Consider the following 55,219-nt stretch of genomic DNA (forward strand, 5'->3'; position numbering starts at 1 on the left):
GCCAGGGCGGCACCGCGCCGTCGACCGCGGCGCTGAAGCGGCGGACCGACTCCGGGACCGCGACGCCCTCCTCCGCCGGCACCGGCGCGAGCGTGCGGGTGACCAGGGGCACGACGCCCGCCCAGACCCCGGCCTCCGGCTCGTCGCCCGCTCCGTGCGCGCGCACCTTCAGGCTCGCCTCGGCCAGGGGGAGGCGCAGCACCAGCGTGGCCGCGATCTCGCGGGCGGTGCTCGCTCGCACCTCCTCGTCGCGCCCCGGCAGGAGGCGTGCCACCAGCAGATCGAGGGCCCGCGCCTTCTCCACGCCCTCCAGCACCTCGGCCCGGCCGATCACCATCGCCGAGCGGTAGTTCATCGAGCTGTCGAAGGTGGAGCGGGCGACGACCAGTCCGTCGACCAGCGTGACGGAAGCGGTGAGGAGCGAGTGCCGCGCCGCCTCCCGCAGCAGTCCTCCGCCGCTCGACCCGTGCAGCAGGAGGGAGTCGCCGTCGCGGGCGAAGAGGATCGGCAGCACGATCGCGGCGCCGTCCCGCACGACGGCGACGTGGGCGACGAGCGCCTCGTCGAGCAGGGCGTGCAGCTCGGCGGGATCGGTGCGCTGGCGGTCGCGGAGACGGGAGACGCGGGTGCGGTCGGTGACGGGGAGGCTGTCCATGTCGGAATCGTCCCGCGCCGACTGGATCTGCCAGGATGCCACTGGGCCGCGATCGGAGTGGTCCAGAGCGGAGCGGTCGATGGCGTCGGGCGATCTGGAGGTCCCGCTCCTCCTCGGGCCGTCGCCGCGCGGCTCGGTCCGCGCCGGGCTCGCCGAGGCGCTGCGCCAGGCGGTGCTGGACGGGCGCTACCGGGCGGGCGATCCGATCCCGTCGAGCCGCGTGCTCGCCGAGCGGCTCGGCGTCTCGCGGGGCTCCGTCGTCGCCGCGGTGGATCAGCTGGTGGGGGAGGGCTACCTCGTCGCCCACCCGCGCGCAGCGGTGACGGTCGCCTCCGACGGACTGCTGGCGCCGGCGCCGCAGGAGCCGCGGCCGGAGTCCCGGGAGACCGTCGTCCCGCCCGCCGCGGCGGATCTGAGGCCGGGCCGGCCGGACACCCGCGCCCTCGACACCCCGGAGTGGCGGGCCGCCTGGCGCCTGGCGCTCGCCTCGCCGCCCTCGGCGCCTCCTCGGGGTTCCGGGGACCCGGCCCTGCGGGAGCAGATCGCCGAGCAGCTGCGCCGGTCCCGCGGCGTCGACGTGCAGGCGTCGGACGTGGTGGTGACCAGCGGCACCGCGGGCGCCGTCGCGCTCCTGGCCCGCGCCGCCTCGGCCTCGCTCGGACGCGAGGTGCGCGTCGCCGTCGAGGACCCCGGCTACCCGGCCGTCCGGCGCCGCCTGCGCGCCGACGGGCACGAGGTCGTCGGCGTCCCGGTGCGCGGCGACGGCATCGACCTCGACGCTCTCGCGAGCTCCGGCGCGGACGTGGTCGTCGTGACTCCGTCGCACCAGTACCCGACCGGCGGCAGGCTCGCCCTCGCCGAGCGCCTGGAGCTGGTGCGCCGCGCGTCGGCCGGCCCCCTGCTCGTGGTGGAGGACGACTACGACAGCGAGTTCCGCTACGTCGGCGCCCCGCTGCCCGCGCTCGCCTCGCTCGACTCCGGCGGCGGAGTCGCCCATGTCGGGTCGTTCTCGAAGACCGTCTCGCCGTGGCTCCGCATCGCCTACCTGGCCGTTCCGCGGGCGTCCTGGCTGCGCGCGGCGCTGGCGGGCCTCGACGACGAGAAGGACGCCTCCGCCTCGGGTCCGACGCAGGCGGCGCTCGCGCAGTTCATGGCGAGCGGGGCGTTCCGGAGGCATCTCACGCGCTCGAGACGGCGCTACGCCCACCGCCGTGAGCTGGTCCACGCATTCGGGGAGTCGGTGCCGTGGGGGCGCGCGAGCGGACTCGACGGGGGTCTGCACGTCGTCCTCTCCCTGCCCGCGCCTCTGGACGCGCACGCCGTCGCGGCCGCGCTGCTCCGGGAGGGACTGCTCGTCGCCACTCTGCACGAGTACGCCCTGTCGGGACGGGCCGCGACCGAGGCGCTGGTCCTCGGCTACGGCCATGTCGGCGACCTCGAGCTCGCTGCGGCGCTGGACCTCGTCGACCGGACCGTCCGCGCGCTCGCCGCCGGGGCCGTCCGTGGTATCCCTGGAGGATGACCCGCGACTCCGCCCTGCACATCACCGACGATCCCGACGCCGACGCGCTGCTCAGCCGCGACCCGCTGGCGCTGCTGATCGGGATGCTCCTCGACCAGCAGGTCGCGATGGAGACGGCCTTCTCCGGGCCCCGCAAGATCGAGGAGCGCCTCGAGGCGGAGGGCGCCTCGTTCGACGCCGCGTCGATCGCGGGCTTCGACGAGGACGCGTTCTCGGAGCTCTGCCGGACTCCGCCCGCGATCCACCGCTACCCGGCGAGCATGGCGGGGCGCGTGCAGGTCCTCTGCCGCGCTCTGGTCGACGACTGGGACGGCGACGCCGCGGCCGTCTGGACGCGGGACGAGCCCGACGGCCGCACGGTCCTCGCGCGTCTGAAGGCGCTGCCCGGCTTCGGCGAGCAGAAGGCGCGGATCTTCCTCGCCCTGCTCGGCAAGCAGCGCGGATTCCCGGGGGAGGGCTGGCGCTCGGCCGCGGGCGCCTACGGAGAGGAGGGCGCCTTCCGCTCGGTCGCCGACATCGTCTCTCCGGAGTCGCTGACGAAGGTCCGCGCCACCAAGCAGGCCGCGAAGGCCGCCGCCAAGGCGGAGAAGTAGGGCCGGGGGCGGCGGCCGGATGGATCGAGCGCTCGACGACGGTCGCGGTCGCCGTCTCCGCAGTCGCAGGCCGAGCAGCCCGACCCGATGATCCCCGCCGCCACCGCCCGGCTGCGCTTCCGCGAGATGACCGCCGAGGACCTCCCCGACATGGCGGATCTGCTCGGCGACCCGGTCGTGATGCGGTACTACCCCGCGCCGAAGGACCGCGAGCAGGCAGCCGCCTGGATCGAGTGGAACCGGCGCAACTACCGCGAGCACGGCTTCGGGCTGTGGATCGTCGAGACCCTCGACGGCGAGTTCGTCGGCGACTGCGGGTTGACCTGGCAGCGCGTCGACGGCGGGATCGAGCTCGAGGTCGGCTACCACGTGCGGGCCGGTCTGCACGGCCGCGGCTACGCCACTGAGGCGGCTGCGGCCTGCCGCGACCTCGCGCTCGCCCACCGCCTCGCGGGACGACTCGTGGCGCTCGTGCACCCGGACAACGCCGCCTCGAGGCGCGTCGCCGAGAAGACCGGCCTCCGCGTGATCGCCGAGGACCGCGACGGCGGCGGACTCCTCCGCACCGTGCTCGGGATGCCGCTCGTCGGGCCCGGGCGCCGGCCTCGGGAACGCTGACCGAACGCCCCCGACGGCTCCGGACCATCGCGCGCGGAGCAGGCCCTGAGCTGGAGCAGATCCTGAGCTAGATCCGGTCCTCCAGCGCCGCGATCAGCGCCGCGCGGTCCTCGCGGAGGATCGAGGCCCCGCCCCCCGGCACGGTCCGCACCTCGACGCCGCGGCCGGCGAGGACGCCGCCCAGCGAGCCGTGGCCCAGCGGGTCCTCCGGCATCACGGCGAGCGTCGGCACGGGGAACGTCTCGGGGGCCTCGGCCGCACCCCGTGCCGTCAGCCCGCCGGCGGAGTCCTGCTCCCAGAGCGCGTGGGCCGACACGTCGAGCTCGATCTGCTCGTCCGTCCAGATCGGGTGGCGGTGGCGGAGGGAGTCTGCGTCGCCCTTCTCGACGTGCGCGACCGAGCCGCCGCGGTGGAGCGCGCTCGTCAGTCCTCGGGCGTCCGAGAACGCGGGGTCGAGCAGGACGAGCCGGGCGGCGCCGTACTCGGAGGCGAGCCGGGTGGCGACGACGGCGCCGAGGCCGTGGCCGATGACGAGATCGGGGGTCTGCAGCACCGAGGCGCGGACGTCCGACGCCCAGTGCTCCGGCGAGTACACGGGCGACGCCGGCGAGCCGCCGTGACCGGCGAGATCGGGGGCCACCACGCGGTAGCCGTGCTCGTGCAGCGTCGGGACCAGGGCGTACCAGATCCGGGAGTCGGAGCCGAGGCCGTGAAGGAGGAGCGCCGTCCGCTCGCCCGTTCCGCCGTAGTCGCGGACGAACAGCGCCAGCGGCTCGGCCGGCGCGGCGGCCAGCGCCTTCCGCTCGGCACGGGTCGGCTCGAGCACGAGGGTGTTGCCGAACGCCTGCGGTGCCGGCCCGAACGCGTCGCGCGCGCTCTGGATCACCTTGCGGCCGAGCATCGCGTTGCCGACGCCGCCCAGTGCCGCTCCGATCCCGAACGGCATCGCCCGGCCGACCAGGCCCGCGCCCTGTTGGGCGAGGAAGTGCTTGGCGAAGGACTTCTTCGCGCGGTCCGCCAGCTCGCCCACGAGGAAGGACGGCAGGCCCTTCGTGACCACGGAGCCCCAGTACTGGTTGAGGCCGCTGCCCCCGCCGACGGCCTGCCCGGCCACCTGGCGCACCATCTCGCTGCCGGAGGAGCCCATCATCAGCGTGAGCACGAGGGCCCGCGCGCGGTCCGGGTCCTCGAGCGGGATCCCGTGCACCTCCGTCACCGACTGCGCGAAGAGCGCGCTCGCCTCCAGGAACCCTGCGGCTCCCGCGCCGGAGAGAGCCACCGAGGCGGCCGTGCCGATGCCGGGGACGACGGCGGTCGCCCCGATCGCCGCGCCTCCCGCGGCCACGCTCGAGAGGTACTGCCGCTCGAGCGACGTGATGATCTGCTCCGGAGTCGCCCCGGGACGCCGGCGCCGCAGCAGGCGGATGTTCGCCAGCACGGCCGGGCGCTGCACCGCGAGGAGCCGGTCGAGCAGCTTCGCCAGCTGCGCGTTCTCGGAGCCGTCGGCCTGCTCCACCTCGCCGGCCCTCTCCACGGCGCGCTCGCGCTTGCGGTCCTTCTGGGCCATGTCGTGCACTCCTGCGTCCTCGGGCGCCGCGTGCGGGAGGGGTCAGTCGTCGGAGACGGTGCCCTGGACGGGCGGGCCCTCGGCCGGCGCCGTGCTGCTCCGCGGTGTCGGCGCGTAGTCCTCAGCGTAACGCGCGAGCACCTCCTCGATCGGCGCGTCCAGCACCAGGCGGCCCTTGTCCAGGTAGAGGCCGCGCGTGCAGAAGCGGCGGAGGTCGCGCTCGTTGTGCGAGACGAAGAAGAGGGTGCGGCCGGAGGCGAGCAGCTCCTCGATCCGCGCGTAGCACTTCTCGCGGAACGCCCTGTCGCCGACCGCGAGCACCTCGTCCACCAGGATGATCGGCTCCTCGAGCCGCGACACGACGGAGAAGGCGATGCGCACCTTCATCCCGCTCGAGAGGTGCTTGTAGGGGGTGTCGAGGAAGTCGCCGATCTCGGCGAACTCGATGATCGAGTCGAAGCGCGCGTCGACCTCGCGCTTGGACATCCCGTGGAGACCCGCGGTCAGGTAGACGTTCTCGCGGACGCTCAGGTCGGCCACGAAGCCGCCGGTGATCTCGATGAGCGGAGCGACGCCCCCGCGCACCTCCACCGCGCCCTCGTCCGGCAGCACCACGCCGGCGACGAGCTTGAGCAGCGTCGACTTGCCCTGACCGTTCCGGCCGACGACACCGATGGCCTCGCCCGCCCGCACCTGCACGTCGAGCCCGCGGATCGCCCAGAACTCGCCGGGCCGCGAGCGGCGGGAGCGGCCGGCGAAGAGGTCCTTGAAGGAGCGGCGGCCCCGCCGGTTGCGGCGGAAGCGGATACCGAGGCCGCGGCACTCGATGACCACGGGGGCGTCGGTCATCACAGCTCCTTCAGCACCGCGCGCTCGGAGCGGCGGAAGACGACGAGGCCCAGCACCAGCACGAGCACCGAGATGCCCGCGGAGGCGAGGATGAGCGGGACGTCGAGCTCGCTCTCGAAGAACGCGGAGCGGTAGAGGGCGAAGATCCCGCTGAGCGGGTTGAGCGCCGCGAGCGGCCGGATCTGCTCCGGCAGGTTGGCCGTGGAGTAGATGATCGGCGACGCGTAGAAGAGGAACCGGAGCACGAGCTTCACGGCCCGCTCCAGATCGCGGAAGAACACCACGAGCGGGGCCACCAGCAGACCCACGCCGAGCGTGAGCACCGCCTGCAGCAGGATCGCCACGGGGAACAGCAGCGCCGCCCAGGTCAGGTGCGCGCCGGCGATCACGGCGAAGAGCACCAGCACCGGCAGGCTCGCCACGAACTCGATGCCCTTCGAGAGCACGATCCGCCCGACCCAGATGGTCCGCGGGATCGACGTCGACCGCACCAGCTTCGCCTCGCGGAGGAACGCGCGGGTCGCGTCGGAGGTCGCCTGGTTGAACCACATCCACGGCAGCAGGCCCGCGAGCAGGAAGACGATGTACGGGTCCTCGCCCACGGTCCGCCGGAAGACGACGGTGAAGACGAAGAAGTAGATGCCCGACATGACGAGCGGGTCGAGCACCGACCAGACGTAGCCGAGCGCGCTCGTGGCGTACCGGACGGTGAGGTCGCGCCTGGTGAGCAGCCAGAGGGAGTGGCGGTAGCGCCAGGCCCGGGAGCGCCGGTGGCGCAGGGCCGTCTCGGTCGCGAGGGTGTCGGCCGTGCTCACTGCGCGACTCCTCCCGTCGGCTCCGCTCGAGCCGGGGGAGGAGCCGGGAGCGTCAGACGAAGAGGTTCGCGCGCTCGAGGTCCTCGGCGAAGTCCACCTCGACGGCGTAGAGGTCGGAGATGTCCATCGGCTCGACGAGCAGGCGGTCCTGCTCGATCGCCAACTCTATGCCACGCTCGAAGTAGTCCTGGGCGTCGACCCGGGCGAGCTGGCGCACCAGCGCGGCCTTGTCGGAGGCGGACACGTAGTTGATCCCGACCGCCTCGCCGAGTCCGCCGCGCACCGTCTTGGAGAGCTCCTGGATGAAGCCCTCGGCGCTCGTCGTGTACTTGACCTCCTCGTCCGACACCTTCGAGGTGTTGACGGTGACGAAGGAGACGTCCTTCGCGATCAGCGCGGCCGCCCGGTCGAGGATGCGCGGGTCGAAGACGACGTCGCCGTTCATCCAGAGCACGCCGCCCTGCCCGCTCGCCTGCAGCGCGCGGAGGAGGCTCTTGGAGGTGTTGGTCTGGTCGTACTGCTCGTTGTAGACGAACGTCGCCGAGGGGAAGGCCTCGATGATGTGCTCGAGCTTGTAGCCGACGACGATGCTCACCGGGATCTTGGTGCCGAAGGCGTGGTGGATGTTGTCGAACTGCTGCTGCATGATCGTGCGCCCGTCGCTGAGCGGCGTGAGCGGCTTGGGGAGGGAGCGGCCGAGCCGGCTGCCCATCCCTGCGGCGAGGATGACGACGGTGGCGGGGCTGCTGCTCGTCGAACCTGTGTGCATCATCGTGTGTTCTCCTCGAATTAACCGCTGCGTCTCGATCTGATCGACTCCTCGGGTAGAGACCTAGTGTACAGTTCACGCCCCCCGGGGCCAGGGTGGTTGACCTCTCGCCGTGTCGCCGGGTGTCGGCGCGGGCGCCGGGGGCCCGCGGGCGAGTTGGTACCGTAGCCGGATGACGTCCGTGACGAACGCCGAGCCCGCTGAGGGTGCCGCGGATCCGGACGGCGCCTCGCCCGTCGTCTTCGAGCTGCACCAGCTGACCCGGACCTTCGGGAGGACGGTGGCGGTCGACCGCATCGACCTGGCCGTCCGCGCGGGGACCTTCTACGGGATCATCGGCCCGAACGGCGCGGGCAAGACCACCACGCTCTCGATGATGACGGGCCTTCTTCGACCCGACACCGGCCGCGTCCTCGTGCACGGCGTCGACGTCTGGAAGGACCCGTCGGCCGCGAAGCCGCTGATCGGGGTCCTGCCCGACCGCCTCCGGCTGTTCGACCGGCTCACCGGCGCCCAGTTCCTCGCCTACTCCGCCGCGCTGCGCGGCATCGACCTCGCCACGGCGAAGCAGCGCACGGTCGAGCTGGCCGAGGCGCTCGGCCTCTCCGACGCGCTGGAGCGCCTGATCTCGGACTACTCCGCGGGGATGGCGAAGAAGGTCGCCCTCGCGGCGGCGATGATCCACGCCCCGCGCGTGCTGGTCCTCGACGAGCCGTTCGAGTCGGTGGACCCGGTCTCCTCGGCCGCCGTGATCACCGTGCTGCGCCGCTTCGTCGAGGGCGGCGGCACCGTCGTCCTCTCCAGCCACGGGCTCGACTTCATCGAGCGCGTCTGCGACGACGTGGCCGTGATCGTCGGCGGGCGCGTGCTCGCCTCCGGGACGGTCGCGGAGGTCGCCGGCACCGCGACGCTGGAGGAGCGCTTCCTCGAGCTCGCGGGCGGCAAGCAGATCGCCGAGGGGCTGCAGTGGCTGCACGACTTCTCCGGCTGAGGATCGACGTCCTCCTGGGCGCGTTCCGCTCCGGGCCCGCGCGCTCGGCCGGCGCCGTCCTGGGCGTGCTCGTGGTCGTCGCGGTGACGGCCCTGCTGATCGGGGCGATCGGCGCTCTGCGCTCCTCGGACGCGGCGGCGGGCGCTCTCGTGACCGCCGGCGGACTCGTCTCCGTCGGCTTCCTGGTGCTGCCCTTCCTGCTCGGCCCGCTCGACCCGATGGATCCGCGCGCGTTCCGCCTCTTCGGCCTTCCGCCGCTCCGCCTCGCCGGGGCGCTCGCCCTGGCCGGCCTCGTCTCGGTCCCCACGCTCGCCCTGCTGGTGGTCGGGCTCGCGAGCGCGCCGCTCGTCCCGGGCGCAGGCGCCTTCGCCGTGGTCGGCCCGCTCCTCGCGGTGGCGACGGCCTCGCTGTTCGCGCGGATCGGCCTCGCCGCCTCCGCCGCACTCGTCCCCTCCCGGACCGCCCGCGAGCTGCTGGCCGTCCTCGGCCTGGTGCTGATGCTGGGCGGTCCCGCAGCCCTCGGCGCCGCCGCGCTGGTCGACACGGGGGACACCCCGGTGCTCGAGCGCTGGGGCGCGGCGATGGGGGCCACTCCGTTCGGCGCGGCGTGGATGATCGCCCCGGCCGCCCGGACCGGCGACGCGCTCGGCCCGCTCCTGCTGGCCCTGGCGACGCTCGTCGCGGCGGGCGCGCTCTGGTGGCTCGTCGTCCGCCTGCTGACGGAGCGGCCCGAGCGCACGCACCGGCCGCCGCGCGGCCTCCGGCTGGGCTGGTTCGACGTCCTCGGCTCGACCCGGACCGGCGCGATCGCGGCGCGCAGCATCACCTACTGGCTCCGGGATCCGCGCTACCAGGCGTCGCTCGTCGCCGTGCCGGTGCTGCCGGTCGCGGCCCTGCTGCTGCTCGCGGTCGTCGGCGTCCCCTTCCCACTGCTCTCGCTGCTCCCGGTCCCGCTGATCGCGCTGTTCCTCGGCTGGTTCCTCCACAACGACGTCGCCTACGACGGCTCGGCGTTCTGGCTCCATGTGGCCGCGGGCGTCCGCGGCTGGTCGGACCGGCTCGGCCGCGCCTTCCCGACCCTCCTGCTCGGCGTGCCGGTCGTCGTGCTCGGCTCGCTGATCAGCAGCGCGACCTCGGGGCTCCCCGATGCGCTGCCCGTCGTGCTCGCGGTGAACACCTGCCTCCTGCTCGTCCCCGCCGGCGTCGCCAGCGCCGTCTCGGCACGGCTCGCCTATCCGGCTCCGCGCCCGGGCGACAGCGCGTTCACGCAGCCCCAGGCCCCCGGAGCCAGCGGCGCCGGTCCGCAGTCCCTGGCGTTCGGCCTGGGGCTGCTCCTCTCGGCTCCAGCCGTGGTGCTCGGCGTCAGGGCCCTGTTCGTCGACCCGGAAGCGGCGGGCGACGCCGTGCTCGTCGGCTTCGGCAGCGCCGTGGTCGTCTTCGCCCTCGGCGTGCTCCTCGGCGGCAGGCTGTTCGAGCGCCGCGCGACCGAGCTGGTCGCGTTCACCAGCCGCTACTAGCGCCGCCCGATCCGGAGCGCACGGCCGCGGGCACGGGCTCCGCGCGTAGGATCGTCGGCATGATTCCGCGCGTCCAGAACAGCAGCACCGACCCCCTCGAGGGAGGCGGAGGAACCGCCACGCTCGACCGCGAGCTCGAGGAGCTCCTCAACCAGGAGTCCATCGAGCCGGGCGACCACGAGCGCTTCTCCCACTACGTGCCGAAGGACAAGATCCTCGAGAGCGCCATCACCGGCAAGCCGGTCCGCGCGCTCTGCGGCAAGAAGTGGCTCCCGGGCCGCGACCCGGAGAAGTTCCCGGTGTGCCCGGCCTGCAAGGAGATCTACGCGAAGATGAAGTGAGCTCCCGCCCCGCTCACTCGTAGCGGGTCGGGATGACGGGCTCGCCGCGGCCGAGCCGGAGCGCGTCGATCGGCAGCTCGAGGACCGCGTTGGCGTGGTGCGCGCGGGCTGCCGCCACTCCCTCGATGCCGAGGTGCTCGGGACGGATCGTCCCGTCCTCGATCAGGGGGACGAGCAGCGCCCGCTCGCCCTCGCCGACGGCGCCCTCGGGGCCGGCGCCCACGTGCACGACCTCGGCCTCGGCGACCCCGTCGTCCGAGAGCAGACGGCCGGCGGCCTTCCGCCCGCCGATCGACGCCTTCGAGACCGACTTCTTCGCCACCGCGACCCACTCGCCCGCGTCGTCCTCGTGCGCGACCAGCTTGTAGACCATGCCCGCCGTCGGGTGGCCCGAGCCCGTCGCCACCGAGGTGCCGACGCCGTAGGAGTCGACCGGTGAGGCCGCGAGCGCGGCGATCCCGTACTCGTCGAGGTCGTTGGTGACCGTGATGCGCGTGCCGGTCGCGCCGAGCGCGTCCAGCTGCTGCCGGACGGCGGCCACCTGCTGGGGGAGGTCGCCGGAGTCGATGCGCACAGCGCCGAGGCCGGTGCCGGCGACGCGGACCGCCAGGTCGACGGCGGCTGTCACGTCGTAGGTGTCCACCAGGAGGGTCGTGCCGGGGCCGAGCGCGGCGACCTGCGCGCGGAACGCCTCCTCCTCCGAGTCGTGGAGGAGAGTGAAGGAGTGCGCGGAGGTGCCCATCGTGGGCACGCCGAAGCTGCGGCCCGCCTCCAGGTTCGAGGAGGCGCCGAATCCGGCGATGTAGGCGGCGCGAGCCGCGGCGACGGCGGACCGCTCGCCGGCGCGGCGCGAGCCCATCTCGGCCAGCGGTCGCCCGTCGGCGGCCGAGACCATCCGCGCGGCGGCGCTCGCCACGGCGCTGTCGTGGTTGAGGACGCTGAGCACCAGGGTCTCCAGCAGCACGCCGTCGGCGAAGGGCGCCTCGACGATGAGCACGGGGGAGCCCGGGAGGTAGACCTCGCCCTCGCGGTAGCCCCAGACGTCGCCCCGGAAGCGGTAGTCGGCGAGCCAGTCCAGCGTGCGGGAGTCGACGACGCGGTTCTCGCGGAGCCAGGACAGCTCGTCGTCGCCGAAGCGGAAGCGCGAGATCAGCTCGAGGAGCCGGCCGGTGCCCGCGAGCACGCCGTAGCGGCGTCCGGGCGGGAGGCTCCGGGTGAACACCTCGAACATGCAGCGGCGGTCGGCGGTGCCGCTGCCGAGGGCGCCCTCGACCATCGTGAGCTCGTACCGGTCGGTGAGTAAGGCCGTGGAGTCCATCCGCTCAGTGTTCCACGGCCGCCCCCGCGCGGCCCAGGCGCGGGTGCCGGGGCTTGCGCACGCCGCCGGGCCCGGGAACGGCGTGCGGCCGGGACCGGGCCGCAGGGCGCGGGTAGGCTGTTCCTCTGTGACGGACGCACCGCTGGGCATCTTCGACTCCGGAGTCGGCGGGCTCACCGTCGCCCGCTCCGTGATCGACCAGCTGCAGAACGAGTCGATCGTCTACCTCGGCGACACCGCGCACTCGCCCTACGGGCCCAAGCCGCTCGCCGACGTCCGCGCCTACGCCCTCGACACCCTCGACACCCTGGTCGACCAGGGCGCCAAGCTGCTCGTCATCGCCTGCAACACCGCCTCGGCCGCGATGATGCGCGACGCCCGCGAGCGCTACACGCTCGGCCGCGGCATCCCGGTGATCGAGGTCATCCAGCCCGCCGTCCGCAGCGCTGTCCGCGACACCCGCAACCGCCGCGTCGGGGTGATCGGCACGGTCGGGACGATCCGCTCCCGCGCCTACGACGACGCCTTCGTCGCCGCGCCCGACCTGCAGCTGTTCACCGCCGCCTGCCCGCGCTTCGTCGAGTTCGTCGAGGCGGGCGTCACCTGGAGCGACGAGCTGCTCGCGGTGGCGGAGGAGTACCTCGCGCCGCTCAAGGCCGCGGGGGTCGACACGCTCGTCCTCGGCTGCACCCACTACCCGCTGCTGCGCGGTGCCATCGCGTACGTGATGGGGCCGGACGTCCGCCTCGTCTCGAGCGCCGAGGAGACCGCGCTCGACGTCTACCGGACCCTCGTGGCGCACGGCCTGCAGCGCACCTCCGCCGCGCCTCCGACCTACCGGTGGGAGGAGACGGGCTCGAGCGACTTCGTCCGCCTCGCCCGCCGCTTCCTCGGTCCGGAGGTCTCGAGCGTCGACCTCGTCGAGACCGGCACCATCAACCTGCGCGAGCTCGACCGGGCCGCGCTCCCGCACGATCGAGGGAGACCCGAGTGACCGACAGCACCGCATCGAAGGCCGCGCGCAAGGACGGGCGGGCGCCCGACGAGCTGCGCACCGTGACGATCGAGCGCGGCTGGAGCACCCAGGCGGAGGGCTCCGCGCTCGTCTCGTTCGGGAACACCAGGGTGCTCTGCACCGCCTCCTTCACGAACGGCGTGCCGCGCTGGCTGCAGGGCAAGGGCAAGGGCTGGGTCACCGCCGAGTACGCGATGCTGCCCCGCTCCACCAACTCCCGCATGGACCGCGAGTCGGTCAAGGGGAAGGTCGGCGGGCGCACGCACGAGATCTCGCGGCTGATCGGCCGGAGCCTCCGCGCGGTGGTCGACACGAAGGCGCTCGGCGAGAACACCCTCGTGATCGACTGCGACGTCCTCCAGGCCGACGGCGGCACCCGCACCGCGGCGATCACCGGCGCCTACGTGGCGATGGCCGACGCGATCGAGTGGGCGCGCGGCAAGAAGTACGTGGGGCAGAAGGCGCAGCCGCTGATCGACAGCCTCTCGGCGGTGTCCGTCGGCATCATCGACGGCGTGCCGATGCTCGACCTGGCCTACGTCGAGGACGTGCGCGCCGAGACCGACATGAACGTCGTCGTCACCGGACGAGGCCTGTTCGTCGAGGTGCAGGGCACCGCCGAGGGGGCCCCGTTCGACCGCCGTGAGCTCGACGCCCTGCTCGACCTCGCGGTCGCCGGTGCCTCCGACCTCGCCCGCATCCAGGCCGAAGCGCTCGCCGCGGAGCCCGGAGCGTGAGCCTGGACCTCGTCCTCGCCACGCACAACGCGGGCAAGGTGGAGGAGTTCCGCGCCATGCTGGCCGGCGCGCTCCCCGGAGTCGGCGTCCGCGCCTACGACGGACCCGAGCCGGTCGAGGACGGCGTGAGCTTCGCCGAGAACGCGCTGATCAAGGCGCGCGCGGCGGCGGCGCACACCGGCCTCGTGGCGCTCGCGGACGACTCCGGGATCTGCGTCGACGTCCTCGGCGGCGCGCCGGGCATCTTCTCGGCCCGCTGGTCGGGACGCGCGCACGACGCGACGGCCAACCTCGAGCTCCTCCTGGCCCAGCTGCACGACGTGAAGGCGGAGCACCGCGGTGCGCACTTCAGCTGCACCATCGCCCTCGTGGTGCCGGACTCCGTGCTCCCCGGCGGTCAGGAGACGGTGGTCGAGGGCCGCTGGGACGGCGCGATCGCGACGGCCCCGCGCGGTGCGAACGGCCACGGCTACGACCCGGTGTTCGTCCCCGAGGCCGGGGCGCTCACGGCGGCCGAGCTCGCTCCCGAGCAGAAGAACGCCCGGAGCCACCGCGCCCGCGCCTTCACCGCGCTGCGCGCCGAGCTCGCCGCCCTGTCCGCCCGGCTCTGAGCCGGCGGGTTCCCACCGCGGGATGCCACTCCGGTGCACGCCTGTCGTCGTGCGGCGAGCCGGAGTGGCGTCTCGCGGAGGCGGAGGTCAGGACTTCGGGTGCTTGTCGTCCAGGGTGTCGGCGTCGAGCACGTAGGCGGCCGACTCGGTCGAGTCGGTCTCGGGGTCGGCGGCGAGCTTCGCCTTGCGCTGCTGCTGGAAGAAGTGGAACAGCGTCGGCAGCAGCGCGAGCACGACCGCGCCGATCAGGATCACGTCGATGTAGTGCGAGACGAAGTCGGCGACCGGCGGGATGAAGGCGAGCAGCCACCCGATAAGGGTGACCCCGCTGCCCCAGATCAGGGCGCCGATGAGGTTGTAGAGGCTGTACTTGCGGTAGTTCATGTGAGCCACGCCGGCCGCGATCGGCGCGAAGGTGCGGACGATCGGCACGAAGCGCGCGAGGATCACGGCGAGGCCGCCGAAGCGCTCGAAGAACGCGTTGGTCCGCTTCACGTTCTCGATGCTGAAGAAGCCGGACTCCTTGCGCTCGAAGATGCGCGGGCCGGCCTTGTGCCCGATCAGGTAGCCGACCTCGCCGCCGACGAAGGCCGAGAACCCGACGGCCAGGCAGATGAGCCAGATCGGGACGCCGAGGCCGCCGTTCGACGCGTTCTCGTGCGCCAGCAGGCCCGTGATGATCAGCAGCGTGTCGCCCGGGAAGAGGAAGCCGATCAGCAGTCCGGTCTCGGCGAACACGATGAGGCAGACCACGAGCACGCCCCAGGGGCCGAACGAGGTCAGGATCGTCTCCGGATCGAGCCAGGGGACGAGGGCGGCGTGATTCAACGGATCTCCAGTCGACGGGGGCCGGTGGCCGGTCGGCGGTCACGCGAGCGCGCTCAGCGTACCGGCCGATCCCGTGCGGAAGGAGGGACTCGAACCCTCACGCCTCTCGGCACAGGAACCTAAATCCTGCGTGTCTGCCATTCCACCACTCCCGCGTGCGGGCTCCAGTGTAGGAGGAGGGCCCCGCGCCTCAGCCGCGGGAGGCCGCCCGGGGGAGGTACCGCGGGATCCAGCGGGCGAGCGCCCCCGCTCCGCCCAGACCGAGCACCCCCATCACGACGGCGGCGAAGGGGAGGGAGATCAGGGCGGTGAGCGCCGACACGACGATCGGGGCGGCGGCGTTGCCCGCGTCGCCGGTGAAGCGGAACGCGCCGAGGAACGGGGCCGGATCGGCGGGGGGCGCGAGATCGGCGCCGATGGTCATCAGGATCCCGGAGCCGATGCCGTTCGCGGCCGCGAGCACGCAGGCCACGGCGACGAACCAGGGCACCGGATCGAGGGCGAGCACCGAGGCGGCGAGGGCGAGGTGGCCGAGCCCGAGGCCGATCATCGAGGGGATCGCGGTGGCGCCCCGGCCGAAGCGGTCCATCAGCTGGCCGCCGGCGTAGAAGAGGGCGAAGTCGAGCGCGCCGGCGATGCCGATGATGATCGCGGTGTCGGTCTCGGCGAGCCCGATGCTCACCGCCCAGAGGGGGAGGATCAGCGTCCGGCTCGCCCGCAGCGCCCCGATCACGGCGGCGCCGGTCCCCATCCGAGCGAGGACCCCGCGGTGCTCGCGCAGCGTCCCGAGCAGCGACTGCGGCGACTCCGGGACGGTCGCCGACGCCTCCGCGGCGACCACGTCCTCCGGAGCGGCGCGGTCGGCCGCGGCCTGCGCCCGCCGCAGCACCGTCGCGGGGTCGGGCACGAGCAGCAGGACCACGACCGCCGCCACGCAGCAGACGATGTGCACCCAGAAGACGGACTCGACGGAGCCGGTGAGGTGCACCACCCCGGCCGCCAGGAACGGGCCGATCAGCCAGCCGGCGCGGAACGCCCCGGCGAGGGCGCTGAGCGCGCGGGCGCGGTGCGTGATCGGGACGAACGACGTCATGAACGCGTGCCGCGCCAGCGCGAAGACCGCGGTCGCGAGGCCGATCACGAAGACGCCGATCGTCAGCCCGACCCATGACGTCGAGAGCAGGCACACCACGAGCCCGAGGATCGACGCGGCCGAGGCTCCGAGCATCGCGCCGCGCTCGCCGATCCGGGAGACGATCCAGCCGCTGGGGATGTCGCCCGCCAGCTCGCCGATCATGATCATCCCCGCCACGAGGCCCGCCAGGGCCAGCGTCGCGCCGAGGTCGCCGGCCGCGGCCGGCAGGAGGGGGATGATCGCCCCCTCGCCGATGGAGAAGAGGAGGGTGGGGAGGAAGGTCGACAGCAGCAGCGGCCCGACGGGGAAGGGGCGCGGAGCGGTGCTGGTCACCGTCCCCAGGGTACGCCCGGGCCGGAGGGCGGCCCCCGGCCCCCGGTAGTCTGGACGCACCATGCTGGACAACGACTTCACCGAGCAGATCACTGCTCTCCGCTCCACCTTCGCCGACATCCGCGCCGTCATCGACGTGGACGGTCTCCGCTCGAAGATCGCCGAGCTCAGCGAGCAGGCCGGCGCCCCCGACCTGTGGGACGACACGGCCAACGCGCAGAAGGTGACCAGCGCCCTCAGCCACCGCCAGTCCGAGCTCGCGCGGATCACCGCGATCGACCGGCGCCTGGACGACCTCGAGGTGCTCGTCGAGATGGCGAACGAGGCCGAGGACGCCGAGTCCGAGCAGGAGGCGATCGCCGAGCTCTCCTCCCTCCAGAAGGTCATGGGCGAGCTCGAGGTGCAGACCCTGCTCGACGGCGAGTACGACGACCGCCCCGCCGTGGTCACCATCCGCGCGGGAGCGGGTGGCGTCGACGCCTCCGACTTCGCCGAGATGCTCATGCGCATGTACCTCCGCTGGGCCGAGAAGCACAAGTACGCGGCGACCGTCATGGACGCCAGCTACGCGGAGGAGGCGGGCATCAAGTCGGCCACCTTCCAGATCGACGCCCCCTACGCCTTCGGCACGCTCTCGGTCGAGGCCGGAACCCACCGCCTCGTGCGGATGAGCCCCTTCGGCGCCGCGGGCAAGCGCCAGACCTCCTTCGCCGCGGTCGAGGTCATCCCGCTGATGGAGGAGGCCGGGGCGATCGAGATCCCCGACAACGACATCCGCGTGGACGTCTTCCGCTCCTCCGGCCCCGGCGGCCAGTCGGTGAACACCACCGACTCCGCGGTGCGCCTCACCCACCTGCCCACCGGCACCGTCGTGTCGATGCAGAACGAGAAGAGCCAGATCCAGAACCGCGCCGCGGCGATGCGCGTGCTCCAGTCGCGGCTCCTGCTGCTGCAGAAGGAGCAGGAGGCGGCCACCAAGAAGGAGCTCGCCGGCACCATCACCGCGAGCTGGGGCGACCAGATGCGCAGCTACGTCCTCGCTCCGTACCAGATGGTGAAGGACCTGCGCACCGACCACGAGGTCGGCAACCCCTCGCACGTGTTCGACGGCGATCTGGACGGCTTCATCGCCGCCGGGATCCGCTGGCGGAAGTCCTCCTAGCGCGGCTCGGGCGCGTCCCCACCGACGCGCCGCGCGCCCCCTCGGCGGACTCTTCGGGATCGTCGCTTACCCTCGTACCGACATGATTCGCTTCGACAACGTCTCCAAGCAGTATCGGGGCGGCACGAGACCCGCCCTCAACGCCATCGATCTCGAGATCCTCCGGGGCGAGTTCGTCTTCCTCGTCGGCGCCTCCGGCTCCGGCAAGTCGAGCTGCCTCCGCCTGATCCTCAAGGAGGAGCGTCCCTCCTCCGGGTCGATCCACGTGCTCGGGCAGAACCTCGGCAAGATCTCGAGCCGCAAGGTCCCGTACTTCCGCCGCAACATGGGCGTCGTGTTCCAGGACTTCCGGCTGCTGCCGAACAAGTCGGTCTTCGACAACGTTGCGTTCAGCCTCCAGGTGATCGGCAAGTCGAAGGGCTACATCCAGGAGGCCGTCCCGGACACGCTCAAGATGGTGGGCCTCGCGGGCAAGGCGTCGCGCCTGCCCCACGAGCTCTCCGGCGGCGAGCAGCAGCGCGTGGCGATCGCCCGTGCCGTCGTCAACAAGCCGGCCGTCCTGCTGGCCGACGAGCCCACGGGCAACCTCGACCCGACCACGAGCGCCGGCATCATGGCGCTGCTCGAGCGGATCAACGCGGGCGGCACGACCGTGATCATGGCGACCCACGAGGCCGGCATCGTCGACCAGATGAAGCGCCGCGTCATCGAGCTCTCGGCCGGCAGCATCGTCCGCGACGAGAGCCAGGGCGGCTACGGCCAGACCGAGAGCATCACCGTCGTCCACGACGGCGTCGTGGTCGTGGCGGCCGACGACCACGCGGTCGCCGAGCAGCCCGCGCCCCCGGCGATCATCGACAGCGAGCTCGCGCCCGCCGAGGTCCCCGAGATCGACCTGCGCCAGGAGGCCCCGGCCCCGCCGCCCGAGCCGGCCCGCCTCTCGCAGACCGCCGCCCAGCCCCGCGTCCCCGAGGGCCGCCGCTCCGCCGCCGTCGAGCCGGAGCGCGAGCCGGAGCCGGCCGCCGAGCCCGCCGCCGCCCCGCGCGTCGTCGAGCTGCAGAGCCAGACCGGTCCGATCTTCCTCCCCGCCGACACCGGCGCCCTGCCCGAGGAGTCGCTCGCCGCGCGCCTCGGCCTCCGCGCCCACGCGGGCGAGGGCGACGAGACCGGCGACGACCAGCAGAACGTAGGACCCGTCAAGTGAGATTCGCACTGATCTGGTCGGAGGTCGCCAGCGGCCTCCGGCGCAACGTCTCCATGGTCGTCTCGGTGATCCTGGTGACCTTCATCTCCCTCACCTTCGTCGGCACGGCGATCCTGCTCCAGATGCAGATCGGCCAGATGAAGAACTTCTGGTACGACAAGGCGCAGGTCGCGGTGTACATGTGCACCGCCACCTCCGGCGGCTCGAACTGCAGCGGCTCCGACGCCACCGCCGAGCAGATCGACGCGGTGCAGGGCCAGCTCGAGGGCGCCACGCTCGCGCCGTACATCGACCGCTCCTACTTCGAGGACCACGACCAGGCCTACGCGAACTTCCAGGAGCAGTTCGCGGGCAACCCGGTCGCCGAGTACGTCACTCCCGACCTGCTCAACCAGACCTTCTGGATCAACCTGAAGGACCCGACCCAGTCGGACGTCATCGTGGAGAGCCTGTCGAGCGTCTCGGGAGTCGAGAGCGTCACCGACCAGCGGCAGTACCTCGACCAGATCTTCTCGATCCTCAACGCGGCGAGCTACACGGCGATCGGCATCGCCGTCCTGATGCTCGTCGCGGCCGTGCTGCTCATCGCCACCACGATCCGCCTCTCGGCGTTCTCGCGGAGACGGGAGCTGGGCATCATGCGGCTCGTGGGGGCCTCGAACAGGTTCATCCAGACCCCGTTCATCCTCGAGGGGGTCTTCGCCGCGCTGGTCGGCTCGATCCTCGCGGGAGTCGCGGTGGTCGCCATCGTGCAGGTCTTCGTGCAGGGGTTCCTGGCGTACCGGATCCCGCTGACCTCCTTCGTGGGACTCGACGACGCTCTGATCGTCGTGCCGATCCTGATCGTGGTCGGCATCGTCCTGGCCGCCGTCTCGGCGAACGTCGCGATCGCGCGGTACCTGCGGGTCTGATCCCGGACCGGACGTATACTGGTGGGCTGTCCCGTTCGGGGCGGCCCACCGGTGCATCGCCCCGACGATGCCCGCCCCCTTCATCCGCTCGCGACCCGAGGAGCAGCCGTGCCCAGAGAACAGGGACAGAAGGTCGTCGCGACCAACCGCAAGGCGCGCCACGACTACCTCATCGAGGACACCTACGAGGCGGGCCTCGTGCTCACCGGCACCGAGGTGAAGTCCCTCCGGGCCGGCCGAGCCTCGCTGGTCGACGGCTACGCGTTCGTCGACGGGGGAGAGGCGTGGCTCGACGCCGTCCACATCAACGAGTGGGCCCAGGGCACTTGGACGAACCACCCGCCGCGCCGCAAGCGCAAGCTGCTGCTGCACAAGGCGCAGATCCTCAAGATCCACAACAAGGTGAAGGAGGGCGGGTACACGCTGATCCCGCTCTCGCTGTACTTCAGCGACGGCAAGGCCAAGGTCGAGCTTGCCGTGGCCAAGGGCAAGAAGGACTACGACAAGCGCCAGGTCCTCCGAGAGCGCCAGGACCGCCGCGAGGCGGACCGTGCGATGTCGACCCGCCGCCGCCTCGGCGAGTAGGCCCCGGCGGGCACTGTCCGACGGGTGCCGCGCAAGCCTCTTCTTCTCGCACCGCGCTTTGGGAGACTGGGGCGCGTGACCTCCCCCGAGAACAGCGCCCCCGCCGCCCTGAGCGCCGCCGACGAGAAGACGCGGTGGCGCGCTTTCGCGGTGAGCGTCGGAGTCGCGGCCATCACGATCCTCGACCTCTCGAAGGTCAACGTCGGCCTGCCGTCGATCGAGCGCTCGCTCGGAGCGGATGCGAGCCAGCTGCAGCTGATCGTCGCGGGGTACGCGCTCGCCTTCGGACTGGCGCTCGTGCCGGCCGGCCGGCTGGGCGACATCCGCTCGCGCCGCCTGCTGTTCCTGATCGGGCTGACCGCGTTCACGGTGACGAGCCTCCTCTGCGCGCTCGCGCCGTCGATCGAGCTGCTCGTCGTCGCGCGCTTCCTGCAGGGCGTCGCCGCGGGCATCCAGATGCCCCAGGTCCTCGGGCTGGTGCAGCAGATGTTCACCGGCGCCGAGCGTGCCCGGGCCTTCGGGGTCTTCGGCGCGACCATCGGCCTGTCGACCGCCTTCGGCCCGACCCTCGGCGGCCTCCTGATCGCGATCGGCGGCGAGCAGGACGGCTGGCGCCTGCTGTTCTGGATGAACATCCCGCTGGGCGTCGCCGCGCTGGTCTTCGCCTGGAAGCTCATCCCGAAGAAGCGCTCGCGGCCCGAGGGAGACCGGTCCCTCGACCCGGTCGGCCTGCTCCTGCTGGCGGTCGCGATCTTCGCCTTCATGCTGCCGTTCCTGCTGACCACGGGCTCCTCCTCGGACTCGCCCTACCGCTGGTTCTGGCTGGTCCTCGCCGCGGCCGCCGCCGCCGTCTTCGTGCGCTGGGAGGCGCACTACGCCGCGTCGGGGCGGACGCCCGTCATCGACTTCCGCATCTTCCGGACCAGCTCCTACCGCAACGGCATCCTGGTCGCGACCTCCTACTTCGCCGCGATCCCGGCGACCTTCCTCCTCACCACGCTCTTCCTCCAGCAGGGGCTCGGCCTCGAGCCGGTGTTCGCCGGCATGGTGAGCATCCCGTTCGCGCTGACCTCGGCGGTGACAGCCTGGTACGGCGGCAAGCTCGTGCAGCGCTACGGCCGCGCACTGGTGGTGCTCGGCATCGTGCTCGTGGTCATCGGCTTCACGCTCGTGCTGCTCGCCGCCGAGCTCCTCCCGGCCGAGACCGCGGCCTACGGCATGGGTGCCGCGATGCTCGTCGCCGGGGCCGGCGGCGGCTTCGTCGTGTCGCCGAACCAGACGCTCACCCTCGCCGAGATCCCGCCGGCGCAGGGCGGCGTGGCGGGCTCCGTGGGCCAGCTCGGCCAGCGCGTGGGCACCGCGGTCGGCACCGCCTGCGCCTCCGCCGTCTTCTTCGCGACGCTGGCGAGCGAGCAGGGGATGGCGGAGGGGCTGGACCGCTACCACGACGCCTTCCGCAACGGCTACTTCGTCACCCTCGGGCTGATCGCGCTCGCGCTCGTGCTGGGTCTGCTCGATCTGCGCCGCCGCCGGGTGACCGCCCGCGGAGCTGAGGTAGACTAGGACCCGTAACTCCACAGTGTGCGACGAACGACCCACTCCAGCGGCCTCCGGGCCGTCGAGTGCTCGCGGGGATGATCGGTTTCGACATTGCCTGCGAAACTGCGAGAAGCGGGTCGAGGATCCAGGGTCATCTCGTCAACGATCCCTGGAAAACACAGGTGCCGAACAGAAGCGCACCGACTTCGCTCTCGCTGCCTAAGCCAGAGTAGATAGTCCGTCAGCCCGTGGGTGCGTCCTCGCCCCGGATCCTGGCGTCATCTAGAGGACTTGCTGCGTCGTTACGCCTGAGGGCGACGCGGGACTTGCACTCGGGCTGGGCCCGTCGACCGATGCGCCGATGGTAACGGTCGGGGCCGAGCAGAACGCTCTCATCGGCTACACCCGTAGAAGGCGCAGAATCACAGCGATGGACGGGGGTTCGATTCCCCCCATCTCCACCACCGGTCGTCGTCGCACACTGGGAGCTCCGCTCCGCCGCCCTCACGACGGTCGCACGTCGAGCTGTCTGATCCGCCCGTAGAGGGTGAGCATCGCCAGCCGGTCGTCGTCGTCGTGCGCCGGGCCGGCGAGAGCCTGCGGCGGGGCCCAGTCCCGGTAGAGCACGCCCGGCGCCAGCACGGCGACGGCGGTGCCGGCCGGGTAGTGGGCGCTGCGGTCCACCGGCAGCTCGGCGAACGCGTCGGGCAGGAGCCGGTGCAGCACCTCCAGCAGAGGACGGAGCCGTGCTGCTCGCGCCTCGTGCACGGAGAGGGTCACGGCGTTCATCGCGGCGAGCGCGGCCACCAGGTGCTCGGCGGCGGCGTCGTCGTCGCACCGCTCGGTGACCAGCAGCGAGACCACTCCGCGCGGCTTCAGCCAGCCGAGCGTGGCGGCCTCGGCGTCGCCGTCCACCGAGACGACGCGGTCGGAGGCGTGCGCGTAGTCGTGCAGGAGCCGCGACCAGACGTCGCCCGGGCCGGGCCCGTCGACCTGCGCGACCGCCTCCGCCGCGGCGAGCAGGGAGCTCCGCCGGTGGAGCCTCGGGAACAGGCTGTCCGCCGGTCCCCAGTGCTGCTCGGCCGTGCGCGAGCGCTCGGGGGGTTCCTGATCGTGCCGGTCCTGCATGTCGACTCCTGAGCCGCCGGTCTCCGGGCCCCCTCGCGCCTGCCGGTCGTCCCTTCACCCTGCGCTCCGCCGGAGCGCGTGTCAATGAGCCGAACGGGGGTCGATCGGAGCCGTGGTCAGCGAGCGGAGCCGAAGAGGCTGCCGGTGGTGGAGTCGTCGGCCGGATCGAGGACCGCGCAGACGATCGTGCGGTCCCCGTGGCGCCAGCCGACCTCGGAGGGGACGAGCGAGCGGTACTCGAGGGCGGAGTCGCCGTAGGCGATCCCCATCACGGCGCCGAACTCCGGCTCGCAGCCCGCCTCGGCCTGGGCGAGCAGCGTGTTGCGGCTGGTGTATCGGTCTCCGGGCTGCGCGAACGTGTGGAAGACCTCCAGTGCGTGCTCCTCGGCGCAGGGAACGACGTCCACGTCGGCGATGCGGTCGTCGCCCGGGTCGGCCAGGCAGTCGCCGCGCCGCAGCGAGAACACGTCGGTGACGCCGGCGGTCGCCACCGTGCCGCCCTCGTCACGCACGGCCTCCGGGCCGTCCGGCCCGACGACGGAGGAGCAGCCCGAGAGGAGCAGGAGGAGCGCCGCCGAGGCGAGCGCGGCCGTCCGGCTCCTCATCGCGGCGCCACGATCGCGAGCACCTCGTCGTGCAGCAGGCCGTTGGTGGCGACGGCGCTGCCGTGCCACGGCCCGTCCTCCCCGTCGGCGGAGGTGAAGCGGCCGCCCGCCTCCTGCACGATCGGCACCAGGGCCGCCAGGTCGTAGGGCTTCACGTCGAACTCGCCCGCACCGTCGAGGAGGCCCTCGGCGACGAGCATGTAGGGCCACGCGTCCCCGTACGCCCGGTCGCGCCAGACGGCGCCGGCGAGCTCGAGCAGCTGCGGGAGACGGCCCGCGCCCTCCCACTGCTGGATGCTGTTGTAGCTGAAGGTCGCCGATGCGAGCGTGTCGATCCCCGAGACGCGCAGCGGTCGCGGCTCGGCCCCGGCCTCCAGCTCGACGGCCCAGGCGCCGGAGCCCTCGGCCGCCCACCAGCGCGTGCCGAGAGCGGGACCGGAGACGACTCCGACGACGGGGACGCCGTCGACCGCGAGCGCGATCAGGGTCGCCCAGATCGGGACGCCGCGGAGGAAGTGGGCGGTGCCGTCGATCGGGTCGAGGATCCACTGCCGCGAGGCCTCGCCCGAGGTGCCGAACTCCTCGCCGAGGATCGCGTCGTCCGGACGCTCGGCGGCGAGCAGCGCGCGGATCGCCTCCTCGACGGCGCGGTCGGCGTCGGTGACCGGGGTGCGGTCGAGCTTCGTGTCCACGACGAGGTCGAGCGCGCCGAACCGCTCCCGCGAGATCGCATCGGCCGCGTCCGCCAGGCGGAGGGCGAGTCGGAGGTCGTCGTCGAAGCTCTGGTCACTGCTCTGCGGGGTCACGCGACCACGATACCGGTGGGTCCCGCGGAGCCTCCGATCGCTGCCGCGGGCGTTCCGTCGCGCTCGATTTGACGAGACGGGGGGAGACGCTGGTAATGTGATCCCTCGGTTCGGCACGCACGATCAGCCGGCCGGAACGCACCTCTAGCTCAATCGGCAGAGCAACTGACTCTTAATCAGTGGGTTCTCGGTTCAAGTCCGAGGGGGTGCACCACCAGCCCCGCACCTCCTTGTGAGGTGTGGGGCTTCGTCGTTCCCGGTCCGTGTCCGTTCCCGACCTCCTCGGAGCGCCCGCGGGGGGAGCGCCGGCCCGTGCTCACTCGCTGGAGGGTGCGGCGGTCGACGGGTCGAGCAGCGGCAGGACTCCGCGGAAGCCGGCGCTCGTGGAGCCGATACCGACGTCGAGCGCGTCGGAGGCCCGGCCCTGGTCGTCTGCGGCGGCGGTCAGGCTCAGGGTGATGCCCGTCCGCGTGAAGGTCCGGGCGACGGTGCTCCAGGCGAGGTCGACGTCTCCGTCCGCCGACGCCAACAGGCGCCTGAGCATCCGCACGGTGTCCGGCGCAGAATGCGGACCGACGCCCGTTCGCGTGGCAGGATCTCCGTTCGCTTCCGTTTCCCCTCCAGAAAGGACCGATGTGCCCGAAGACGTCCTCCCCGTGATCGGCTCGATCGCGCTCGCCGTGGTGATCGCGGTCGTGATCGCCGTGGTCGCGACCGCCGTCGTCGCCCTCGTGCTGCGCTCGGTCGGCAAGCGCAAGACCTGGGCGCGCCTGCTGATCCGGCGTCTGCGCATCCCGTTCCGCGTGCTGCTGATGACCATCGCGGTCTGGGCCGCGCTCGCCGCCACCGTGTCGGGCGACCCCTGGCCGGGTCTCGTGCAGCGGGTGTTCCAGATCGCCACGATCGGCGCGGCGGCGTGGGTGATCGGATCCCTGTTCGTGTTCCTCGAGGACCTGGGCGCCGAGCGCTACCGGACCGACACGGCCGACAACCGCCGGGCACGCCGCCTCCGCACGCAGATGACGATCATCCGGAGGGTCGCCGTGGCGGCCGTCGTGGTCATCGCGATCGGCGCCTCGCTGCTGACCTTCCCCGAGGCCCGCACGGCCGGTGCGAGCCTCCTGGCCTCGGCCGGCGTGCTCTCGATCGTGGCGGGCCTGGCCGCGCAGTCGAGCCTCACGAACATCTTCGCCGGGATGCAGCTCGCCTTCAGCGACGCCATCCGCCTGGACGACGTGGTGATCGTCGAGACCGAGTGGGGGCGGATCGAGGAGATCACGCTGACCTACGTCGTCGTCCACCTCTGGGACGACCGCCGCCTGGTGCTTCCCACGAACTACTTCACGACCCAGCCGTTCCAGAACTGGACCCGCACCGGGTCCGAGTTGCTCGGCGCCGTCGAGCTCGACCTGGACTGGCGGGTCAGCCCCGAGCAGATGCGCGAGGAGCTGCACCGCATGCTCGAGGAGACCGACCTCTGGGACCGGCGCACCAGCGTGCTGCAGGTGACCGACGCGACGGGCGGCTTCGTCCGGATCCGGGTGCTCGTCACTGCGAAGGACGCGCCGACGCTCTTCGACCTGCGCTGCTACGTGCGCGAGCGGCTCGTCTCGTGGCTGCACGAGAACGACCCCGTCGCCCTGCCGCGTCAGCGCGTCGAGATGGAGCGGGAGCCCGCTCCCGCCGCGACCCCGCGCCGGCACGGGTCCTCCGCCCCGGACAACCTGTTCTCGGGCGACGAGCGCTCGAACGAGCGGGGGGCGATGTTCACGGGTCTCATCGACCTGCGGGACACCCCGAAGCGGGACACCCCGAAGCGGGAGCTGCCGCCGAGGGACTGACTCCTGCGAGGACGCCGCTCCCACGGCCGCACCCGGGGTGCGCGCGGCGAGCGGCGTCCCGCAGGGCGGTCAGCGGTTCACGGAGCTCATGTCGGCGTAGCGGTCGCCGACGGGGGCCTCGAGCGCGCCGAGGACGTCGAGCTGCTCCGCGGTCAGCACGAGGGCGTCCGCGGCCGCGTTCTCCTCGATGCGCGAGACGCGCTTGGTGCCCGGGATCGGAGCGATGTCCTCGCCCTGGGCGAGCAGCCAGGCGAGCGCCACCTGCGCGGCGGTCGCGTCCGCCTCTGCCGCCACACGGTCGACGGCCTCCACGATGCGGAGGTTCGCCTCCAGCGCTCCGTCGGCGAAGCGGGGGTTGTCGCGGCGGAAGTCGTCGCTGCCCAGCTCGGCGACCGAGCGGATGCTGCCCGTGAGGAAGCCGCGGCCCAGCGGCGAGTACGGGACGAAGCCGATGCCGAGCTCGCGGAGGACCGGCAGCACCTCCGCCTCGGGGTCGCGGGTCCACAGCGAGTACTCGGACTGCACAGCGGTGACCGGGTGCACGGCGTGAGCGCGCCGGATCGTCGCGGGCGCCGCCTCCGAGAGGCCGTAGCCGCGGAGCTTGCCCTCCTGGATCAGCTCCGCGAAGGCCCCGGCGGTCTCCTCGACGGGGACGCCCGGGTCCATGCGGTGCTGGTAGTAGAGGTCGATGCGGTCGGTCCCGAGGCGCGCGAGCGAGCCCTCGACGGCGAGCCGTAGGTTCTCCGGGGAGCCGTCGAGTCCGCGGCCCCCATCGCCGCGGTGGCGGATCATGCCGAACTTGCTCGCCAGCACGACCTCGTCGCGGCGGCCGGCCAGCGCGCGGCCGAGCAGCTCCTCGTTGGTGTACGGGCCGTAGATCTCGGCGGTGTCGAGGAACGTGACGCCGAGATCGAGGGCGCGGTGCACGGTGCGGATCGACTCCGCGTCGTCGGTGCCGGCGCCGGTGTAGAACGCCGACATGCCCATCGCGCCGAGACCGAGGCGCGAGACCTCGAGAGCGGCGACGTCGGATCCGAGGGTGATCGTCTTCATCAGTGGGTGGTCCTCTCCTGGTACGCCGCGATCTTGATGTCGATCGCGGCGAGGCTGGCGTGTGTCCGGGCGAGCTGCGCCTCGACCTCCTCGCGGTGCGTCCGGAGCAGCGCGAGGCGCTCCGGCTCCGTGGCGGGCCCGATCCGGAGGAGCCGGGCGTACTCGCGGATCCGCGCGATCGGCATCCCGGTCGCGCGGAGCTTGGTGAGGAAGTCGACCCAGCCGACGTCGGCCGGCCGGTAGCGGCGGTGCTGCGACGAGGCGCGCTCGACCGGGTCGAGCATGAGCCCGGCGCGCTCGTAGTAGCGCAGGGTGTGCACGGTGAGACCGGTGACGGCGGCGACCTGCGAGATCGACAGCACATCCGGCTCGGCCGGGGCGGCGGTGGCGGTGGACATGGCGTCAACCTACGACTTCGAGTGCGCTCGAGGTCAAGCGGGAGCGGGCGACTCAGCCGACCTCGCGGCTGAAGCCCAGGAGGGCCTCGGCGATGCGGGCGTCCGCCTCCTCGTGGCTGATGGTCGCCTCGCCGTCGCCCGCCTGCGGCCCGTACCAGCCGAAGTCGGCGTGGTTGGCGCCGTCGATCTCGACGAGGTCGGCGGAGGAGGGCAGCCGGACGCTCGCGTCGGCGACCTTCTCCGGCGTGCTGAGCCCGTCCTCCGATCCGCTGACACTGAGGACGGGGAGCCCGGAGCCCGAGAGGTCGTTCGCGCAGTAGCTGCCGAGCAGCACCAGGCCCGCCACCGCCGGGTCCTCGGCCCACTGGCAGGCCTTCACGCCGCCGAGGGAGTGGCCGCCGACGAGCCAGCGGTCGACGCCCTCGGCCTGGCTGGTGAAGGTCTCGAGCGAGCGGAGATCGAAGAAGGCCAGGTGCAGGATCGGCCGCGTGATCACGACGGTCGCCCCGGCCTCGACCAGCGGAGCCAGGGTCGCCTCGTAGGAGGAGGCGTCGACCTTCGCTCCGGGGATGAAGACCAGGCCCGTGCCGGCCAGCTCGCCGGTCGAGGTCGGCGTCATCACGAGCGCGTCGTCCGTGCGCTCGACCGCGATCGCGGGATCGGCGCGCACGCGGGCGAGGGCGTCCTCGTCGGGGCCGCTGACGATCGAGCTCCAGGTGAGGAAGCCGAGGACCGCGACTCCGAGGACTCCGCCGATGCTCGCGAGAACGACGCGGCGGCGCCTCATCGGGCTGCCGCGATCGCGTCGGCCGCCTGCACCAGGGCGAGGTGGGAGAGGGCCTGGGGAGTGTTCCCCGCGTGCCGGCGGCCCTCGACGTCGTACTCCTCCGAGAGGAGGCCCACGTCGTTGCAGAGCCCGACGAGCCGGTCCATCAGGGTCCGCGCGTCGTCGATCCGGCCGGAGTCGGCGTACTGCCGGACGAGCCAGAAGGAGCAGGCGAGGAACGGGTGCTCGCCGCCCGCGAGGCCGTCGACCGAGGACTCGGTCCGGTAGCGGTGCAGCAGGCCGTCCTGCAGGAGCACGCGCTCCAGCTCGGCGACGGTGCCCAGCATCCGCGGGTCGTCGGCGGGGACGAACCCGACCATCGGCAGCACGAGGAGCGACGCGTCGACCTCGGGCGAGCCGTAGGACTGCACGAAGTGGCCGCGCTCGGCGTCGAAGCCCTGGGCCTCGATCTCGGCGCGCACCTCGTCGCGGAGGCGCTCCCAGGTCTCGACCGGACCGGGCAGGCCGTTCTCGCGCACGGCGCGGACACCCCGATCGAGCGCGGCCCAGATCATGACCCGCGAGTGCGTGAAGTGCCGCGGCTCGCCCCGGATCTCCCAGATGCCGTTGTCCGGCCGCTGCCAGTTGGTCTCGACGAAGCCCAGGAGCGCGCGCTGGAGCGGCCAGGAGAACTCGGTCTCGTCCACTCCGGCCACGCGGGCCTCGTGCAGAGCGACCATCACCTCGCCGATCACGTCCGCCTGGTACTGGTCGACGGCGGCGTTCCCGATCCGCACGGGGGAGGCGCCGTCGTAGCCGGGCAGGCTCGGCATCTCCCGCTCCGGCAGGTCGCGCTCGCCGGCGAGGCCGTACATGATCTGCACGTCCTCCGGCGCGCCCGCGACCGCGCGGAGCAGCCAGGCCCGCCACTTCTGCGCCTCCTGCTCGAACCCGTGCGCGAGCAGGGCCTGCAGGGTGAGCGAGGCGTCGCGGAGCCAGACGTAGCGGTAGTCCCAGTTGCGGGCGCCGCCGAACTGCTCCGGGAGCGAGGTGGTCGCCGCCGCGACGATGCCGCCGGTCTCGTCGTCGGTGAGGGCGCGGAGGGTCAGCAGCGAGCGGACGACGGCGTCGCGGTGCGGGCCGTCGTAGTCGATCGCCGACGCCCACGCGGACCACCAGGACAGCGTGCGCTCCAGCGCGCGGTCGACGTCGAGGCGCTTCGGCGCCCGCTGGTGCGAGGGGAACCACGCCATCGAGAGGTCGACGACCGCGTCCGCGTCGACGTCGAACTCCGCCGCGTGGGCGTGGTCGACGGCCTTCAACCGCACTCCGCGCACCACGACCGCGTCGGGCCCGGCGACGGCGACGAGCAGCGGATCCTCGTCCGTCCCCTCCTGCCGCACCCACGGCATGGTGCGGGCGTAGTCGAAGCGGATGCGCAGCTCCTGCCGCATCCGGACGGTCCCCGAGACTCCGCGCACCCGGCGCACCAGCTCGGCGCGCTCGTCGCGCAGCGGCATCACGTCGACCACCTCGACGACGCCGGTGGTCGACGTCCACCGGGTGACCAGCGCGAGCGTGTCGCCGAGGTAGTGGCGCTCGCTCGTCGCCTCCCCGTCCACCGGCCGGAGCGACCAGCGCCCCTGGTCGTCGCCGCCGAGGAGGGCGCCGAAGACGGAGGCGGAGTCGAAGCGCGGCAGGCACAGCCAGTCGATCCCCCCGTCGCGGGAGACGAGAGCGGCCGTGCGGCAGTCGGAGAGGACGGCGTAGTCCTCGATCGGGGAGACCATGCGGCGATCCTCTCAGGTGCGGCTGTGGCCTCCCAGTCAAGGCGGAGCGGGGCTCTTCAGCGCCGCCGTAGGGTGAGCCGCATGGCACAGACCGTCTCGACCCTGCTCATCCTCGGAGCGACGGGGGACCTGTCCTCGCGGCTCCTCCTCCCCGCCGTCGGCCAGCTGCTGACCCGCGAGACCGACCGGCGGGTCCACCTCGTCGGCGCGGGACGCGAGGACTGGACCCAGGAGCACTGGCACGAGGTGCTGACCGCCTCCTTCGCCACCGTCGAGGCGCAGGGCGAGGGCGTGGACGCGCTCACCTCCGGCACGCGCTACCAGCAGGTCGACGTCACCGATCCGGAGGCGCTCGCCGCACTGCTCGCGAGCTGCGCCGGTCCGGTGGCGGTCTACTTCGCCCTCCCGCCGGCGATCGCGGCGAAGGCCTGCGAGGCGCTCGCCGCCCACGACCTGCCGGAGGGCACCGTGCTGGCGCTGGAGAAGCCGTTCGGGACCGACGAGGCGAGCGCGCACGCCCTCAACCAGCGCCTCGCCGCGCTGGTCCCCGAGGACCGCATCCACCGCGTCGACCACTTCCTCGGCCGCGCGACCGTGATGAACGTGCTCGGCCTGCGCTTCGCGAACCGGATCCTCGAGCCGCTGTGGTCGGCCGAGCACATCGAGAGCGTCGAGATCGTCTACGACGAGCAGCTGGCCCTCGAGGGGCGGGCGAGCTACTACGACGGCGCGGGCGCGCTGACCGACATGATCCAGAGCCACCTGCTGCAGGTCCTCGCGGTGATCGCGATGGAGCCGCCGTCCTCGCTCGACGCGGCCGACCTCCGGGACGCGAAGTCGATCGTCCTGCGCGCCACCCGCCTGCACGGCGACGACCCCGCCGAGAGCTCGCGCCGCGCCCGCTACACGGCGGGGACGATCGACGGACGCGAGCTGCCCGCCTACGCGGACGAGAAAGGCGTGGACGCCGCTCGCCGGACCGAGACGCTGGCCGAGCTGGTCGTCGAGATCGACACCTGGCGCTGGGCCGGCGTGCCGTTCACCCTCCGCTCCGGCAAGGCGCTCGGGGAGCGGCGACGCGAAGTGGTCATCCGCTTCAAGCCGGTGCCGCACCTGCCCCGCGGCTTCGTGGGCACCGAGGCGCCGTCCGTGCTGCGGCTGTTCCTCGCGCCCGACCAGATGTCGCTCGAGCTGAACATCAACGGCCCCGGCGACCCGTACACGCTCGAGCGCGCCTCGCTGGAGGCGACCTTCGGCGCGGGCGAGCTGCTGGCGTACGGCGAGGTCATCTCGGGGATCCTCGACGACGACCCGTCGCTCTCGGTCCGCGGGGACGCCGCCGAGGAGTGCTGGCGCATCGTGCAGCCCGCGATCGACGCCTGGCACGCGGACCGGGTGCCGCTCGACGAGTACCCGGCGGGCAGCGAGGGACCCGGGAGCTGGCAGACGCTCTGACGGGCGGCCGGGGGAGGGGCGGCCGCGGGGGATCTCGAGACGGCGGCCGCGCCGCCTCCTCGATCAGCGGGAAGGGCGACGTCGCTCGTCGGGTCGGCCGGAGGGCGAGCCCGCCGGCCGACCGCTCGGGTCAGGAGCGGGTCGCGACGGGGGTGTCGACGGCGACGTCGGCGGGGGCCGGCTCCGCCCAGACGGCGATCGGCTTCGGCTCCCAGGTGAGGGCGGCCGGCTCCACCGGGGGAGTGGAGGCGCGCATCACGGGGATCGCCTCGGTGACCGGGGACGACGTCCGCTCGGCGCCGGCGCGGAGCTGCTCCTCCTGGATGGCGGCGGAGAGCTCGTGGGCGAGGGAGCGCGCGAGCATCCCGTGGAAGATCGGGTCGCGGTCGTCGTGGCTGCGGCGCGTGACGACCCAGGCGCCCTCGGATCCGACGAAGGCCGCGAGCCGCTCGTGGACGACGGCGAAGAGCTCGTCCTGCGTGAGGACGGGGGCCGCCTCGACGACCTCGGGGGCCGCCTTGCGACGCCTCAGACGAAACCTCATGACGAACCCCGTTTCCCGTGCCGGCAGCGACTGGGAACAGTGTCGCCGCCACCGGGTCGGGAGACCGGCTGACACGCCGCCCCGCGGGGAGGCGGCGCGTCAGGAGGGCCTAGCGGTCGCGCTTCTTGCCGCGTTCCTCCTTGACGATCTCCTTCGAGTCGTAGGACACGGAGCCCAGAGCGACGGTGACCGAGATGGCCCAGCTGACCCACTGGAGGGCCAGGCGCCAGTCGCGCGGGCCCTTGCGCGTGGTCTGCAGGATCGACCAGCCGCCGACGATCGCGCTGATGACGCTGGAGTTGAGGATGAACTTGCGCATGAGTGTGCCTCCCGTGTTCACCCCGACGCTAGCGGGTGCGAAAGCTCTCAGAGGAACGCTTGACAGCACCGAGGGGTTGTCCCGCTACGGTGGACCGCCGCCGGGACCCGAATCCTCGAGCCGGGGCACGCCGAGGAGAACGGGAACGACATGCGCACGGCTGTGATCGGGGCGGTGCTGCTCGTCGTCGGGGCGGTGGCCGTCGTCACGGGGGTCCTCCCGATGGACGCGCTGGGCGAGCTGGTCGAGCGGACGGCGCCGATCCTCGGCTTCGTGGTCGCGGTGACCGTGGTCGCCGAGCTGGCCTCCGAGGCCGGCGTCTTCACCGTGGTCGCCGAGCGCTCCGCCGAGTGGGGCCGCGGGCGGACCGCGGTGCTCTGGCTGCTGGTGGTGGCGATGGCCGTCGTCAGCACGGTGTTCCTCTCGCTCGACACGACCGCCGTGCTCCTGACGCCGGTCGTGGTCCTGCTCGCGGCGCACGTGCGCGTCCCGCCCCTGCCGTTCGCGATGGCCACGGTCTGGCTGGCGAACTGCGCCTCCCTCCTCCTCCCCGTCTCGAACCTCACCAACCTGCTCGCGCAGCGGCGCCTGGGGGTCGAGGGCCCCTTCGCCTTCGCCGCGCTGACCGCGGTGCCCGCGCTCGTCGCGGCCGTCGTGCCCGTGCTGATCCTCGCGATCCGCTACCGGCGCGAGCTGGCCGGGCGCTACACCCCGGGGGAGCGGACGCCGGTGGAGGACCGGGTGCTGCTCGTCGGCGCGGGGATCGTCGTGGCGCTGCTCCTGCCGGCGCTCGTCTCGGGCCTCGAGGTGTGGATCCCGGCGACGGTCGCCGCGGTCGCGCTGATCGTCCTCTTCGCGGTGCGCCGTCCCGCGGCGCTCACGCCCGCCCTCCTGCCGTGGCAGCTCGTCGTGTTCGCGTCGGGCCTCTTCGTGGCGATGGAGGCGGCGCACCAGCTCGGGCTGGGCGCGGCGCTCGCCGTGGTCGCGGGGGAGGGGAGCGGGACGCTCGACCTGCTGCGCCTCGCCGGCTCCGGCGCGGTCGCCTCCAACCTGGTCGACAACCTGCCCGCCTACCTCGCCCTCGAGCCCGTCGCGGCGGATCCTCTCCGCCTGGTCGCCCTGCTGATCGGCGTGAACGCCGGACCGCTGATCACCCCGTGGGCCTCGCTCGCCACCCTGCTCTGGCACCAGAGGCTGACCGCGCTGGGCGTGCACGTCTCGTGGCGCCAGTACGCGCTCCTCGGGCTCGTCGCGGTCGTCCCGACGGTGGGCGGAGCGACGCTCGCCCTCGCCCTCGTGCAGGGCTGACCCCCCCCCGTCCCCCGTGCGGGGCCGGCTGCTAGCCTCGACGGGCACGACGACGGCTCGACCGACGAAAAGGGACCACCATTCCTCCGCACTCCGCCTCCGCCTCCTCCGCCGCTGACAGGACCGACGCCGGGACCTCGGGAGGGACAGAGCGCAACGCGTTCGTGGTCGTCTCGAACCGCCTCCCGGTGGACCGCGTCGTGGCCGAGGACGGCACCGCGTCCTGGAAGACCTCACCCGGCGGGCTGGTCACCGCGCTCGAGCCCGTGATGCGCGCGAACGAGGGCGCCTGGGTCGGCTGGCCCGGCGTGGCCGACGAGGAGGTCGCCCCGTTCGTCGACAACGGCGTGCAGATCGTCCCCGTCGCCCTCAGCGCGCAGGAGCTCGAGGACTACTACGAGGGCTTCTCGAACGACACGCTGTGGCCGCTCTACCACGACGTGATCGCGCCCCCGACCTACCACCGCGACTGGTGGGACGCCTACGTGCGGGTCAACCAGCGCTTCGCCGAGGCGGCCGCGGCCGTGACGGAGGAGGACGGCGTGGTCTGGGTGCAGGACTACCAGCTCCAGCTCGTGCCCAAGATGCTGCGGGAGCTCCGCCCCGACGTCACGATCGGCTTCTTCAACCACATCCCGTTCCCGCCCTACGGGATCTTCGCGCAGCTCCCGTGGCGCCGGCAGATCGTCGAGGGCCTGCTCGGCGCCGACGTGATCGGGTTCCAGCGCCAGGGCGACGCGGGCAGCTTCCTCCGCGCGGTCCGGCGCCTGCTCGGCTACGACACCCGCAGCACGGTCGTCGAGGTCCCGGTCGAGGAGGAGGCCGTCGGCGGCACCCGCCGCGTCAACCGCTCGCGGCGCGGGGCGAGCGTGCGCCCGGTCGTCGCCCGGCACTTCCCGATCTCGATCGACTCCGCGTCGTTCGAGGCGATGGCGCGCACCCCCGAGATCCAGGCCCGCGCCGCCGAGATCCGCGCCGAGCTGGGCAACCCCGCGACGATCATGCTCGGCGTCGACCGGCTCGACTACACCAAGGGGATCGGCCACCGCCTGAAGGCCTTCGGCGAGCTCCTGGCGGACGGCCGCCTCACCTCCGAGGACGCAGTGCTGGTGCAGGTCGCGAGCCCGAGCCGCGAGCGCGTGGACACCTACCGGCAGCTGCGCGACGACATCGAGCTGCAGGTCGGCCGGATCAACGGCGACTACAGCACGCTCGGGCACCCGGCGATCAGCTACCTCCATCACGGCTACCCGCGCGAGGAGATGGTGGCGCTCTACCTCGCCGCCGACGTCATGCTCGTGACGGCCCTGCGCGACGGGATGAACCTCGTCGCGAAGGAGTACGTCGCGTCCCGCTTCGACAACGACGGCGTGCTCGTGCTGAGCGAGTTCGCCGGAGCGGCCGACGAGCTCAAGCAGGCCGTGCAGGTGAACCCGCACGACATCTCGGGGCTGAAGGACGCGATGGAGGCCTCGGCGCGGATGCCGCGCGTCGAGCGCACCCGGCGCATGCGCGCGCTCCGTCGCCGCGTGCTCGAGAACGACGTGGCGCGCTGGTCCGAGTCGTTCCTCTCCGCTCTCGCGGAGCACGCGGCCGGCCAGCAGCTCGACGTGCGGCCCGCCGCCCGCGGGCAGGAGGCGCCGCACGGCCAGGAGGCCGAGCACCGCGACGACGCGGCCCACGGACAGGCGGCCGAGCTCGAGCGGGAGGCCGCCGACGACCGCGAGCTCGACGGCGGCGCGCGATGAGCGAAGGAGTGCCTGAGCGGCTCGCGGCGGCGCTGCGGGAGCTCGCCGCGACCGAACGGCTCCTGGTGGCCCTCGACTTCGACGGCACCCTCGCGCCCGAGGTCGACGACCCCGCCCGCGCGCGGGCGCTCCCCGAGGCGCGCGAGGCCGTGCTGCGGCTCCTCGCCCTCCCCGGCACCCGGGTCGCGCTGGTCTCCGGCCGGGCGCTCGGGAGCCTGGAGGAGGTCTCGCAGCTGCCGGACGAGGCGCTGCTGGTCGGCTCCCACGGCATCGAGATCCGCCTCGACCCCGAGGAGGACGCGGTCCGGCTCGACGACGACGAGCTCGAGAAGGTGGGAGTGCTCGAGGACGTCCTGAAGGGCATCGCCCGCGGGATCGACAACGTCTGGATCGAGGACAAGCCGGCCGGCTTCGCCCTGCACACCCGCCTCGCGACCGAGCGCCACAGCCGCGTCGCCCACGTCGTCGCCCTCTCCGAGGCGCGCGCCGAGGTGCAGGGGGTCACCGTCCGCGAGGGGAAGAACGTCCTGGAGTTCTCGGTCCGCTCGACCACCAAGGGCGAGGCCGTGCAGCACCTCCGCCGCTACACCGGCGCGACCGCCGTCCTCTACGCGGGCGACGACGTGACGGACGAGGACGCCTTCGCGGTCCTCGGCTCCGGCGACGTCGGCATCAAGAGCGGCGAGGGCACCACCGCGGCCTCCTACCGGGTCCGCGGTCCCGAGCAGGTCGCGCACGCACTCCGGCTGCTGGCCGACCTGCGCGCGGAGTAGCAGCCCCCTTCCGGCGGTCAGCGCCGGCGGGTCCCGGATCGCCGACTCGCCGAGGACGGCCGTCCGCCGACGCGGGGAGCGGCCGTTCGCGACGAGTCGGAGATCCGCGGGGACGTCCGCATCCGGTGCCGCTGCCGGAGGCCGGGGCAGGAACGGGTGCGCGGGCCGGTCCGGGTCCGCCCGGCGAGCAGGGGCACTGCGCGCGAGGCGGTAGCCTCATCGCATGCCGGAAATCGATTGGAAGCCCCGCTCGCGCACCGTCACGGACGGCATCGAGGCCACGACGTCGCGCGGGATGCTGCGGGCGGTCGGGATGGGCGATGACGACTGGGAGAAGCCCCAGATCGGCATCGCGTCCTCGTGGAACGAGATCACCCCCTGCAACCTCTCGCTCGAGCGCCTCGCGCGCTCCGCGAAGGAGGGCGTGCACTCCGGCGGCGGCTACCCGCTCCAGTTCGGCACCATCTCCGTCTCGGACGGCATCTCGATGGGCCACGAGGGCATGCACTTCTCGCTCGTCTCCCGCGAGGTCATCGCCGACTCCGTCGAGACCGTGATGATGGCCGAGCGCCTGGACGGCACCGTCATGCTGGCCGGCTGCGACAAGTCGCTGCCCGGCATGCTGATGGCCGCGGCCCGCCTCGACCTCGCCGCCGTGTTCGTCTACGCCGGCTCGATCGCCCCGGGCTGGGTCAAGCTCTCGGACGGCACCGAGAAGGACATCACGATCATCGACTCCTTCGAAGCCGTCGGCGGCGTCAAGGCCGGGATCATGTCCGAGGAGGACGCCAAGCGCATCGAGTGCGCCTTCGCCCCGGGCGAGGGATCCTGCGGCGGCATGTACACCGCCAACACCATGGCCAGCGTGGCCGAGGCGCTCGGCATGAGCCTGCCAGGCTCCGCCTCGCCCGCCGCCGCCGACCGCCGCCGCGACTACTTCGCCCGCAAGTCCGGCGAGGCCGTCGTCGAGCTGCTGCGCAACGGCACCACGGCCCGCGACATCCTCACCAAGGAGGCGTTCGAGAACGCGATCGCGGTGGCGATGGCCTTCGGCGGGTCGACCAACGTCATCCTGCACCTGCTCGCGATCGCCAACGAGGCCGAGGTCGACCTCACGATCGACGACTTCAACCGCATCGGCGACACGATCCCGCACATCGGCGACCTCAAGCCCTTCGGCAAGTACGTCATGAACGACGTCGACCGCCACGGCGGCGTCCCGGCCGTGATGAAGGCGCTCCTGGACGCCGGGCTGCTCCACGGCGACTGCCTGACGGTCACCGGGAGGACGGTCGCCGAGAACCTCGCCGCGATGGACATCGCACCGCTGGACGGCGAGGTCATCCGCACCCTCGACAACCCGATCCACGCGACCGGCGGGCTCACCATCCTCAAGGGCTCGCTCGCCCCCGAGGGCGCGGTCGTCAAGACCGCCGGCTTCGACGCCTCCGTCTTCGAGGGTCCGGCCCGCGTGTTCGAGCGCGAGCGCGCCGCGATGGACGCTCTGACCGAGGGCCGGATCGAGAAGGGCGACGTGGTGGTCATCCGCTACGAGGGCCCCAAGGGCGGTCCCGGCATGCGCGAGATGCTCGCCATCACCGCCGCCATCAAGGGGGCCGGGCTCGGAAAAGATGTACTACTGTTGACGGACGGACGATTCTCAGGCGGCACAACCGGCCTGTGTATCGGCCACATAGCTCCCGAATCGGTGGACGCAGGTCCCATCGCATTCGTTCGCGACGGAGACCCGATTCGGGTCGACATCGCCGCTCGCTCGATCGACCTACTCGTCGACGAGTCCGAGCTCGCCGCCCGCCGAGAAGGCTGGGCCCCTCTCCCTCCGCGCTACACCCGCGGTGTCCTCGCCAAGTACGCCAAGCTCGTCCGCTCGGCAGCCGAGGGCGCCGTCACCGGGTGACCCGGCCCGCTCCGGCCGGCCGCGCACTCGCGTTCCCGGGCACTCGCCTCCGGCTCTGCCCGCCGCCGCACCACCTCCTGAAGGAATCGACACCCGCATGACTCCGGATCCGTCCGCCGTGCAGCCCGCACCGACGCCCCAGCCACCCCGACCCGCCTCCGCTCCCGGGGCCGCCCCCGCGGCCGAGGTCCTCACCGGAGCGCAGGCGGTCGTCCGCTCGCTCGAGATGCTCGGGATCGAGGACGTCTTCGGCCTGCCCGGCGGCGCGATCCTCCCGGTCTACGACCCGCTGATGGACTCCTCGAAGATCCGGCACATCCTGGTCCGCCACGAGCAGGGCGCCGGCCACGCCGCCGAGGGCTACGCCTCGGCGACCGGCAGGCTCGGCGTCTGCATCGCGACCTCGGGCCCCGGAGCGACCAACCTGGTCACCGCGATCGCGGACGCCTACATGGACTCGGTTCCGATGCTCGCGATCACCGGCCAGGTGTTCTCGACGCTCATGGGGACCGACGCGTTCCAGGAGGCGGACATCGTCGGCATCACGATGCCGATCACGAAGCACTCCATCCTCGTGACGCGTCCCGAGGACATCCCCTCGGCCCTCGCCTCCGCCGCGCTGATCGCCACCACCGGCCGCCCCGGCCCCGTGCTGGTCGACATCACGAAGGACGCGCAGCAGGACCAGGCGCCGTTCCTCTGGCCGCCGAAGATCGACCTGCCCGGCTACCGTCCGGTCACGAAGGCCCACGGCAAGCAGATCCAGGCCGCGGCCCAGCTGCTGGTCGAGTCGCGGAAGCCGGTGCTCTACGTGGGCGGCGGCATCATCCGCGCCCGCGCGGCCGCCGAGCTGAAGGCGTTCGCCGAGGCCTGCGGCGCTCCCGTGGTGACCACGCTGATGGCGCGCGGAGCGTTCCCGGACTCGCACGAGCAGCACCTGGGCATGCCCGGCATGCACGGCACCGTCCCCGCGGTGCTCGCGCTGCAGGAGGCGGACCTGATCCTCGCGCTGGGCTCGCGCTTCGACGACCGCGTGACCGGCAAGGCGGCGCTCTTCGCGCCCCACGCCAAGGTCGTGCACGTCGACATCGATCCGGCCGAGATCTCCAAGATCCGCACCGCCGACGTGCCGATCGTGGGCGACCTGAAGGACGTCCTCCCGGACCTCACCGACGCGTTCGCCAAGGCCTCCGCCGACGGCCGCGCCGACACCTCCGAGTGGTGGAGCTACCTCAAGGGCCTGCAGACGGAGTTCCCGCTCGGCTACACCGAGCCGAACGACGGCCTGCTCTCGCCGCAGTACGTCATCAAGCGCATCGGCGAGATCACCGGCCCCGAGGGCGTCTTCGCCTCCGGCGTCGGCCAGCACCAGATGTGGGCGGCGCAGTTCATCAAGTACGAGCGCCCCAACTCGTGGCTGAACTCCGGCGGCGCCGGCACCATGGGCTACTCCGTGCCCGCGGCGATGGGCGCCAAGGTCGGCGAGCCCGAGCGCACCGTGTGGGCGATCGACGGCGACGGCTGCTTCCAGATGACCAATCAGGAGCTCGCCACCTGCACGATCAACGACATCCCGATCAAGGTCGCGGTGATCAATAACTCCTCGCTCGGCATGGTGCGCCAGTGGCAGACCCTGTTCTACGAGGGCCGCTACTCCAACACCGACCTCAACACGGGTCACGACACCGTCCGGGTGCCCGACTTCGTGAAGCTCGCCGACGCCTACGGCGCGCTCGGCATCCGCGTCACGAAGCCGGAGGAGATCGACGACGCCATCCGCCTCGCCATCGCCACCAACGACCGGCCCGTGGTCATCGACTTCGTCGTCAGCCGCGACTCCATGGTCTGGCCGATGGTCCCGCAGGGCGTCTCCAACAGCTACGTCCAGTACGCCCGAGACCACAGCCCGACCTGGGACGACGAGGAGTAGACCCGCATGACGCACCACGTTCTCTCCCTGCTCGTCGAGGACAAGCCGGGACTGCTCACCCGTGTCGCCGGGCTGTTCGCCCGCCGCGGCTTCAACATCGAGTCGCTGGCGGTCGGTCCGACCGAGCTGGCCGGGCTCTCGCGCATCACGGTCGCCGTGGACGTCGAGGACCTGCCGCTCGAGCAGGTCACGAAGCAGCTCAACAAGCTCGTCAACGTGATCAAGATCGTCGAGCTCGACACCGACCAGTCGGTCCAGCGCGAGCACCTGCTCGTCAAGGTCCGCGTCGACAACGTCACGCGCTCGCAGGTGCTCGAGGCCGTCACGCTCTTCCGCGCCCGCGTGGTCGACGTCGCGACGGACGCCCTGGTGATCGAGGTCACCGGCGACACCGGCAAGACCAACGCGTTCCTGCGGGTGATCGAGCCCTACGGCATCAAGGAGATCGCGCAGTCGGGCCTGCTCGCCATCGGGCGCGGCTCCAAGTCGATCACCGAGCGCGTCTTCAAGAACTGACCGCGAACTCTCCACTACAGAAAAGGACTCACCACGTGACCGAGCTCATCTACGACGCCGACGCCGACCTCTCCATCATCCAGTCCAAGAAGGTCGCGATCGTCGGCTACGGCTCGCAGGGCCACGCGCACGCGCAGAACCTCCGCGACTCCGGCGTCCAGGTCGTCATCGCGCTGAAGGAGGGGTCGAAGTCGACCGCCAAGGCCGAGGACGACGGCTTCGAGGTCAAGAGCGTCGCCGACGCCGCGGCCTGGGCCGACCTGATCATGATCCTCGCGCCGGACCAGCACCAGCGCGCGATCTACAGCGAGCAGATCGCCTCCGCGCTGACCGAGGGCAAGACCCTCGCCTTCGCGCACGGCTTCAACATCCGCTTCGGCTACATCGAGGCGCCCGCGGGCGTCGACGTCATCCTCATCGCGCCGAAGGCCCCCGGCCACACCGTGCGCCGCGAGTTCGTCGCCGGCCGCGGCATCCCGGACATCATCGCCGTCGAGAACGACGCGACCGGCACCGCCTGGGAGACCGCGAAGTCCTACGCGAAGGCCATCGGCGGCACCCGCGCCGGCGTCATCAAGACCACCTTCACCGAGGAGACCGAGACCGACCTGTTCGGCGAGCAGGCCGTGCTCTGCGGCGGCACCTCGCAGCTCGTCCAGTACGGCTTCGAGACCCTCGTCGAGGCCGGCTACCAGCCCGAGATCGCCTACTTCGAGGTGCTGCACGAGCTCAAGCTCATCGTCGACCTCATGTGGGAGGGCGGCATCGCCAAGCAGCGCTGGAGCGTCTCCGACACCGCCGAGTACGGCGACTACGTCTCCGGTCCGCGCGTCATCGACCCGCGCGTGAAGGAGAACATGAAGGCCGTCCTCGGTGACATCCAGAGCGGCGCCTTCGCGAAGCGCTTCATCGGCGACCAGGACGCGGGCGGACCCGAGTTCCAGGAGCTGCGCGCCAAGGGCGAGAAGCACCCGATCGAGGAGACCGGCCGCGAGCTGCGCAAGCTCTTCGCCTGGAAGCAGACCGACGAGGACTACACCGACGGCAGCGTCGCGCGCTAGTCGCACCGCGTCGACCGGGGGAGCCCCGGTCCGACGAGGGACCCGTCCACCGGGATCCCCTCGCCGGGCCGGGGCTCCTCCGCGTCCGGGGCGCGACTACCGCTCGAGCTCGCGGACGAGACGGCGGAGACCGCCCTTCGGCGGGACGAGGACGGGGTCCGGCCACCGGGGCGAGAGGTGGTCGCCGAGCGTCACCCGGCGCAGCTTGCGGCCGACGAGGGGGAGGACCCAGTCGGCCGCCCAGCGGCGCTGCTCGCGCAGCCGTGCGCGGAGGCGGAGCGGCTCCGGTGCGTCCCACGGCCCGGTCGAGATCGTGTGCGGCACGCCGAGCGCGTCGAGCACGCGGCCGGCCAGGACGCGGTGGCCGCGCTTGGAGAGGTGCATCCGGTCGGGCGACCAGAGCACGGGGGAGTGGAACTCCCGCATCGCCCAGTAGTCGACGAGGATCGCGCCCCGCTCGCGGGCGATCCGGCGGACGGCGCTGTTGTAGAGGTGGTTGCGGCGCAGGAACATCCGCGGGGCGGGCAGTCCCGGGATGTCGACGCCGGTGAAGAGCACGAGGGAGGCGCCGGTGGTCGCGAGCGCGTCGACGAGCGCCTCGTAGCGGGTGATCAGATCGACGGTGTCGGTGCCGAGGTCGAGGATGTCGTTGCCGCCGGCGTACAGCGTGATCAGGGTGGGGCGGAGCGCGAGGGCGGGCGCGAGCTGGTCCTCGGTGATCTGGGCGAGGCGCTTCGAGCGGACGGCGAGGTTCGCGTACTCCCAGCCCGGCTCGGCCTTCGCCAGGCGCTCGGCGACGCGGTCGGCCCAGCCGCGCACCCCGTTCGGCAGGCGCGGGTGCGGGTCGCCGACCCCCTCCGTGAAGGAGTCGCCGAGGGCGACGAAGCGGCGGCGGCGGTCGTCCATCCGCTCAGTCTCGCCCCCGGGGGAGGACGCGGGGTGTCCGCCGGGTGTCGGGGAGGCGGCGGCGGGCTCCGAGCCTCCTGCGAGGTGCGCGCGGCTAGGGTGTTGCGGTGATCGATGGTGGACCGGGCCGCTCCCCGGAGGACGACGACGCGGCGACCCCGCCGGTGGACCGCGGGCCGGACGCCGGCCCGGAGGACGACGCCGACGACGAGGCCCTGGAGTGGGCGGGTGAGGGCGCGGACCCGACGCTCGCCGCGGGGACCGCGCGCGTGCGCCGGACGCCCCGCACGGACGCGGGGGCGGACCCGGCGGACGACGGCTCGGACGACGACGACCCCGAGGTCGAGGACCCCGCCGACGAGGCCGCATCCTCGTCCGCTCTGCTGATCGCCGCGGGCATCGCGGCCGGCCTCTACCTCCTGTACGCCATCGCCTGGGCGATCACGGCGACGCGGCAGTCCCCGGTCGCCGCGGCCGGCTTCGCGGGCGATGCGCTCGGCGGCGCCCTCTACTCGCTCGGGCTCTGGCTGGCGGTCCTGGCGCCGCCGGTGTGGTTCGCCGTGGTGCTCCTCGCCACCCGCGACTCCCGGGTGCGCACCCGCGTGCTCTGGCTGGTCGCCGGACTCGTCCTCCTCGCTCCGCTGCCGTTCCTCAAGGGGGCCTGATGACCGACTCGACCCGGGCCACCCTCGGCGGGACCGGCCGGCGCGACCGGCCCGGCCGGCGCCTGGCCGCCTCCGTCCTCGTCGCCGTGGTGTTCGCGCTCTTCTTCGCCTGGGACGTCTGGGAGGCGGTCGGCAACCTGATCGGCCTGCGCAGCTACGCGGCCTCCCTCGGCACCGACCTGAATCCGACGGGCTGGGCGGTGCTCCTGCTCGGCCTGGTGCTGCCGGTCGCCTGCTTCGTCGCCGCCGTCCTGCTCGGGCGCCGCCGGGGACTCCCGGCGCGCGTCGGACTGCTCGCGGCGGCCCTCTGCCTCTCGGCGGCGCTCTCGCTCGACGTGCAGCTCGTCCTCGGCGTCGAGAGCCTGGTCTCGCTGAGCTGACCGGCGGCGTCACACGGCGCGGGGCGCGCGCACCCCTCCGCTACAGTGACGGGGGGCTGCCGACGCCCCCGCCTCGGTGCCCGCTCCGTCCCCTCTCCGAAGGAAGCGCCTCTCGTGACAAAGCCGGTCGTCCTGATCGCCGAAGAACTCTCGCCCGCCACCGTGGACGCGCTCGGTCCCGACTTCGAGATCCGCTCCGTGGACGGCACCGACCGCCCGGCGCTGCTCGAGGCCCTCGCCACGGCGCACGCGATCCTCGTGCGCTCCGCGACGCAGGTCGACGCGGAGGCGATCGCCGCGGCCCCCTCGCTCCAGGTGATCGCCCGCGCCGGTGTGGGCCTGGACAACGTCGACATCACCGCCGCGACCGCCGCGGGCGTCATGGTCGTGAACGCGCCGACCTCGAACATCATCTCGGCCGCCGAGCTCACCGTCGGCCACATCCTGAGCCTCGCCCGCCACATCCCCGCCGCGCACAGCGCGCTCGCGCAGGGCCTCTGGAAGCGCTCGAAGTACACGGGCGTCGAGCTCTACGAGAAGACCGTCGGCATCATCGGCCTCGGCCGCATCGGCGCGCTGATCACCGCGCGCCTGCAGGCCTTCGGTGTGAACGTCGTCGCCTACGACCCCTACGTGACCAGCGCCCGCGCGCAGCAGCTCGGCGTCACGCTCCTCTCCCTGGAGGAGCTGCTGGCCGAGAGCGACTTCATCACGATCCACATGCCGAGGACCCCCGAGACGACGGGCATGATCTCGGACGATCAGCTGGCGCTGATGAAGCCGTCGGCGTTCATCGTGAACGTGGCCCGCGGCGGCCTCATCGACGAGGACGCGCTGCACCGCGCGCTCGTCGCGAAGACCATCGCGGGCGCCGGACTCGACGTGTTCGTGAAGGAGCCGCCGACCGGATCGCCGCTGCTCGCCCTCGAGAACGTGGTCGTCACTCCGCACCTCGGGGCCTCGACCGACGAGGCGCAGGAGAAGGCCGGCGTCTCGGTCGCCCGCTCGGTGCGCCTCGCGCTCTCGGGCGAGCTCGTGCCGGACGCCGTGAACGTCGCCGGCGGCGTGATCGACGAGTACGTGCGCCCCGGCATCCCGCTGGTCGAGAAGCTCGGCCAGGTCTTCTCGGGCCTCGCGGATTCGCCGGTCACCTCCATCGACGTCGAGGTGCGCGGCGAGCTCGCCGGCTACGACGTGAAGGTCCTCAAGCTGGCGGCTCTCAAGGGCGTGTTCACCAACGTGGTCTCGGAGACGGTGTCCTACGTCAACGCGCCGGTGCTCGCGGAGCAGCGCGGCATCGAGGTGCGCCTGATCACGGAGCCGGTCTCGGACGAGTACCGTAACGTGATCACGCTGCGCGGCGCGCTCTCGGACGGCTCGCAGATCTCGGTCTCGGGCACGCTGACCGGCACCAAGCAGGTCGAGAAGATCGTGGCTATCAACGGCTACGACGTCGAGGTCCCCCTCGCGAAGCACCTCGTCGTCATGAGCTACGTCGACCGCCCCGGGATCGTCGCGGTCTACGGCCGTGAGTTCGGCGACGCCGCGGTCAACATCGCGGGCATGCAGATCGCGCGCACCGAGGCGGGCGGCAAGGCGCTCTCGGTGATCACCATCGACTCCCCCGCCCCCGACGGCCTGCTCGAGAAGGTCCGCGTCGCGATCGACGCCGACCTCATGCAGGAGATCGACATCACCGAGCAGTGAGCACGCGGCGGTTCGCTCAGGTCGACGTCTTCGGCGCCGCGCCGTTCCGGGGCAACCCGGTGGCGGTCGTCGTCGACGGCGACGGCGTGGGCGACGCCGCGATGGCGGAGTTCGCGCGCTGGACGAACCTCTCCGAGACGACCTTCCTCCTCCGCCCGAGCGACCCCGCGGCCGACTACCGGCTGCGGATCTTCACGCCGGGCGGGGAGCTGCCCTTCGCCGGGCACCCGACCCTCGGGAGCGCGCACGCCTGGCTCGCGGCCGGAGGGACGGCCCGCGCGGCGGGGGAGCTCGTGCAGGAGTGCGCCGCGGGTCTCGTCCGGCTGAGGGTGACGGAGGAGGGCATCGCCTTCGCCGCCCCGCCCCGCCGGCGGACCGGACCGGTCGACGAGGCGACGCTCGAGCGGGTGGCTGCGGCTCTGCGGATCCCGCGCGCGGAGATCCTCGACCACGAGTGGGTCGACAACGGTCCCGGCTGGCTGGCCGTGCGGCTCGCGTCGGCGGAGCAGGTCCTCGCGCTGCGGCCGGACCAGGCTCTCCTCGCCGGGCTCCCCGTCGGCGTCGTGGGCGAGCATCCGGCGGGAGGCGAGTGCGCGGTCGAGGTGCGGGCGTTCATCCCCGACGCCGGTGTGTCCGAGGACCCGGTGACGGGGAGCATCAACGCGGGGATCGCCCAGTGGCTGATCGGCAGCGGCGTGCTGCCCGAGCGCTACACGGCCGCTCAGGGGGCGGCGTTGGGCCGAGCCGGGCGCGTGCGCGTCGAGAGCACGGACGGCGCGATCTGGATCGGCGGCGCGACGGTGACCCTGATCGACGGGGTCGTCGAGCTGTAGCGGGTACGCCGGGGGCGGCGCGGCTCAGCTCCCGAGGAGGCGCTGGACGACCGCGAGGACGTCCTCGGCCTCGCCGCGCGACTGCGATCCCGTGGGGAGCAGGGCGGAGTTGTAGTAGAGCCCGTCGCTCATCAGGACGATCGCCCGGGCGACGAGCGGGTCGCCCACGGCGTCGGCGACCACCTCGTTCCAGCTGTCGTGGATCCGCGCGAGGCCCCCGCTGGCGCGCTCGTCGTGCCCCTGCGCGATGCGCGACACGGCGAGGATCGTGCGGTCGAAGGCCGAGTCGGCGGCGAAGGAGGTGCGCAGCAGGTAGGCGACCACGCCCTCGGGAGCGGCGAGGCTCTGCGCGACGTCCGCCTCCCGCCGCGCGTCGAGGCGCTGCAGGAGCCCGTCGACGAGGGCGTCCTTCGAGGGGAAGTGGTAGAGCAGCCCGCCCTTGGAGACTCCGGCCTCGCGGGCGACGGCGTCGAGGGTCGCGGCGCGCTCGCCCTGCTCGATGAGGAGCTGCTCGAACGCGTCGAGGACGCGGTCGCGGGCGGGGGCAGGAGGCACGGCGACCATCCTACGGCGGATCAGTGGCGACTGTACCGGCTGGACGGTATACTCTCTCCGTTCTCCTCTGAAAGGTCGTCCCCGTGTCCGCGCGCACCGCTCCCGTCTCCACCCACGACACCGCCGGCGCCGCCGACCGGGTCGGGCGACGCGCCTGGGTGGCGCTCGCGGTGCTGATGCTCCCGGTGCTGCTGGTCTCGGTCGACAACACGGTGCTGAACTTCGCGCTCCCCTCGATCGCCGAGGATCTGGGCCCCTCCGGCACCGAGCTCCTGTGGATCGTCGACGCCTACCCGCTGGTGCTCGCGGGCCTGCTGGTGGCGATGGGCAGCCTCGGCGACCGCGTCGGGCGGCGGCGCCTCCTGCTGGTCGGCGCGGTCGGCTTCGCCGCCGTCTCGGTCGTGGCCGCGTTCGCTCCCACCGCCGCGGCGCTCATCGGCGCCCGCGCGGCACTGGGCTTCTTCGGCGCGATGCTGATGCCCTCGACGCTCTCGCTCCTGCGCAGCGTCTTCCCCGACCGCGACCAGCGCCGCCTCGCGATCGCGATCTGGGCGACCGGCTTCGCCGTGGGCTCGGGCATCGGCCCGCTGGTCGGCGGCGTGCTGCTCGAGCACTTCCCCTGGGGGTCGGTGTTCCTGCTCGCGGTGCCCGTGCTGCTCCCGCTGGTCGTCCTGGTGCCGATCCTGGTGCCGGAGTCGCGCGACCCGCAGCCCGGCCCGGTCGACGTGGTCAGCATCCTGCTGTCGCTGGCGACCATGGCGCCGGTCGTCTACGCGGTGAAGTCCTTCGCCGAGCACGGGATCGACGCGGTCGGCATCGCGGCGCTCGTCGTGGGCGTCGTCTCGGGAGTTCTGTTCGTCCGCCGCCAGCAGCGCCGGGCCTCGCCGATGCTCGATCTCTCGCTCTTCCGCCGCGGCTCGTTCAGTGCGGCGATCGTGGTCAACCTCCTCAGCGTCACCGCGCTGGTCGGCGGGCTCTTCTTCCTCTCGCAGCACCTGCAGCTCGTGGTCGGGCTCTCGCCCCTGGAGGCGGGCCTCGTGCTCGTGCCGGGCCTCGCCGTGATGATCCTGGCCGGGCTCGGCGTGGTGCCGATCGCGCGCCGCGTCGCTCCGCGCCTCGTCGTCCCGGCCGGACTGCTGGTCTCGGCCGTCGGGTACATCCTGCTGGCCCTCGGCAGCGAGGCGCCCGGAGGAGCGTCCGCGCTCGCCGTCGCCGTCGCCTTCGCGTTCCTCGGCCTGGGCATCGGTGCGGCCGAGACGGTGTCGAACGAGCTGATCCTGGCCAACGCGCCCGCCGACAAGGCCGGTGCGGCCTCCGCCGTCTCCGAGACCGCCTACGAGCTCGGCGCGGTCCTCGGCACCGCGACGCTCGGCACGGTCCTCACCGCCGTGTACCGCGGGGGAGTCGTGCTGCCCGAGGGCCTCGACGCCGCGCAGGCGCAGCGGGCCGGGGAGACCCTCGGCGGCGCCGTCTCGGTCGCCGGCGAGCTGCCCGCCGACTCCGCCGCGAGCCTCGTCGCGTCGGCGAGCGCGGCGTTCGACTCGGGCGTCGGCTGGTCGGCCTGGCTCGGCGTCGTCCTCGTGCTGGCCGCCGCCGCGGTCGGCGCCTGGCGCCTCCGCCGGAGCTGACGCTCCTGCTCTCCTCCCGAGGGAGGCCGCCCGGGACGCGCAGCGACTCCCGGGCGGCCCTCGCCAGCCCGACGGGGGGCGCGTGCCCCGGACCGCGGCGCGGGCGGGCCGCGAGTACGCTGGGGGGACTCCGACCCCGTACGCCTGAGGACCGCCATGCCCCGCACCGTGAAGCTCGCCGTCATCCCCGGAGACGGGATCGGGCCCGAGGTGACCGCCGAGGCCGTCAAGGTCCTCGACGCCGTCACCGCCGACTCCGACCTGGTGCTCGAGACGACCACCTTCTCGCTCGGCGCCGCCCGCTACCTCGAGACCGGCGACGTCCTCACAGACGAGGACCTCGCGGCGATCGCGGGGCACGACGCGATCCTCCTGGGCGCCGTCGGCGGAGCACCGGGCGACCCGCGCCTCCGGGACGCGAACATCGAGCGCGGGCTGCTCCTGCGGCTGCGCTTCGAGCTCGACCACTACGTCAACCTGCGGCCCACCCGTCTCTACGCGGGCGTCCCCTCGCCGCTCGCGGCTCCCGGCGAGGTCGACTTCGTGGTCGTCCGCGAGGGCACGGAGGGCCCCTACGTCGGCACCGGCGGCTCGATCCGGCAGGGCACCCCGCACGAGGTCGCCAACGAGGTGTCGGTCAACACCGCCTACGGCGTCGAGCGCGTCGTCCGCCACGCGTTCGAGCTCGCCCGCGCGCGTCGCTCCCGGCTGACGCTCGTCCACAAGACGAACGTCCTCGTCTTCTCCGGCTCCCTCTGGAAGCGGATCGTCGACGAGGTGGGGGCCGCCTTCGAGGACGTGGCCGTCGACTACCTCCACGTGGACGCCGCCACGATCTTCCTCGTGACCGACCCTGCTAGGTTCGACGTCATCGTCACCGACAACCTCTTCGGCGACATCCTGACCGATCTGGCCGGCGCGATCAGCGGCGGCATCGGACTCGCGGCCTCGGGCAACATCAACCCCGACGGCGCGTTCCCCAGCATGTTCGAGCCGGTCCACGGATCCGCGCCGGACATCGCCGGACGGCAGCTCGCCGACCCGACCGCCGCGATCCTCTCGGCCGCGATGCTGCTGGACCACCTCGGCCGGAGCGACGAGGCCGCCCGCGTCACCGCGGCCGTGACCGCCGACATCGAGTCGCGCGACGGCACCCCGCGCTCCACGGCCGCGATCGGTGACTCCGTCGTCGCCCGCCTCCGCTGATCCCCCGCAGAAGGACACCACCACGATGAGCACCGACTCCGCCCCCGCCGACCTCGCCTTCGAGGTGACCGCCGCCCCCGCGCCCCGCTCCGCCGAGGAGCGCGCCCGGATCCTCGCGAACCCCGGCTTCGGCATGCACTTCACCGACCACATGGTCGGCCTCCGCTGGACCCGCACGGACGGCTGGCACAGCGCCCGCGTCGAGCCCTACGGCCCGCTCGCGCTCGACCCCGCCGCCGCCGTCCTGCACTACGCGCAGGAGATCTTCGAGGGGATGAAGGCCTACCGCCACGAGGACGGCTCCGTCTGGACCTTCCGCCCGGAGGCGAACGCGCGCCGCCTGCAGCGCTCGGCCCGCCGCCTCGCGCTGCCGGAGCTCCCGACGGACCTCTTCGTCGAGTCGCTGCGGCAGCTGATCGCGGTCGACGGCGACTGGGTCCCCTCGGAGCCGGAGACCAGCCTCTACCTGCGCCCGTTCATGTTCGCGCAGGAGGCGTTCCTCGGCGTGCGCGCGGCCGAGGACGTCGGCTACTACGTGATCGCCAGCCCCGCCGGTGCCTACTTCTCGGGCGGGGTCGCCCCCGTGTCGATCTGGCTCTCCACCTCCTACGCCCGGGCGGGCAAGGGCGGCACGGGAGCGGCGAAGACGGGCGGCAACTACGCCTCCTCCCTCCTCCCGCAGCAGGAGGCCTACAGCCACGGCTGCGCGCAGGTCCTCTTCCTCGACTCGCAGGAGTCGCAGTGGATCGAGGAGCTCGGCGGCATGAACGTGGTGCTGGTGAAGAAGGACGGCACGCTGGTCACCCCGGAATCGGACTCGATCCTCGAGGGCATCACGCGCGACAGCGTCCTGCAGCTCGCCGAGGACCGCGGCCACCGCGTCGAGCGGCGCCGCGTGAGCATCGACGAGTGGCGCGACGGAGTGGCCTCCGGCGACGTGGTCGAGGTGTTCGCCTGCGGGACCGCCGCCGTGATCACCCCGATCGCCGAGCTCAAGGGCGAGGGCTTCTCCGTCGGCCGCGAGGGCGCGCCCGCCGGGGAGCTCACGATGTCGCTCCGCGAGGAGCTGACCGGCATCCAGTACGGACGCCGCGAGGACACGCACGGATGGATGACGAGGCTGGACGCATGAAGATCGCACGATTCGCCACGCAGCGCGACGGGGACAACGGGGGAGCGATCCACTTCGGGATCGTGGACGAGGACGACCTGGTCGTGCTCGCCGGCGACCCGATGTTCGCCGGGTTCGACACCACGGGGGAGCGCATCCCGATCGCGGAGGCGAAGCTCCTCGCGCCGGTGATCCCGCGCTCCAAGGTCGTCGGCATCGGGAAGAACTACGCCGACCACGCGGCTGAGATGGGCGGTGACGCCCCGGCGGAGCCGCTGGTGTTCCTCAAGCCGAACACGTCGGTCATCGGCCCGGACGAGGCGATCGTCCTCCCCGAGGACAGCCAGCAGGTGGAGTTCGAGGGCGAGCTGGCGATCGTGATCGGCGCCGTGGCCCGCAACGTCCGCGCGGAGGACTACGAGGACGTGGTCTTCGGGTACACGATCGCCAACGACGTCACCGCACGCGACCTCCAGCGCTCCGACGGCCAGTGGGCGCGGGCGAAGGGCTACGACACCTTCTGCCCGCTCGGTCCGGTCATCGAGACCGAGTTCGTCTGGAACGAGAGCGCGATCGAGACCCGCGTCAACGGGCGCGTGCAGCAGTCGGGCAGCACCGGCGACATGATCCACGGGGTGCCCGAGCTCGTGGCCTACGTCTCGCGCATCTTCACGCTGCTCCCCGGGGACGTGATCCTCACCGGGACGCCCGCCGGCGTCGGGCCGATCGCGAACGGGGACGCCGTCGCGGTGGACGTCGAGGGCATCGGCACGCTGTTCAACCCGGTGGTCGTCCGGCGCTGAGCCCGGGCCCTCCTCCGCGGAGGGACGAGCGCCTCCGGCCCGCAAGGATCCTAGGATCCGGCGGGCCGGACGCGTCCGAGCGGGACGTCAGTCGGCGCTCGCCGGGTCGCTGCCGACCGCGCCCTCGGTCTCGTCCGGCAGGTCGGCGTCGCCGGAGACGGTGTCCCCTCCGCTGTCGCCGTCGGTCACGGCGTCCGTGACACCGCGGTCGATCGCGGTGCCCCCGGGAGCGGCCCCCGCGGCGGAGGCGTCGGCCGCGTCCTCGCCGGGCAGCACCGTCTGCGCGCCGCCGGTGTTCGGGGCGGCGTCGCCGCCGGATCCGGGAAGGTCCTCGTTCACGTTCTGGTCGGCCATGTCGGCTCCTCTCGTCGGGGCTCCAGCCCAGCACGCGACGGGCCCCTCCGCAGGACGTTGACAGCGCGGGGACGAGGGGGCGGAGGCGGGCCGCGAGGCCGGGCGACGCGCCTTCACCGTGCTCCCCGGCGCTGTCAAGCGGACTGCCTCCGGGGCCGTCTGGTCGTAGCGTCGAGCTATGAACTCCTCCCGCACCGACTCTGTCAGCCGCATCGCCCGGGAGGACTTCGGCTGGTCGTCGCTGCTCCCCGGTCAGCGCGAGGCGATCGAGTCGGCGGCCTCCGGGCGCGACACGCTGCTGGTGCTGGCGACGGGCGGCGGCAAGTCCGCGGTCTACCAGATCGCCGGAGCCGAGCGCGGCGGCGTCGTCCTGGTCGTCTCCCCGCTCGTCGCCCTGCAAGCCGACCAGCTCGCCGCGATCGAGGCGGCTCCGGCGGCCCCGCCCGCCGTCGCGATCAACTCCTCCCAGGGCGCCGCGGCCGTCGCCCGCGCCTGGGACCGGATCGACGAGGGCGGCCCGCTCTACGTGCTCCTGGCGCCCGAGCAGCTCGCCAAGCCCGAGAACGTGGCGCGTCTGGCGGCCGCGGGGGTGTCGCTCCTGGTCGTCGACGAGGCGCACTGCGTCTCCTCCTGGGGCCACGACTTCCGCCCCGACTACCTCCGCCTGGCCGATGTGCGCGGCGAGCTCGGTGATCCGCCGGTGCTGGCGATGACCGCCACCGCCTCCGGGCCGGTGCGCGACGAGATCATCGAGCGCCTCCGCATGACCGACCCCGAGATCCAGGTGCACGGCGTCGACCGTCCGGAGATCCGGCTGGTGGTGCACCGCCACGAGAGCGAGAACGAGAAGCGCGCCGCCGTGGTCGAGGAGGCCCGCAGCTGGACGGCTCCGGGCCTGGTCTACGTCGCCACCCGCAAGGAGACGGAGGCCTACGCGGCCGACATCGCGGCGGAGGGGCGCCGGGTCGCGGCGTACCACGCCGGACTCAAGGTGTCCGAGCGCAAGGTCGTGCACGAGCAGTGGCGCGCCGGCGAGCTCGACGTCGTCGTCGCGACCTCGGCCTTCGGAATGGGCATCGACCGGGCCGACGTCCGCTTCGTGCTGCACGCGACGACCACCGAGTCGCTCGACGCGTACTACCAGGAGATCGGCCGCGCGGGCCGCGACGGCGAGCCGGCGACGGGCGCGCTGCACTACCGCGCCGAGGACCTGGGTCTCCGCCGCTTCTTCGCCAAGCGCTCGGTCGACAAGGCCGCGCTGCGCGTGATCTGGGCGGCCGTCTCGGAGCAGCCGGGGCTCGACTCCGCGGCTCTCGCGAAGGAGCTGGGGAAGCCGGCCCGCACGATCGCCCGGATCGTCAACGATCTCACGGACGCGGGGCTGGTGGAGACCGGGTCCGGTCTGCGCGCGACGCGCGAGGCCTCGGGCGACGAGGCCGTGCACGCGGTGAAGGAGGCTCTGGCCTCCCGCGAGCGGATCGCGGAGTCGCGCCTGTCGATGATGCGCGCCTACGCGGAGACCAGCCAGTGCCGCCGCCGAGTCCTGCTGGACTACTTCGGCGTGGAGTCGGCCGAGTGGTGCGGCAACTGCGACGGCTGCGAGCGGCACGAGGCGAGCGGCGAGACCGTCGAGGCGCCCGTGGACGCCCCTCTGAGCGTCGACGAGTCGGTGGAGCACCGCGAGTGGGGCGCCGGCACCGTGATGAGCGTGGAGGCCGACCGGGCGACGATCTTCTTCGAGTCCGAGGGCTACAAGGTGCTGTCGTTCCAGGCGCTCGAGTCCGGCGTCCTGCGCGAGCGCGAGCACGCCTCCGCCTGACCCCGGCTCTCCGCGCCGGCCGATCGCCGCTCGCGGGACGCCGCTCCGGTACGGCAGGCACGGCGTGCCGTGCACCGGAGCGGCGTCCCGCGGAGGGGGTCAGACCTTCGAGACGGCCGAGCTCACGTCGGTGGGCTTCTCATAGTCGCCGTCCGGGATCGCACGGAGGGCCTCGAGGACGTCGCCGTCCGCGCCCTCCTTCTCCGCGGTCTCGACGATCGTGTCCTTCGAGGCGGGGTAGTCGATGCCCGAGAGGTACTTCTGGATCTGGATCGGGTTGGGTGCGTCCATCGTGCTGTCCTTTCGTCGCCTTGCTGAGTGTTACGAGTGCTCTTCGGCGAAGAGCCGGTCGAAGGCGTCGACGCGCCGGTCGGTGACCGTCGTGGGCGTCTCGAGGTGCACGGCGCCGCTGGGCACGAGGCCCGCGCCGCCGAAGCGCTCCATGACGCGCCACTGCGCGGCGACGTCCTCACCGCTGTGCTCCGGGGGCAGCTGCTCCCAGAAGTCGAAGCCGCCGACGGCCAGGAGGGCGTCGCGGCGGTAGAGGACGCACGCGCCCAGCCAGGCGACCCGGTACGCGCGCCAGGCGCCCTCCGGGACGTCGAGGCGGGCGGCGACGTGCGTGAGATTCGCCGCGTTGTGCAGCGGCCAGCGCTCGAACTCCGGGGTTCCGCGCCGCACCCGCTCGGGCTCCACGCGCTCCTCCCAGGTCTCGAACGACTCGGTCTCGTGCGGGCGCACGTCCTCGAGGTAGGACAGGCCCTGCACCGCGGAGCCGACGAAGCCGCAGTCGAGGCGCTCGAGGGCCTCGTGCAGCCGCGAGAGCGTGCCCGGCTCGAGCCACACGTCGTCGTCGAGGAAGAGGACGGCCGGGGCGGTGGCGAGGGAGAGGAGGTAGTGCCTCTGCTCCGCGAGCCCGCGCCGGGGCAGGTGCGGGCGCACCACCGGAGCCCGGCCCTGCGCCTCCAGCACGCGCAGCATCGCGAGGATCGTCGGGTCGCTCTCGGCGACCGCGTTGTCGGACTGGTCGCTCACGATCACGCGGAAGGGCGGGTCGTCCTGGGCGGCGAGTCCGGCGAGCGTGGCGGCGAGCTCGGCACGGCGGCCGACCGTCGGCACCAGTACGTCGATCAGCGGCTGCCGGGGAGCCTCCGGGACCCCCCAGCGCCCGGACCACCGGCGGCTGGTCACGGCGCGGTCGATCGGATGCGCTGGACCATCTCGGTCGTGGAGTGCTCCGAGACGTAGCCGACCGTGGTGACGACGCCCCCGTAGGAGCGGACGACGGCCGCCTCCGCGAGCATGTCGGGGTTGTAGTCCCCGCCCTTCACGTAGACGTCGGGCTGCACGCGCTCGAGCAGCGGGATGGGGGTGTCTCCGCCGAAGAGCGTCACGTAGTCGACGCAGCCCAGCTCGGCGATCACGCCCGCGCGGTCGCCCTCCGGGTTGATCGGCCGTCCCTCGCCCTTCAGCCGCCGGACGGAGTCGTCGTCGTTCACCGCGACCACGAGCACGTCGCCGAGCTCGCGGGCCTGGCGGAGGTAGGCGGTGTGGCCGCGGTGCAGGACGTCGAAGCAGCCGTTGGTGAACACCACGCGGCGACCGCGGTGCGACTGCTCCGCGAGGACCTCGACGAGGGCGTCCTCGCCGAGCACGACGGCGCCGGGAGCGGCGAGGG

The 55,219-nt window shown here is 72.9% G+C and carries 56 protein-coding genes, 2 tRNA genes and 1 other RNA gene (2 of these 59 cut by a window edge); 34 read left to right on the forward strand and 25 right to left on the reverse strand.

Annotated elements, in window-relative coordinates:
- A protein-coding gene (locus C5B93_RS05730; RefSeq protein ID WP_104292005.1) for a pyridoxamine 5'-phosphate oxidase family protein crosses the window boundary here: on the reverse strand, nt 1–655 show its 5' portion. Its footprint begins 5 nt before the window's first position; only the first 655 of its 660 coding nucleotides appear in the window; the start codon lies at nt 653–655; its stop codon lies off the left edge, out of view.
- A 79-nt stretch (nt 656–734) separates the two neighbouring features.
- Between C5B93_RS05730 and C5B93_RS05735 the strand changes: the two genes are divergently transcribed.
- From C5B93_RS05735 to C5B93_RS05745, 3 genes are all read left to right on the forward strand, one after another.
- Complete coding sequence (locus C5B93_RS05735; protein WP_181068340.1) at nt 735–2,177, forward strand: PLP-dependent aminotransferase family protein; 1,443 nt, start codon at nt 735–737, stop codon at nt 2,175–2,177.
- On the forward strand, nt 2,174–2,770 hold the full coding sequence (locus C5B93_RS05740; protein ID WP_104292007.1) for an HhH-GPD-type base excision DNA repair protein: 597 nt from the start codon (nt 2,174–2,176) through the stop codon (nt 2,768–2,770). The genes C5B93_RS05735 and C5B93_RS05740 overlap by 4 nt, the downstream gene beginning before the upstream one ends.
- Before the next feature lie 87 nt (nt 2,771–2,857).
- Nucleotides 2,858–3,388: a GNAT family N-acetyltransferase gene (locus tag C5B93_RS05745; RefSeq protein WP_104292008.1), complete on the forward strand. Its 531-nt coding sequence runs from the start codon at nt 2,858–2,860 to the stop codon at nt 3,386–3,388.
- Nucleotides 3,389–3,455: 67 nt separating this feature from the next.
- Here C5B93_RS05745 and C5B93_RS05750 read toward each other — a convergent pair whose 3' ends face one another.
- The 4 genes from C5B93_RS05750 to C5B93_RS05765 are packed head-to-tail and all read right to left on the reverse strand — an operon-like array spanning nt 3,456 to nt 7,388.
- Complete coding sequence (locus C5B93_RS05750) at nt 3,456–4,955, reverse strand: alpha/beta fold hydrolase (RefSeq protein ID WP_104292009.1); 1,500 nt, start codon at nt 4,953–4,955, stop codon at nt 3,456–3,458.
- A 42-nt stretch (nt 4,956–4,997) separates the two neighbouring features.
- A complete protein-coding gene (locus C5B93_RS05755) occupies nt 4,998–5,804 on the reverse strand; it encodes an ABC transporter ATP-binding protein (protein ID WP_104233195.1) in 807 nt (268 codons plus the stop codon).
- Nucleotides 5,804–6,619: an ABC transporter permease gene (locus tag C5B93_RS05760; RefSeq protein WP_374953133.1), complete on the reverse strand. Its 816-nt coding sequence runs from the start codon at nt 6,617–6,619 to the stop codon at nt 5,804–5,806. Before C5B93_RS05760 ends, C5B93_RS05755 begins: the two co-directional genes overlap by 1 nt.
- 52 nt (nt 6,620–6,671) lie before the next feature.
- Nucleotides 6,672–7,388: an NTP transferase domain-containing protein gene (locus tag C5B93_RS05765; RefSeq protein WP_104268764.1), complete on the reverse strand. Its 717-nt coding sequence runs from the start codon at nt 7,386–7,388 to the stop codon at nt 6,672–6,674.
- A 172-nt stretch (nt 7,389–7,560) separates the two neighbouring features.
- Here C5B93_RS05765 and C5B93_RS05770 point away from each other — a divergent pair, with 172 nt between their 5' ends.
- The 3 genes from C5B93_RS05770 to C5B93_RS05780 are packed head-to-tail and all read left to right on the forward strand — an operon-like array spanning nt 7,561 to nt 10,237.
- A complete protein-coding gene (locus tag C5B93_RS05770; RefSeq protein WP_104223570.1) occupies nt 7,561–8,379 on the forward strand; it encodes an ABC transporter ATP-binding protein in 819 nt (272 codons plus the stop codon).
- On the forward strand, nt 8,355–9,896 hold the full coding sequence (locus C5B93_RS05775) for an ABC transporter permease (RefSeq protein ID WP_104233196.1): 1,542 nt from the start codon (nt 8,355–8,357) through the stop codon (nt 9,894–9,896). Before C5B93_RS05770 ends, C5B93_RS05775 begins: the two co-directional genes overlap by 25 nt.
- Nucleotides 9,897–9,955: 59 nt before the next feature.
- Nucleotides 9,956–10,237, forward strand: coding sequence for a DUF3039 domain-containing protein (locus C5B93_RS05780; RefSeq protein ID WP_104223568.1), 282 nt, complete (start codon nt 9,956–9,958; stop codon nt 10,235–10,237).
- Nucleotides 10,238–10,250: 13 nt separating this feature from the next.
- On the opposite strand, the gene C5B93_RS05785 is transcribed toward C5B93_RS05780, so the two are convergent.
- Nucleotides 10,251–11,555: a nicotinate phosphoribosyltransferase gene (locus tag C5B93_RS05785; protein ID WP_104292010.1), complete on the reverse strand. Its 1,305-nt coding sequence runs from the start codon at nt 11,553–11,555 to the stop codon at nt 10,251–10,253.
- A gap of 127 nt (nt 11,556–11,682) precedes the next feature.
- Between C5B93_RS05785 and murI the strand changes: the two genes are divergently transcribed.
- Genes murI through rdgB form a run of 3 tightly spaced genes read left to right on the forward strand, consistent with a single transcriptional unit; the run spans nt 11,683 to nt 13,918 of the window.
- Nucleotides 11,683–12,549 carry a glutamate racemase gene (gene murI / locus C5B93_RS05790; protein ID WP_104223566.1) on the forward strand — a complete coding sequence of 289 codons (867 nt, stop codon included), beginning with the start codon at nt 11,683–11,685 and terminating at the stop codon, nt 12,547–12,549.
- A complete protein-coding gene (gene rph, locus C5B93_RS05795; RefSeq protein WP_104233199.1) occupies nt 12,546–13,307 on the forward strand; it encodes a ribonuclease PH in 762 nt (253 codons plus the stop codon). Before murI ends, rph begins: the two co-directional genes overlap by 4 nt.
- Nucleotides 13,304–13,918 (forward strand): RdgB/HAM1 family non-canonical purine NTP pyrophosphatase, encoded by a 615-nt coding sequence (gene rdgB / locus C5B93_RS05800; protein WP_104223564.1) that lies wholly within the window; start codon nt 13,304–13,306, stop codon nt 13,916–13,918. The genes rph and rdgB overlap by 4 nt, the downstream gene beginning before the upstream one ends.
- 87 nt (nt 13,919–14,005) lie before the next feature.
- Here the strand turns inward: rdgB and C5B93_RS05805 are convergent, their stop codons facing one another.
- The 3 genes from C5B93_RS05805 to C5B93_RS05815 all read right to left on the reverse strand — a co-directional run bounded on the left by C5B93_RS05805 (nt 14,006) and on the right by C5B93_RS05815 (nt 16,214).
- Nucleotides 14,006–14,746, reverse strand: coding sequence for a DedA family protein (locus tag C5B93_RS05805; protein WP_104233200.1), 741 nt, complete (start codon nt 14,744–14,746; stop codon nt 14,006–14,008).
- A 74-nt stretch (nt 14,747–14,820) separates the two neighbouring features.
- A tRNA-Leu gene (locus tag C5B93_RS05810) sits at nt 14,821–14,901 on the reverse strand.
- A 35-nt stretch (nt 14,902–14,936) separates the two neighbouring features.
- Nucleotides 14,937–16,214: an MFS transporter gene (locus C5B93_RS05815; protein WP_258059482.1), complete on the reverse strand. Its 1,278-nt coding sequence runs from the start codon at nt 16,212–16,214 to the stop codon at nt 14,937–14,939.
- Between the two features lie 61 nt (nt 16,215–16,275).
- Here C5B93_RS05815 and prfB point away from each other — a divergent pair, with 61 nt between their 5' ends.
- The 6 genes from prfB to ssrA all read left to right on the forward strand — a co-directional run bounded on the left by prfB (nt 16,276) and on the right by ssrA (nt 22,079).
- Nucleotides 16,276–17,376, forward strand: coding sequence for a peptide chain release factor 2 (prfB, locus tag C5B93_RS05820; RefSeq protein ID WP_104226967.1), 1,101 nt, complete (start codon nt 16,276–16,278; stop codon nt 17,374–17,376).
- Nucleotides 17,377–17,458: 82 nt separating this feature from the next.
- Nucleotides 17,459–18,580: a cell division ATP-binding protein FtsE gene (gene ftsE / locus C5B93_RS05825; RefSeq protein ID WP_104233202.1), complete on the forward strand. Its 1,122-nt coding sequence runs from the start codon at nt 17,459–17,461 to the stop codon at nt 18,578–18,580.
- The gene (gene ftsX, locus C5B93_RS05830) at nt 18,577–19,491 is read left to right on the forward strand and encodes a permease-like cell division protein FtsX (protein ID WP_104223559.1); all 915 of its coding nucleotides are present in this window, start codon (nt 18,577–18,579) and stop codon (nt 19,489–19,491) included. The genes ftsE and ftsX overlap by 4 nt, the downstream gene beginning before the upstream one ends.
- A gap of 108 nt (nt 19,492–19,599) precedes the next feature.
- Nucleotides 19,600–20,076, forward strand: coding sequence for an SsrA-binding protein SmpB (gene smpB / locus C5B93_RS05835; protein WP_104223558.1), 477 nt, complete (start codon nt 19,600–19,602; stop codon nt 20,074–20,076).
- Between the two features lie 75 nt (nt 20,077–20,151).
- The gene (locus C5B93_RS05840) at nt 20,152–21,639 is read left to right on the forward strand and encodes an MFS transporter (RefSeq protein WP_104223557.1); all 1,488 of its coding nucleotides are present in this window, start codon (nt 20,152–20,154) and stop codon (nt 21,637–21,639) included.
- 67 nt (nt 21,640–21,706) lie between these two features.
- Nucleotides 21,707–22,079: a transfer-messenger RNA gene (ssrA, locus tag C5B93_RS05845) on the forward strand.
- 40 nt (nt 22,080–22,119) lie between these two features.
- Here ssrA and C5B93_RS05850 read toward each other — a convergent pair.
- The 3 genes from C5B93_RS05850 to C5B93_RS05860 form a co-directional block, all read right to left on the reverse strand.
- Nucleotides 22,120–22,743, reverse strand: coding sequence for a hypothetical protein (locus tag C5B93_RS05850; RefSeq protein WP_104292011.1), 624 nt, complete (start codon nt 22,741–22,743; stop codon nt 22,120–22,122).
- Between the two features lie 116 nt (nt 22,744–22,859).
- Entirely contained in the window at nt 22,860–23,348 is a 489-nt protein-coding gene (locus C5B93_RS05855) for a septum formation family protein (RefSeq protein ID WP_104238162.1), read from the reverse strand.
- A complete protein-coding gene (locus C5B93_RS05860) occupies nt 23,345–24,154 on the reverse strand; it encodes an inositol monophosphatase family protein (protein WP_104292012.1) in 810 nt (269 codons plus the stop codon). The genes C5B93_RS05855 and C5B93_RS05860 overlap by 4 nt, the downstream gene beginning before the upstream one ends.
- Nucleotides 24,155–24,292: 138 nt before the next feature.
- Here C5B93_RS05860 and C5B93_RS05865 point away from each other — a divergent pair.
- A tRNA-Lys gene (locus C5B93_RS05865) sits at nt 24,293–24,368 on the forward strand.
- Nucleotides 24,369–24,470: 102 nt separating this feature from the next.
- Here the strand turns inward: C5B93_RS05865 and C5B93_RS17210 are convergent.
- Complete coding sequence (locus tag C5B93_RS17210; protein ID WP_181068352.1) at nt 24,471–24,698, reverse strand: hypothetical protein; 228 nt, start codon at nt 24,696–24,698, stop codon at nt 24,471–24,473.
- A 91-nt stretch (nt 24,699–24,789) separates the two neighbouring features.
- On the opposite strand from C5B93_RS17210, the gene C5B93_RS05875 reads away from it, so the two are divergent.
- Nucleotides 24,790–25,995, forward strand: a complete 1,206-nt coding sequence (locus tag C5B93_RS05875; RefSeq protein ID WP_258065409.1) for a mechanosensitive ion channel family protein — start codon at nt 24,790–24,792, stop codon at nt 25,993–25,995.
- A 69-nt stretch (nt 25,996–26,064) separates the two neighbouring features.
- On the opposite strand, the gene C5B93_RS05880 is transcribed toward C5B93_RS05875, so the two are convergent.
- The 4 genes from C5B93_RS05880 to C5B93_RS05895 are packed head-to-tail and all read right to left on the reverse strand — an operon-like array spanning nt 26,065 to nt 30,002.
- Nucleotides 26,065–27,048, reverse strand: coding sequence for an aldo/keto reductase (locus tag C5B93_RS05880; protein WP_104238158.1), 984 nt, complete (start codon nt 27,046–27,048; stop codon nt 26,065–26,067).
- Nucleotides 27,048–27,446, reverse strand: a complete 399-nt coding sequence (locus tag C5B93_RS05885; protein WP_104292015.1) for a MerR family transcriptional regulator — start codon at nt 27,444–27,446, stop codon at nt 27,048–27,050. The genes C5B93_RS05880 and C5B93_RS05885 overlap by 1 nt, the downstream gene beginning before the upstream one ends.
- 52 nt (nt 27,447–27,498) lie before the next feature.
- Entirely contained in the window at nt 27,499–28,233 is a 735-nt protein-coding gene (locus C5B93_RS05890) for an alpha/beta hydrolase (protein ID WP_104223550.1), read from the reverse strand.
- Nucleotides 28,230–30,002 carry a glycoside hydrolase family 15 protein gene (locus C5B93_RS05895; RefSeq protein ID WP_104292016.1) on the reverse strand — a complete coding sequence of 591 codons (1,773 nt, stop codon included), beginning with the start codon at nt 30,000–30,002 and terminating at the stop codon, nt 28,230–28,232. Before C5B93_RS05895 ends, C5B93_RS05890 begins: the two co-directional genes overlap by 4 nt.
- Before the next feature lie 81 nt (nt 30,003–30,083).
- On the opposite strand from C5B93_RS05895, the gene C5B93_RS05900 reads away from it, so the two are divergent.
- The gene (locus C5B93_RS05900) at nt 30,084–31,457 is read left to right on the forward strand and encodes a glucose-6-phosphate dehydrogenase (RefSeq protein WP_181068342.1); all 1,374 of its coding nucleotides are present in this window, start codon (nt 30,084–30,086) and stop codon (nt 31,455–31,457) included.
- A gap of 130 nt (nt 31,458–31,587) precedes the next feature.
- Here the strand turns inward: C5B93_RS05900 and C5B93_RS05905 are convergent, their stop codons facing one another.
- Together C5B93_RS05905 and C5B93_RS05910 are read right to left on the reverse strand one after the other, a co-directional pair.
- A complete protein-coding gene (locus C5B93_RS05905) occupies nt 31,588–32,001 on the reverse strand; it encodes a hypothetical protein (RefSeq protein ID WP_104233213.1) in 414 nt (137 codons plus the stop codon).
- A 109-nt stretch (nt 32,002–32,110) separates the two neighbouring features.
- A complete protein-coding gene (locus C5B93_RS05910; RefSeq protein WP_104223546.1) occupies nt 32,111–32,320 on the reverse strand; it encodes a hypothetical protein in 210 nt (69 codons plus the stop codon).
- A gap of 150 nt (nt 32,321–32,470) precedes the next feature.
- On the opposite strand from C5B93_RS05910, the gene C5B93_RS05915 reads away from it, so the two are divergent.
- The 7 genes from C5B93_RS05915 to ilvC all read left to right on the forward strand — a co-directional run bounded on the left by C5B93_RS05915 (nt 32,471) and on the right by ilvC (nt 41,574).
- On the forward strand, nt 32,471–33,628 hold the full coding sequence (locus C5B93_RS05915) for an SLC13 family permease (protein WP_104233214.1): 1,158 nt from the start codon (nt 32,471–32,473) through the stop codon (nt 33,626–33,628).
- A 164-nt stretch (nt 33,629–33,792) separates the two neighbouring features.
- Nucleotides 33,793–35,376 carry a trehalose-6-phosphate synthase gene (locus C5B93_RS05920; RefSeq protein ID WP_104250140.1) on the forward strand — a complete coding sequence of 528 codons (1,584 nt, stop codon included), beginning with the start codon at nt 33,793–33,795 and terminating at the stop codon, nt 35,374–35,376.
- An 8-nt stretch (nt 35,377–35,384) separates the two neighbouring features.
- Nucleotides 35,385–36,149, forward strand: coding sequence for a trehalose-phosphatase (otsB, locus tag C5B93_RS05925; protein WP_258068156.1), 765 nt, complete (start codon nt 35,385–35,387; stop codon nt 36,147–36,149).
- A gap of 223 nt (nt 36,150–36,372) precedes the next feature.
- Complete coding sequence (gene ilvD / locus C5B93_RS05930; RefSeq protein WP_104233215.1) at nt 36,373–38,067, forward strand: dihydroxy-acid dehydratase; 1,695 nt, start codon at nt 36,373–36,375, stop codon at nt 38,065–38,067.
- Nucleotides 38,068–38,164: 97 nt separating this feature from the next.
- Complete coding sequence (locus C5B93_RS05935) at nt 38,165–39,997, forward strand: acetolactate synthase large subunit (RefSeq protein WP_104268713.1); 1,833 nt, start codon at nt 38,165–38,167, stop codon at nt 39,995–39,997.
- Nucleotides 39,998–40,003: 6 nt separating this feature from the next.
- Nucleotides 40,004–40,513, forward strand: a complete 510-nt coding sequence (ilvN, locus tag C5B93_RS05940; RefSeq protein ID WP_104223540.1) for an acetolactate synthase small subunit — start codon at nt 40,004–40,006, stop codon at nt 40,511–40,513.
- Between the two features lie 35 nt (nt 40,514–40,548).
- Entirely contained in the window at nt 40,549–41,574 is a 1,026-nt protein-coding gene (ilvC, locus tag C5B93_RS05945) for a ketol-acid reductoisomerase (protein WP_104223539.1), read from the forward strand.
- A gap of 96 nt (nt 41,575–41,670) precedes the next feature.
- Here ilvC and C5B93_RS05950 read toward each other — a convergent pair whose 3' ends face one another.
- Complete coding sequence (locus C5B93_RS05950) at nt 41,671–42,480, reverse strand: SGNH/GDSL hydrolase family protein (protein ID WP_104292018.1); 810 nt, start codon at nt 42,478–42,480, stop codon at nt 41,671–41,673.
- A 107-nt stretch (nt 42,481–42,587) separates the two neighbouring features.
- On the opposite strand from C5B93_RS05950, the gene C5B93_RS05955 reads away from it, so the two are divergent.
- The 4 genes from C5B93_RS05955 to C5B93_RS05970 all read left to right on the forward strand — a co-directional run bounded on the left by C5B93_RS05955 (nt 42,588) and on the right by C5B93_RS05970 (nt 46,065).
- Nucleotides 42,588–43,145 carry a hypothetical protein gene (locus tag C5B93_RS05955; RefSeq protein ID WP_104292019.1) on the forward strand — a complete coding sequence of 186 codons (558 nt, stop codon included), beginning with the start codon at nt 42,588–42,590 and terminating at the stop codon, nt 43,143–43,145.
- On the forward strand, nt 43,145–43,525 hold the full coding sequence (locus tag C5B93_RS05960; RefSeq protein ID WP_104233218.1) for a hypothetical protein: 381 nt from the start codon (nt 43,145–43,147) through the stop codon (nt 43,523–43,525). Before C5B93_RS05955 ends, C5B93_RS05960 begins: the two co-directional genes overlap by 1 nt.
- A 114-nt stretch (nt 43,526–43,639) precedes the next feature.
- Entirely contained in the window at nt 43,640–45,232 is a 1,593-nt protein-coding gene (gene serA, locus C5B93_RS05965; RefSeq protein ID WP_104223535.1) for a phosphoglycerate dehydrogenase, read from the forward strand.
- Nucleotides 45,229–46,065 (forward strand): PhzF family phenazine biosynthesis protein, encoded by an 837-nt coding sequence (locus tag C5B93_RS05970; protein ID WP_104233220.1) that lies wholly within the window; start codon nt 45,229–45,231, stop codon nt 46,063–46,065. Before serA ends, C5B93_RS05970 begins: the two co-directional genes overlap by 4 nt.
- Before the next feature lie 24 nt (nt 46,066–46,089).
- Here the strand turns inward: C5B93_RS05970 and C5B93_RS05975 are convergent, their stop codons facing one another.
- Nucleotides 46,090–46,629, reverse strand: a complete 540-nt coding sequence (locus tag C5B93_RS05975) for a TetR/AcrR family transcriptional regulator (protein ID WP_208543367.1) — start codon at nt 46,627–46,629, stop codon at nt 46,090–46,092.
- Nucleotides 46,630–46,703: 74 nt separating this feature from the next.
- Here C5B93_RS05975 and C5B93_RS05980 point away from each other — a divergent pair, with 74 nt between their 5' ends.
- From C5B93_RS05980 to C5B93_RS05995, 4 genes are all read left to right on the forward strand, one after another.
- The gene (locus tag C5B93_RS05980; protein ID WP_258068158.1) at nt 46,704–48,248 is read left to right on the forward strand and encodes an MFS transporter; all 1,545 of its coding nucleotides are present in this window, start codon (nt 46,704–46,706) and stop codon (nt 48,246–48,248) included.
- A gap of 156 nt (nt 48,249–48,404) precedes the next feature.
- Nucleotides 48,405–49,454, forward strand: a complete 1,050-nt coding sequence (locus C5B93_RS05985; RefSeq protein WP_104280719.1) for a 3-isopropylmalate dehydrogenase — start codon at nt 48,405–48,407, stop codon at nt 49,452–49,454.
- A 25-nt stretch (nt 49,455–49,479) separates the two neighbouring features.
- Nucleotides 49,480–50,586, forward strand: a complete 1,107-nt coding sequence (locus C5B93_RS05990) for a branched-chain amino acid aminotransferase (protein ID WP_104226252.1) — start codon at nt 49,480–49,482, stop codon at nt 50,584–50,586.
- On the forward strand, nt 50,583–51,368 hold the full coding sequence (locus C5B93_RS05995) for a fumarylacetoacetate hydrolase family protein (protein WP_104292020.1): 786 nt from the start codon (nt 50,583–50,585) through the stop codon (nt 51,366–51,368). The genes C5B93_RS05990 and C5B93_RS05995 overlap by 4 nt, the downstream gene beginning before the upstream one ends.
- An 87-nt stretch (nt 51,369–51,455) precedes the next feature.
- On the opposite strand, the gene C5B93_RS06000 is transcribed toward C5B93_RS05995, so the two are convergent.
- Nucleotides 51,456–51,722, reverse strand: coding sequence for a hypothetical protein (locus C5B93_RS06000; RefSeq protein ID WP_104247445.1), 267 nt, complete (start codon nt 51,720–51,722; stop codon nt 51,456–51,458).
- Between the two features lie 178 nt (nt 51,723–51,900).
- Here C5B93_RS06000 and C5B93_RS06005 point away from each other — a divergent pair, with 178 nt between their 5' ends.
- Nucleotides 51,901–53,541, forward strand: a complete 1,641-nt coding sequence (locus tag C5B93_RS06005; protein ID WP_104292021.1) for a RecQ family ATP-dependent DNA helicase — start codon at nt 51,901–51,903, stop codon at nt 53,539–53,541.
- Between the two features lie 99 nt (nt 53,542–53,640).
- Here the strand turns inward: C5B93_RS06005 and C5B93_RS06010 are convergent, their stop codons facing one another.
- The 3 genes in view from C5B93_RS06010 to rfaE2 are tightly spaced (at most 30 nt apart) and all read right to left on the reverse strand, a layout consistent with a single transcriptional unit that may run on beyond the window.
- The gene (locus C5B93_RS06010; protein WP_104223528.1) at nt 53,641–53,832 is read right to left on the reverse strand and encodes a DUF2795 domain-containing protein; all 192 of its coding nucleotides are present in this window, start codon (nt 53,830–53,832) and stop codon (nt 53,641–53,643) included.
- Nucleotides 53,833–53,862: 30 nt separating this feature from the next.
- Nucleotides 53,863–54,732 carry a glycosyltransferase family A protein gene (locus C5B93_RS06015; protein ID WP_104292022.1) on the reverse strand — a complete coding sequence of 290 codons (870 nt, stop codon included), beginning with the start codon at nt 54,730–54,732 and terminating at the stop codon, nt 53,863–53,865.
- Nucleotides 54,729–55,219, reverse strand: the 3' portion of a protein-coding gene (gene rfaE2, locus C5B93_RS06020) for a D-glycero-beta-D-manno-heptose 1-phosphate adenylyltransferase (protein WP_104257251.1). 982 nt of this gene lie beyond the right edge of the window; 491 of the gene's 1,473 nt are visible here — the last part of the coding sequence; its start codon lies beyond the right edge, outside the window — the gene reads right to left on this strand; it ends in the stop codon at nt 54,729–54,731. The genes C5B93_RS06015 and rfaE2 overlap by 4 nt, the downstream gene beginning before the upstream one ends.

It is taken from the genome of Rathayibacter sp. AY1A2 (genome assembly GCF_002930935.1).
Classification (GTDB): domain Bacteria; phylum Actinomycetota; class Actinomycetes; order Actinomycetales; family Microbacteriaceae; genus Rathayibacter.

Coding starts and splice junctions, on each gene's coding strand:
- C5B93_RS05735 (WP_181068340.1), top strand. CDS start 735: ATGGCGTCGGGCGATCTGGAGGTCCCGCTCCTCCTCGGGCCGTCGCCG.
- C5B93_RS05740 (WP_104292007.1), top strand. CDS start 2,174: ATGACCCGCGACTCCGCCCTGCACATCACCGACGATCCCGACGCCGAC.
- C5B93_RS05745 (WP_104292008.1), top strand. CDS start 2,858: ATGATCCCCGCCGCCACCGCCCGGCTGCGCTTCCGCGAGATGACCGCC.
- C5B93_RS05750 (WP_104292009.1), bottom strand. CDS start 4,955: ATGGCCCAGAAGGACCGCAAGCGCGAGCGCGCCGTGGAGAGGGCCGGC.
- C5B93_RS05755 (WP_104233195.1), bottom strand. CDS start 5,804: ATGACCGACGCCCCCGTGGTCATCGAGTGCCGCGGCCTCGGTATCCGC.
- C5B93_RS05765 (WP_104268764.1), bottom strand. CDS start 7,388: ATGCACACAGGTTCGACGAGCAGCAGCCCCGCCACCGTCGTCATCCTC.
- C5B93_RS05770 (WP_104223570.1), top strand. CDS start 7,561: ATGACGTCCGTGACGAACGCCGAGCCCGCTGAGGGTGCCGCGGATCCG.
- C5B93_RS05780 (WP_104223568.1), top strand. CDS start 9,956: ATGATTCCGCGCGTCCAGAACAGCAGCACCGACCCCCTCGAGGGAGGC.
- C5B93_RS05785 (WP_104292010.1), bottom strand. CDS start 11,555: ATGGACTCCACGGCCTTACTCACCGACCGGTACGAGCTCACGATGGTC.
- prfB (WP_104226967.1), top strand. CDS start 16,276: ATGCTGGACAACGACTTCACCGAGCAGATCACTGCTCTCCGCTCCACC.
- ftsE (WP_104233202.1), top strand. CDS start 17,459: ATGATTCGCTTCGACAACGTCTCCAAGCAGTATCGGGGCGGCACGAGA.
- C5B93_RS05850 (WP_104292011.1), bottom strand. CDS start 22,743: ATGCAGGACCGGCACGATCAGGAACCCCCCGAGCGCTCGCGCACGGCC.
- C5B93_RS05855 (WP_104238162.1), bottom strand. CDS start 23,348: ATGAGGAGCCGGACGGCCGCGCTCGCCTCGGCGGCGCTCCTCCTGCTC.
- C5B93_RS17210 (WP_181068352.1), bottom strand. CDS start 24,698: ATGCTCAGGCGCCTGTTGGCGTCGGCGGACGGAGACGTCGACCTCGCC.
- C5B93_RS05880 (WP_104238158.1), bottom strand. CDS start 27,048: ATGAAGACGATCACCCTCGGATCCGACGTCGCCGCTCTCGAGGTCTCG.
- C5B93_RS05885 (WP_104292015.1), bottom strand. CDS start 27,446: ATGTCCACCGCCACCGCCGCCCCGGCCGAGCCGGATGTGCTGTCGATC.
- C5B93_RS05890 (WP_104223550.1), bottom strand. CDS start 28,233: ATGAGGCGCCGCCGCGTCGTTCTCGCGAGCATCGGCGGAGTCCTCGGA.
- C5B93_RS05895 (WP_104292016.1), bottom strand. CDS start 30,002: ATGGTCTCCCCGATCGAGGACTACGCCGTCCTCTCCGACTGCCGCACG.
- C5B93_RS05900 (WP_181068342.1), top strand. CDS start 30,084: ATGGCACAGACCGTCTCGACCCTGCTCATCCTCGGAGCGACGGGGGAC.
- C5B93_RS05905 (WP_104233213.1), bottom strand. CDS start 32,001: ATGAGGTTTCGTCTGAGGCGTCGCAAGGCGGCCCCCGAGGTCGTCGAG.
- C5B93_RS05910 (WP_104223546.1), bottom strand. CDS start 32,320: ATGCGCAAGTTCATCCTCAACTCCAGCGTCATCAGCGCGATCGTCGGC.
- C5B93_RS05915 (WP_104233214.1), top strand. CDS start 32,471: ATGCGCACGGCTGTGATCGGGGCGGTGCTGCTCGTCGTCGGGGCGGTG.
- ilvD (WP_104233215.1), top strand. CDS start 36,373: ATGCCGGAAATCGATTGGAAGCCCCGCTCGCGCACCGTCACGGACGGC.
- C5B93_RS05935 (WP_104268713.1), top strand. CDS start 38,165: ATGACTCCGGATCCGTCCGCCGTGCAGCCCGCACCGACGCCCCAGCCA.
- ilvN (WP_104223540.1), top strand. CDS start 40,004: ATGACGCACCACGTTCTCTCCCTGCTCGTCGAGGACAAGCCGGGACTG.
- C5B93_RS05950 (WP_104292018.1), bottom strand. CDS start 42,480: ATGGACGACCGCCGCCGCCGCTTCGTCGCCCTCGGCGACTCCTTCACG.
- C5B93_RS05960 (WP_104233218.1), top strand. CDS start 43,145: ATGACCGACTCGACCCGGGCCACCCTCGGCGGGACCGGCCGGCGCGAC.
- C5B93_RS05975 (WP_208543367.1), bottom strand. CDS start 46,629: ATGGTCGCCGTGCCTCCTGCCCCCGCCCGCGACCGCGTCCTCGACGCG.
- C5B93_RS05985 (WP_104280719.1), top strand. CDS start 48,405: ATGCCCCGCACCGTGAAGCTCGCCGTCATCCCCGGAGACGGGATCGGG.
- C5B93_RS05990 (WP_104226252.1), top strand. CDS start 49,480: ATGAGCACCGACTCCGCCCCCGCCGACCTCGCCTTCGAGGTGACCGCC.
- C5B93_RS05995 (WP_104292020.1), top strand. CDS start 50,583: ATGAAGATCGCACGATTCGCCACGCAGCGCGACGGGGACAACGGGGGA.
- C5B93_RS06000 (WP_104247445.1), bottom strand. CDS start 51,722: ATGGCCGACCAGAACGTGAACGAGGACCTTCCCGGATCCGGCGGCGAC.
- C5B93_RS06005 (WP_104292021.1), top strand. CDS start 51,901: ATGAACTCCTCCCGCACCGACTCTGTCAGCCGCATCGCCCGGGAGGAC.
- C5B93_RS06010 (WP_104223528.1), bottom strand. CDS start 53,832: ATGGACGCACCCAACCCGATCCAGATCCAGAAGTACCTCTCGGGCATC.